The sequence below is a fragment of the Sphingoaurantiacus capsulatus genome (genome assembly GCF_042648405.1).
Taxonomy (GTDB): domain Bacteria; phylum Pseudomonadota; class Alphaproteobacteria; order Sphingomonadales; family Sphingomonadaceae; genus Sphingoaurantiacus; species Sphingoaurantiacus capsulatus.
Genome location: NZ_JBHRXV010000001.1, coordinates 267443 through 322943, shown reverse-complemented (window position 1 = coordinate 322943; position 55501 = coordinate 267443). Strand labels below are relative to the sequence as shown.

Below are 55501 nucleotides of genomic sequence, written 5' to 3'. Positions count from 1 at the left end.
CGTTAGAGGAAGTTCCAGGACCTGGCCCTAAGCCACGGCCCGCCATCGTTCGCCAGAGTTTTGTGGATGACGATGGTTTGCCTTGGGTGTCAGTGGTTTATGGCACTACGAAACTTCGTCGAGAAGAGCGGCTTGGTGATTTCGTAGTAGCGAATCTTGCCGAACTTGATGCTGCAGGTCTCTATCGCGCCACGCGCTTCGATCTGAACAAATGCGCAACGCTGCCATGGGCGACGAACTTCTTTCAGACTCGACCTGGTTATCAATCGCCCGTGATAGGGCGGCTTAGCGAATATGGCATCTATATGCTTCAGGTGACGATCAGCGTTCGACAGGCCCGCCAGCAGCGCGAAGTGGAGCGGCAGGCCAAAATTGCGGCGGAGCAATATCAGGCAGGTGAGCCGCCTTCCGATAGTTTATCGGACTAATCGCTTCTCAAACCTACCGCCCCATCCGCCCCGCCCCTAAGCTCCACCTGGTACCCCGTCGCGAGACGGTGGGTCCCTTGGATGGAGCAGATCACATGGCGCTTCCGGCGATCGTCAAAGGCACTTACGTCGACATTCTGATCAACACCACCGGCGACACGTTCGTGCCGGTGTGCGGGCTGACGACGCGGAGCTTTACGCATCAGGTCAACACCAGCGACCAGTTCGTGCGCGACTGCGCCGACCCCGAGGACGTGCCGCACCGGCGGCTGAACGTCACCGGCGAGCAGTGGGATCTGTCGGGCGAGGGGCTCTATAACCGCGCGCAGGCGGCGACGATCCGGGCGGCCGTCGGTGTCACGCGTACCTATCGTTTCGTGGTGAGCGAACCGGCCGGTGATACCGTCGAGGACGGCTTCTATGAGGGGCCGGCGATGCTGACCAATTTGCAGCTTGGCGGTACCGACGGCGAGTTCGGGTCGGTGTCGCTGCAGATCGCCAGCGACGGCGGCTGGGCCTGGGAGGCGGCGGACTAGGCGCGGGCGGGAGGGGAGGGCGGCCATGGCGCAGACCTTCATCGACCTGCCGTTTGCCGACGGCACCTATTCGTTCAGGCTGGGCCTCGCGCAGATCAACGAGCTGCAGGTGAAGTGCGGCGTCGGGATCGGCGGGCTGTACGCGCGGCTGCTGCGCGGGCGCTATGTCGTCGACACGCTCTCGCTGGGGCTGACCACCGAGGCCGAGTTCCACCTTGCCGACGTCATCGAGCCGATCCGCCAGGGGCTGATCGGCGGGCGGCGCGGCGAGGTGGACGGGGCGGCGGTCGAGGTGAGCTCGATCGTCGCGGGGCGGCTCGTTGAGAATTATGTATGCGGCCGGGACGGCGAGCTGCGGGTGCCACTGCGCGAGGCGTGGAATCTCGCGGTCGCCATCCTCGGGTCGCTGATCGAGGGCTATACGCCAAAAAAAGCCGAGCCGGCTCCCGCGCCGGCGAGCGAAGCGGGGACGGAAACCAGCGCGCCGGCGAGCGAAGCGGGGCCGACGAGCGCGGCGACGGATGGCTCGACTATGCCGGAGCGCTTGCCGACTGCGTGACGATGGGCATCGGCCCGGGCGATGCGCGCGCCTTGAGCTATTGGGAATATTCGGCGCTGCTGCGCACCTGGAACGCGCGGCATGACCCGGACGGCGAGGCCGAGCCGGTGGCACCGCCGAGCGAGCGGTTTGTGCGCGAACGGCAGGCGCGGCTGATGAAAGGCCGGCCGATCCGATCCTGAGCAAATGCCAGCGCGGGCCGGCTTTCCTTCGTGGATGTTCTTGCTATGATCCCCGTGATGGGGGCGAGTCGGTGATGATTGCGATGGTGGCGGCGATGCTGATGACAGCGCTCATGCCGGTCGGTGCCGCGCACGACGACCCGTCGCTGGCGGCGCATCTGGCGAAGATGGCGTTGCTCGACGGCTATGAATATGTCCCGAGCTCGATCAGGATGCGTAACGTCACCGCCAATCCGGGAGACGGCAGCGCCTGGTTCTGCGGTGAGTTTGCCGGGACGCTGACCGAGGGTGAGCAGATCGAGTTTCGCGGTTTCATCGTGAGCGCGCGGGGCGAGGGGGCGATCTTCCATCCGATAGCGATCCTGCGCGGCCTGCCCCATTATGAGTCCGATATCGCCGAATATGACGAGGCGGTGGCGGAGCGGTGCTGAGGGGAGAGCATATGCGGCGGTTGGACAGGCGGCGTCGGAAAGTACGCGGCTCGTGAGCACCTATCTTGCCGCGGCGGCGGCCGCGTTGCTGACACTGACCAGCACCGTTCCCACCAAGAACCAGATCATCGCCATGATAAATGCCGGCCTGTCCGGACAGGGCGAGGAATATGACATCCTGTCGATCAGGGTCAGGAGCGCCAACCCGAGTGCGAAGGGCGACGACGGCTGGATCTGCGGTTCGTTCACCGGCAATTTGGCCGATGGCACGCCGGTCGAGGCGCGCTCCTATATCGCCAATCATGCGGAGATGCGGATCGTCTTCTTGCCGGCGAAATCGTTCGAGGGCAGCGATACCTATGTGGAAGAGCAGGACGAGTTTTTCGCCGCCTATGAGCAATTGTGCTGAGCCCCGGGGCGTTGCGGGCGGCGAGTGGGGCGGCGCTGCTGCTGGCGCTCGGCGGTTGCGGCGACACCGAGCGCGGCAAGGAGATGGTGGCGCGTGACTTCCGCGACCCGGCGTCGCTGCAATGGCGCGACGTCCGCATGGTGGAGCATGGCGGGTCCGACTATCTGTGCGGCGAGGTGAACGGCAAGAACGGCTTTGGCGCCTATGCCGGCTTCCGCCCGTTCGTCGTGGATATCGGCTGGGGCAAGGCGGCTTTGGAGCCGCGGCCGCAGCCAGGCGACGATGCGGCAATGACCGAGGCAGAGGCAGGCTTCTACCGCCTGCTGTCGAGCCCCTGCCGCCAAGAGGAAGAATAGCGCCCCGGCTGAACCTACCGGCGGCAGCGGGCGCCGGTTAGCGTCTGGCGGCTGCCCGGCACCGGGGCCGGCGGCACGCGCAGGAGCGCCCGCCGGCATGAGCGAAACCGCCGATACCGTTGCCGTCAAGATCGTCGCCGATGCGACCACCGCCGAGCGCAACATCCTGGCCTATGGCAGCAGCGTGCACCGCACGATGACCAGCGTCGAGGTGTCGGTGACGCAGGGTGCGGAGACCGCCGAGGCGGCGGCGAAGCGCCAGCAGGCGGCCTATCGCGACATCGGAACCTCGATCGTGAAGATCGCCGCCGACGCGCGCGACGGCAAGAACGCGTTCCAGATTTTCGGCGAACAGGGGACGACGCTGGCCGCGTCGCTGGTCGGGGTGGGCGGTACCGTCGGTCGGGTCGCCGGCTACCTGACCGGGCCGTGGGGGGTGGCGCTGACCACCGCCGCCTCGCTGATCGGGATGTTCGTCACCGAGAGCGACAAGGCGACCGATGCCTCGCGCCGTCAGGGCGATGCGGCACGCAATCTGCGCGATGCGATGGACGATCTGGCATCGGTGACGGGCGAGGCCAATCGCACGCAGGGCGAGATCACGCGGACGGCGGAGGGCACGACCCGCGAGCTGCTGAGCCAGGAGATCAAGAAGCGCGACGAGGTGATCAAGAAGCTGGCGAACGCCGAGAAGCAGCTGGAGGCGGCCTTGTCGGCAGCCTCGGCCTTCTCGCCCGATGGCGGCGCGGGTGCCGTCACCGTCGCCACGCGCCGGGTGAAGGCGCTCAAGGAACAGCAGCTGGCGCTCAACAAAACGGTGGCCGACGCCTCCCGCCAGGTGCGGGCGACCGAGGGCGGGCGCATCCGTCGCAAGGTGGCGGGCGATCGCGACCCGGTGGTCGCCGCCAACAACAGTTTCGAAGACGATCATGATGCGCTGAAGGCCCGGCATCTGCGCAGGGAGATTGACGGCGACGCCTATGAAACGGGCCTGAAGCGGCTGGAAACGACCCGCGATACGGCGATCAAGGCGGCCGCGCGCGGCGGCGCGAAGCCGACCGCGGCGCCCGTCGTGGTGACGGCCGCCCCGAGCTTCGAGGAATATAGACCCGAAGCGGGGGTGGTGACGCCGGCGGCGAAAGCGGCCGTCGAAGGGCCCAAGGATGAACCGGCCGCCATCGAGGTGCCGGTACGGATCGCCACCACCAAGGGGGAGGTCGACGCCGAGCTGGCGAAGCTTGTCGCCGGGCTGCCGAAGCTCGAGCTGGTCGATGCCAAGCAGCTCGAGAAGATCGGCAAGATCGCCGCGACCTTGCAGGAGGATCTGGTGCAGGGGCTGACCGATGCGATCGTGTCGGGCAAGTCGCTCGGCGACGTGCTGGTCGACTCCTTCGCGCGCGCCGGCGTCGCGCTGCTGAAGTCGCAGATCATGAAGATGTTCGACCCGACCGGCGACGGCAAGACGGGGTTTGCCGCGGAGGTGACCGGCCTCCTCGGCGGTCTGTTCGCGAAGCCGCCGGGCCGGGCGTCGGGCGGGCATGTGTCGGCGGGTCAGCTCTACCGCGTCAACGAAGGCGGCGTCGAAGGCTTCCGGCCGGCGGGATCGGGGACGATCGTGCCGCTGGGGCGGATGGCCGCCGCGCGGAGCGGCGGCGGGGTGACGGTGGTGCAGCCATTGAACGTCAGCTTCGCCGGGGCGATCACCACGCCCGAGCTGATGGCGCAGTTCAAAGCCTATGCCGACGGGGTCGGCCAGGCGGCGGTACTGGGCGGCGCGGCGATGGCGCAGGCGCGGATGAACCGGCGCGCGGCGCGGTCGCTGGCGCGCTGACCGGCTATTTATCGCAGGTGGTGGTCGACTCGCTGTAGGTCCGGCCATAGGGCCGGGGCTCCGTCCGCGTCACGGTGGTGCAGGTCGGCCGGCGCGCCTGCTCGCGGGCGTGCTCGCGCGCCCGGGCGTATGCGGCGGCGAGCCGGCCGTCGGCCGCCGCCCGCCTTGCCTCCCGCCACACGAAGTAATCGTCGGCAACCGCGCGCCAATCGGCGGTGGGGTGCGTGGCGGCGGCGCGTATGCGGGCGTCCATCTCGCCCCGCTCGACGACGGACGTGGCGCTGGACACCCAGGCATCGCGAAGTCGCACCAGATCCCGGTTGCCCTGCGGCTCGAGCGGGAAAGGCAATCCTGCGCCGATCACGGCCAGCACCAACAGCGTGAGCATCCTATGCCTCCGGACGGGCGAGTCGTTGTTCCCACTATGTTCCGACAACCTTACCGGCGTCAATCTGCACCGCCGATGAACCTACCCGCGGCCCGCGCCACGCCTTAGGTTCACCCCTGCCGCGTCGCGACGACGCTGCTTTCCCGAGGATGGACACGCGAATGGCGATCCTGCTTCCTGCCGAGCCTGTGCCCCAGAGCTGGACGCCGCGCGCGATGGACTGGGGCGGCGAGCTGGTGCCGGTGCTGGGCGGCGAGACGCAGCGCTTAAACCGGCTGGGTGATCGCTTCGCGGTCGAGGTGGTGCTGACGCCGACGCAGGATGCGGCGCAGGCGCTGGCCTATATCTCCCGCCTGCGGCGCGGGCGTCGCGAAGGCGCGCGGATGCCGTTCCCGCAGCTCAATCTGCCGATCGGCAATCCCGGCGAGCTGCGCGTGCACGGCAGCGGGCAGGCGGGGAGCAGCCTGACGGTGCGCGGCGCGACCACCGGCTATGGCTTTCGCGAAGGGCAGTTCTTCAGCCTCGTCCACGATGGCCGGCGCTATCTTCATTCGGTGGCGACGGCGGCGACCGCGCCGGTCGGCGGGGTGCTGACCTTGGCCATCGAGCCGATGCTGCGCGTGTCGCCGGGCGACGGCGACCTGATCGAGATGGCGGCGCCGATGATCGAAGGCTTCGTCGGCGGCAACGAGCAGGGCTGGACGGTCGATATCGCCGGTACCATCGGCCTGTCCTTCATCCTGACCGAGCGCGGCTGATGAGCCTGTCGCCGCAACTGGAGGCCGCGCTGAGCGGCCCGTCGCCGACCTGGTTCGGCGCGCTGAAGATCGAGCTGCCGGGGCACATACTGCGGCTGCTCGACGGCGCGGGGTTCGTGGACTTCGACGGCGGGACGTTCGTGGGGCGGGACCCGGTGTACGGCGTGCTCGCCGCGATCGAGGAGATCGGCGACGGGGTTGGTGACGAGGCACCGGCGATCGGCATCACCTTGCATCCAGCGAGCGATGCGTCGGCGGCGGCGCTGGCGGCGCCGGGGATGCAGGGGTCGCGCGTGTCGCTGTTCGTCGGCGCGGTCGACCGGGCGACGGGGCTGGTGGTGCCTGACCCCGAGCTGGTGTTCGTCGGCGAGCTGGACGTGCCGACGCTGCGATCCACGCGCAACGGCCGCAGCCTCGATTTCGACGTCGTTTCCACCTTCGAGCGCTTCTTCGACGACGACGAGGGGGCGCGGCTTTCGGACGGCTTCCACCAGTCGGTGTGGCCGGGCGAGCTCGGCCTCGCGCACGTCACCGGGGTCGAGAAGACCGTCTACTGGGGCATGGACGCGCCGCCCGACGCCAAGGCGAAGGCGAGTGCGGCGGGTATCCCGGCGTGGCGGCAGACGGCGGGGATGAGGTTCTGATGAAGCGGGCCGTGAAACCCGAGATGATGACGCGCGTGGCGGCGACGCAGGCGACGGTCGACCGCTTCAAGGCGCGGCCGTTCCGCTATGGCAGCAACGACTGCGCGCGGATGGTGGCGTTCCACCTGAAGCGGCTGGGGCTGAAGGTCAGCCTCGCCAAGGCGGGCAGCTACCGATCGGCGCTGGGGGCGACGCGGGCGCTGCGGCGGCTGGGGCATGACAGCCTCGCGGACGCGCTCGATACGCTCGGCCTGACACGTATTCCACCGGCGGCGGCGATGGTCGGCGATATCGTCGAGCTGCCGGGCGAGGCGCCGTTCGGGGCGCTGACGGTGGCGGTGGGGAACGGGCGGGTTCTGGGATTTCATCAGGATCTGGCTGGCGCCGATATCTTGCAGCCACGCGAGTATCTCGCGGCGTGGCGGGTGATCTAGATGTCGAAGACGCTTCGAACCGCCGCGGTGGTCGTGGGCGCGGTGGCGTTGGCATCGACGGGTGTCGGCGCTGCCATCAGCGCAGGCTTGATCGCCGAAAGTGCAGCATTTGCGGTAGCCGCTGGCACCTTTGCTGGCGCCGCCGGGACGTTGACGACCATCGCCGCCGGCATGTCGCTCGCGGCCACAGTCGCAGCAAAAAAGCCCAACGCCTCGATCGGAGGCAGCCAGACCAAGTTCAAGGCCGACCCGCTGGCGGGCATTCCGTACGCGATCGGTCGCACCTATGTGGCTGGCAACATCGTCTACAACGAGGCGCACGGGAAAGATAATGAGTACAACAGCTTCGCTGTCGTGCTGAGCGGGGCGGGGCCGGTCGACGGCATCGAGCAGTTCCTCGTCGAGAAGGCACCGGTGAGCTTCAGCGGCGCGGCGGCGGTCGGGTACTACGGCGGCTGGATGTGGCAAACGCAGCAGCTCGGCGGGCCGCCGGGATCGGGGTGGATTTCGCCCGGCATGGGGTCGCCCCCGGGGTGGACGGGCGACCATGAGCTGTCGGGCTTTGCGGCGGCGATGTGGACCTTGCGCTTCGACAAGAAGGGCAAGGTGTTCGCCGCAGGCACGCCGCAGCCGGGCTGGGTCGGGCGCTGGGTCAAGGTCTATGACCCGCGGCTCGACGGCAGCTATCCGGGTGGCGAAGGCGACTGCCGGCCGCTCGAGGAGGCGAGCTATGTCTGGTCGCAGAACCCCTATCTTCACGCGCTGACCTGGCTTCTGGGCCGCTGGCAGAATGGCAAGCGGGTGCTCGGCGTCGGCGCACCGGTCGAGATGATCGACGTGCCGGCCTTCGTCGAGGGCGCCAATGTCGCCGAGGCCAACAGCTGGCATATCGGCGGTGTCGTCTCCTCGGTCGATGCCAAGTGGAACGTGCTGAAGATGATGCTGCAGGCCGGCGGCGGCGAGCCGCTGCGGCTGGGGGCCAAGATCAGCTGTCTGATCAACACGCCGCGCGTGGCGCTGGCGACGATCCGCGAGGGCGATATCATCGGCGATGCGTCGGTGGCGGCGACCAAGCCGCGGCGCGAGCGGTTCAACGCGGTGGTGCCGCTGTATCGGTCGCCCGACCATGACTGGGAGATGGTGTCGGCGGCACCGACGAAGATCGATGCCTATGTGACGGAGGATGGCGAACTGCGCACGCGCGAGATCGGCTATCCGCTGGTGCAGCATGTGAACCAGGCGGCGCAGCTCGCGCTCTACGACATCGTCAACGCGCGCGAGTTCGGACCCGTCGAGCTGCCGCTGAAGCCGCGCTGGCTCGGCTACAAGCCGGGCGATTGCCTACGGGTCGAGGTCGAGGAGCTGGGGCTCGTGGCGCAGGACGTGCTGGTCCTGATCCGCACGCTCGATCCGGGCGGGACGGTGACCCTGACCGCGCGGTCGGAGACGGCGGGCAAGCATGACTTCGCGCTGGGCAAGACCGGCACGCCGCCGCCGCTGCCCGGGGTGAGCGGCGATCCGCTGAACGACGTGCCGGCGCCGGGGGTCTCGGCGTGGGCAGCAGTCGGTGGCGTGATGGAGTCGGGCGACGTGGCGGTGCCGGTGATCGTCATCGACGGCGCCACCGACAATGTGAACGCCGACGCGGTGATCTTCGAATATCGGGTGGACGGGGCGTCCGACTGGATCATGGCGGGTACCGAAGCGGCGACCACCACGCGCAAGATGATCAACGCGGTGACGGCGGGCGAGAGCTATGTCGTGGCGGTGAGCTACCGCGCGCGTGGCATCGTCGGCGCGCGGCGGATCGAGGGGCCGGTGGTGACCGGCGAATATGCCGGGGTCGAGGGGCCGGCGGGCGCGGACGGCGTGACGACCTATAGCTGGTTCGCCTGGGCGAACAGCGCGGATGGTGGCACCGACTTCACCACCGAGGCGCCGGGCGCGCGCAAATACATGGGTGTCGCGTATAACAAGACGACCCCGGTCGAGAGCCTTAACCCGGCGCATTATTTCTGGGCGAAGATCGAGGGACCGGCGGGCGCCGAGGGCACGGCCGGCGTGGCGGGGCCGCCGGGGCCGAACGGCGAACCGACCTATATCTGGATCGCCTATGCCAACAGCGCCAACGGGGTGACCGACTTCACCACCGGCTCGCCGGGCAGCCGCAGCTATATCGGTGTCGCCCCGAACAAGAGTACGCCGACCGAGGGCAGCAGCCCGGCGGACTATAGCTGGTCGCGGGTCGAGGGGCCGCAGGGGCCGATCGGCGTGACGGGCGCCACCGGATCGACCGGCGCCACCGGCCCCACTGGCACGGCGGGCGCGACCGGATCGACCGGCGCTACGGGGCCGATGGGTGCCACGGGACCGCAGGGGCCGACAGGAGCCACGGGGGCGACCGGCGCGACGGGACCGGCGGGAGCCGCCGGGCCGGCTGCGGCTTCGCAGGTCGTGCGGGTGACCGGCGCGAACACCTATGTGCTGAACCTCCGCCTGGCTCCCTACGCATCGGTTTATGCGCAGGGCGTCTACTATGGCTCGGCGTACGGCTCTGTCTCGCTGCACCTCGAATATAATGTCGGCGGGGGAGGCTGGAGCACGATCCAGTATCAGGCGTCGACCGAGGATGGTGCCACGGGCTTCGACTTCGGGGCGACCATTTCGAACCCGTACAATGCCTACCTGCTTGCCGAGGTCCGCTTCACCCTTACGGGCGCGCTCTCGAGCTGGGATGGCCAGAGCTTCCTCAGCGCATAGGAGATCGACATGCAGGTAACCTTCAAATTCGGCATCGGCGACCGCGTCGAGATCGCCAGCCTGGGCGGCGCACGCGGGCGGGTGAAGGGGCTGTTCGTCGGCGAGGATAAGCGCCGGCAGGTCAGCGTCGCCTATGTCGATGGCGACGGCGATCCGGCGGGGCCGGGCTGGTTCGGCGAGGAGGATCTGGTGGCGGCCGCCGCCTGAAATCGACGATCCTGAAAAAGAGATCGGCCCGTGTCCTCGGGGGGGTGGGACACGGGCCGGATTCTTTTTTGCCCGACGCGAGCGGGGGGCTTGAGAGCGTCGAACATGAGGGAAAACCAGCGGTGACGCCGCTTGTTCCAACGAACCTGAAAATAATTCTCAGACGGGCTTAGCGTCGGTCTGGCCACGCCGTGAGGCGTCGCAAATCAGCGCCGTGAGGCGCCGCGATTGCAACGTCGAGATGACGTCGCGCAGCAGGTGTTCGGGCATGTGTTCCTCCCCCTTTGACCCGGCCGCCGGGCGGCACGTCCTTCACCGGACGTGCCGCCTTGGCCACTGAGCCCGCGCTGTGGCGGCGATCGCAGCGGAGGCGGGCATGAGCCTCGATAACGGCGACATGGCCGGCATTGTGGGTGGCAGCATCACCTTGCTGGGCGCGATCGGCGGCGGGGTGCGCTGGCTGCTCACTTCACGGTCGAAGCGCGAGCAATGGATCGAGGCGCGGATCCAGCAGCATGTCGCGAAGATCGAAGCGCGGTTGGGCGTCGCCGAGCGACGTGCCGATCATCTGGGGTTCGCTTTCCAGCTGGTCGCCGCCGAGCTGGCGCGGCTCGACCCCAATTCGGACATCTTGCGTCGCGCGCAGCTGATCATCGAGGGCGTGCAGGGGCTGTTCACCCCGCGCGAGCTGCCGCCAGAGCACGCCGACGCGCTCGACGAACTTTATGAGAGGACAAAGTGATGGATGAGCCCCGCTGGCTGGCGCGGGCGCGCCGCAACCTTGGCGTCAAGGAAACGCCGGGCCGGGCGTCGACGCCGTCAATCCTGAAGTATCGCGTGATGGCGCGCGTGTTGCTGGAGGGCGACGACGGCGCGGTGCCGTGGTGCGCGATCTTCGTCAACGCGATGCTGGAGGCGGTGGGAGTCCGGGGCAGCCGGTCAGGCATGGCGCGGAGCTTTTCGCGCTGGGGGAAGGCGCTGCCGAAGGACCGCATCCCGGCAGGCGCCGTTGTGGTGTTGTCGTCGGATCGCGGGCCGGCCTCAGGGCATGTCGGGTTCGCGTGCGGCGTCAGCGCGACGCATGTCTGGCTGCTCGGCGGCAATCAGGGTGATGCGGTGTCGGTGGCACCGTTCCGGCGGGAGCGGATCGTCGCGGTGGTGTGGCCGGGCGTGGAGCCGGTGGGGCCGGCGATGGCGCTGAAGGTGGCGGCGGCGGGCGCTGAGGTGTCGGACGCATGAAGGCGCCGGGGCTTCGTGCGGTCATCGGCTTCACCGCGCTGGTCGGCGGCATCGGCGGGGTGGCGCTGATCATCGCCGGCGGGGTCGACCGCAACGATCTCGCGGCGGTGGCGGGGTTGGTCACCCTGCTGCTCAACCAGTCGGCACAGGTGGTGCGGCACCTGTTCCCCGAGAAGCGGCCGGAAGATTTACCGCAGTAGTCATCAAACCATCACGCGGCGGGAACATTCCGCAGGTAGAATGGTAAACGAAATGATGGGTCCGCGCCTCAAAGCCGCCAACGACAACCAGCCCCGCCGGGATCGGCGCAAGGGCCGTGCGGTGTCGCTGGAGGAACGGCTGCTCGCCGAGCTGATGTACGCGGGCTGATTTCGCCCCACGATTCCCGATAGTGCGACCGCCAATCCTGCCGTAGAACCGGCGGCATGGCCGCTGACACTCCTGCCGCGCAGACGCCGCGGCCTTTCTGGAAAACCCTCTATTTTCAGGTGCTCGTCGGCATCGCGCTCGGCGTGTTCGTCGGCTGGCTGTGGCCGGCGTTCGGCTCCTCGCTGAAACCGCTCGGCGACGGCTTCATCAAGCTGGTGAAGATGATCATCACGCCGGTGATCTTCCTCACCGTCGTCACCGGCATCGCCGGCATGGCCGATTTGAAGGCGTTCGGCCGGGTCGGCGCCAAGGCGATGGCCTATTTCCTGACCTTCTCGACCTTGGCGCTTCTGGTCGGGCTGTTCGTCGGCAACGTCGCGCGGCCGGGCGACGGGCTCAACGTCGACGTGGCGACGCTCGATACCGGGGCGGTGGCGAATTACGTCAGCGCCGCGAAGGAGCGGACGGTCACCGAGTTCGTCCTGCACATCATCCCCGACACGGCGATCAGCGCCTTCACCTCGGGCGAAATCTTGCAGGTGCTGTTCATCGCCATCCTGTTCGGCGTGTCGCTGGCGCTGCTCGGGTCGAAGGGCGAGAAATTGCTCGGCACCTTGCGGACGTTGACCGCGATCGTGTTTCGCATGGTGCATATCCTGATGTACGCCGCCCCGATCGGCGCGTTCGGCGCGATGGCGTTCACCATCGGCGAGTACGGCATCGGCACGCTCGCGAACCTCGCGCAGCTGATCGCCACCTTCTACATCACGGCGCTGCTGTTTGTGGTGGTGATCCTCGGGCTGGTGGCGCGCGCTGCGGGCTTCTCGCTGTTCGGGCTCATCCGCTACATCAAGGACGAGCTGCTGCTGGTGCTCGGCACCTCGTCGTCGGAAAGCGCGATGCCGCTCCTCATGGAAAAGCTCGAGCGCGCCGGCTGCCCGAAGCCGATCGTCGGCCTCGTCGTGCCGACCGGCTATTCGTTCAACCTCGACGGCACCAACATCTATATGGCGCTCGCCGCGCTGTTCATCGCGCAGGCGACCAACACCGACCTGTCGGCGGCCGACCAGGCGCTGCTGATGGCCGTCGCCATCCTCAGCTCGAAGGGCGCGGCAGGGGTGACCGGATCGGGCTTCATCGTGCTCGCCGCCACGCTGTCGGTGGTGCCGGCGATCCCGGTCGCGGGCATGGCGCTGATCCTCGGCGTCGACCGCTTCATGAGCGAGTGCCGCGCGCTGACCAACTTCATCGGCAATGCGGTCGCCACCATCGTCGTCGCCCGCTGGGAAAAGGCGGTCGACCTCGACCAGCTGAACGCGGCGTTCGCGGGCAAGGGCGGGCGGCTGACCGAGACGGAGAGCGACCGGCTGCAGATCGAGGGCGTCAGCGACGTGCCGCCGGCGGGCAAGGAATAGCCGGCCGTGCCGTGGAAGCCGACGCCCCTGCCTTTCGTACATGAACGACTGCCGGCCGTGACCCGCCTCTTTCACGCGCGCGAGCGCCTTGCCCGGAAAGCCGCATGACCTTCTCCCAGCTTGTCGACGTCATCATTCTCGGCATCATCGAGGGGCTGACCGAGTTCCTGCCGGTGTCGTCGACCGGCCACCTGATCCTGGCGGGCGAGCTTCTAGGCTTCACCGGCGAAGGCTCGATCGCCTTCAAGATCGCGATCCAGCTCGGCGCGATCCTCGCGGTGCTGGTCGCCTATTGGCGGCGTTTCTGGAACGTCGGGCTCGGCGTGCTGGCGGGCGATGCGCCGTCGATCCGCTTCCTGCGCAACATCATCATCGGCTTCTTCCCCGCGATGCTGATCGGCGCCGTCGCCTATGATGCCATCCGCCAGCTGCTGCTGTCGCCGACCACGGTGGCGGTCGCGCTGATCGTCGGCGGGATCGCCATCCTCGTCATCGAGCGGCTGGTGAAGGACGTGAAGGTCGAAAGCGTCGAGGCGATGCCGCTCGGCACCGCGATCACCATCGGCCTCGTCCAGTGCATCGCGATGATCCCGGGGGTCAGCCGGTCGGGCGCGACGATCATGGGCGCGCTGCTGATGGGCGTGGAGCGCAAGACCGCGGCCGAATTCAGCTTCTTCCTCGCGGTGCCGACGATGCTCGGTGCCACCGTCTATTCGCTGTACAGCGAGCGCGAACTGCTCAACATCGACGACCTCAACGCCATCCTGATCGGCCTCGGCGTCGCCTTCCTCGTCGCGCTGGGGGTGGTGAAGGCCTTCGTCGCCATCGTCGGCCGCTTCGGCTTCGCGCCGTTCGCCTGGTACCGGATAGTGCTGGGGGCGGCGGCGCTGGTGTGGCTGAACGCCTGACGCTGGCGCGCACGGGCTTGCCTCACCTGCCGTTTCCGCGCATTTCCGCGAACGTGGCTCCGTAGCTCAGCCGGATAGAGCAGCGGTTTCCTAAACCGAAGGTCGGGCGTTCGAGTCGCCCCGGGGCCACCAATTATTCCAGATGTTTAAATGAAATCTTGCGCCTGGTGGCGTGTCTCGATCGGCGACAGATAAGCACGGGATAAGCGTCCCCGCGCACGGCTTATCGCGCCAACGCCGCAACTTCGCGATGGCCGCCGCAACCACGGGACGGCGGGGTTGGGGGCGATAACCTACGCCAGCAGAGCGACGGTCGCCATCAAGGGTAGCCGCGCGGTCTGGAGGCTGTGTGCGAAGCTGCACCCTTTTGCTCGGCTGTGTACTGGCGATGGGAGACTACGCCGTGGCAGCGCCATTACGCGCGCAGCCCGACGCCGCCGTTCAGCCGGGCGCGCTTGCTTCGGAGCCCACCTCGTCGCTCGAGGTCGGTGGATGGGTACAGGTCAGCCTGCTCCTCCTCCCGGATGCGCGTGTCGGTGAGCCGGTCGATGTGCTGACGCCGCGCGGCTTTATCATGGACGATGGCAGCGGCGGAGAGAGCCGATTGCGTGCGAGCGGACGCGACACGCGGCTCAACATGCGCGGCACGCACCACGCTGATGCCGGGCGCCTGTCGGCGTTCGTCGAGTTCGATCTGTTCGCGATGTCGGGAGAGGCTTATCGGCCACGGTTGAGGCACGCAGTAGTTGGCTGGGCTTCGATCGATGATCGCGTGACGGTGCGCTTCGGTCAGGACTGGTCCGCCTTCGCCGATCCGGGCGCCTACGCGCGCATCTACAATCCCCTTCCGCTTGGTGCTGTCTTTGTTCGTCAGCCACAGTTTCGCGTCGAATATCGGCCGCAACCCGGTCTGATCGTCACCGGATCGATTGAAAGCGCAGCCGGCGATGTGACGGTGCCCACCCGCATGAGACCGGGAAGGGCCGATGCACTGCCGCACCTTGCGCTCGCCGGACGGCTAGAGCGCGGCTGGGGGAGCCTGCAGATCGGCACGATCGTCGGGAAGCGCTCAAGCGATGACGTCGGTATCTGGGGCCTCAGCGCCAGTGGCCGAGTGGACCTTTCCGCGGCTGGTCGCCGGCATCTCCGTTTCCAGACCGTGCTGGGCCGCGGCGTCGCCCGCTATGTAGGCGAACTGGGAACGGGCTACGAACATCTGCTCCGCGCTAGCCCACGCGCTGGCGATGACACTACGGCCGCTGAGCGCGTCGTCGCCGCGAACCTGAGCTACGAGCACCATTTCAGCTCGCGCGTCTCAGCGTCGGCACAGGCGAGCTATGTGAAGGGCCGCGCGGCGATCCCGGATCGCGCGGGTCGTACTGAGAGCGCAGCCTTCGTCGGCAACCTTGTGGTGCGACCGGCAAGAAAGATTGAGCTGGCCGCCGAGCATATGATCGTGCGCCGTATTGATGGCGGCGGCGTATCGGCCAGTCGTCGCATCGTCAGGCTAGCATCGCGCTTCCACTTCTGATCGCCGCTGCTACCGGTGCTGATCGTCAAACTGTCGGCGCTGCGCGTCGATCAGCGGCTGGTTCGCCCTCACCCACGCACCGAGCTGCATGCCCTGCTCCGCGAGAGATCGCCCGAGATCGGTCAGCGCATATTCGACCTGTGGCGGCACGCTCGGATGGACGGTGCGGGTGAGCATGCCGTCGCGCTCCAGCGCACGCAGGGTGCGCGTCAGCATCTGCTGCGAAATACCCGCGACCGCACGGCGAAGTTGGTTGAAGCGCAGCGGGCCGGCATCAAGGGTGACGATAACGGGGAGCGTCCAGCGACCGCCGATCCAGCCTAAATGGCGCGCGATGTCGGCGCAGCCGCCTGTTTCGTCGTGAGGGGTGGTCACCTGCATATGACTAGGTCTCCGAAATATGCGTTCTTGGCGCGAGATGCTCGCGTCCATAGCTAGCCGGGGAACCCAACAAGTCTGGACCGTTCCCATGAAGCTCCTTCATCTCGATTCCTCGATCCAGGGCGATGCCTCGGCCAGCCGCCGCCTCTCCGCGGCGATTGTCGAGCAACTCCGGGGATCCGATGCGTCGCTTGAGGTCCGCTATCGCGACCTCGCCGCAGCGCCGCTTCCGCATATCACTCTCCCGGGACTGGCGCGCGAGGCCGCCGTGTCGGTGCTCGACGAGTTTCTCGCTGCCGACATCATCGTGATCGGCGCGCCGATGTATAATTTCGGCCTTCCGACGCAGCTCAAGGCGTGGTTCGACCACATCCTCATTGCCGGCAAGACGTTCCGCTATGGCGAGCAGGGTGTCGAGGGGCTGGCCGGGGGGAAGCGGGTGGTCGTCGCGCTCTCGCGGGGTGGCATCTACGCGGCGAGCAGCCCGATGGCCGCAAACGAGCATGCGGAAGCGCACGTCCGCGCCATGCTCGGCTTCATTGGCATCACCGATCTGACGTTCATCGTTGCCGAAGGTGTTGCCTTCGGTGAGGAGGTCCGTGCAGCGGCGATGGAAGGCGCACTGGCCGAGGTGAAAGCCATCGGCGTTCACGCCCAGGCTGCCTAAACGATGGATCGGCGCCCGACGGAGGTCGGGCGCCGATCCTGTCGGTTGAGGCAGCACAAGCATCACGGCCGGGTCGCGGGCGTCACGCGTTTCCAGAAGTCGTCAAACGCGATCGCATCGAAGAACGCATGCGCTTCCACGATTTGGCCGCCCTGCAGGCGCAGGATCCACGCGTAGCTGTTCGCATAGGCCTTGCCGTCGAGCGCCACACCCTTGGCGTCGAAGTGCGCGACAACCGTGTCGCCATCAGCATAGAGGCGATGGACCGTAGGGATCAGCCGATCGCGCATGCGGGCGTTGAACGGGCGGATCACCTCGGCGAGGAAGGCTTCCTTGCTGGGGTAGGTCTTCCCGGCCAGCGAGTTGCCCGCGATCGTCCAGCGCGCATCCGGTGCCAGCAGATCATAGGGGCTGCCGGTGCCGTCGGCCCAGGCCTGGAGACCTTGTGCGACGAGCGCACGATTGCGGGCCTCTTCGGTTTCGGCGGCGTGGGCCGTCTGCGAGCCGAACAGCGTGCCGGCGACGAGCGACGCGACGATCCCGCGGCGCAGGAGGGTGGCGAACGGGGTCATCGGGCGCCTCCCGTCTGGGCTTCAACTGCCGCGACGGCAGCCTGTGCCACTTCGAAGTCCTGAGCGACGGCGCCGCCCGAGATGCCGATGGCGCCGATCACGCGCCCGTCAGGGCCATGAACCGGAATGCCGCCGGCGAAGACGACGAGTCCGCCGTTGGTGTTCTCAAGGCCGGGCGAGGTGCCGCCGGGCTTGCAGAACTCGCCGATCACCTCGGTGTTGAAGCCGAAGAGGGCGGCAGTCTTGGCCTTGCCGAGCGCGATGTCGGCCGAGCCGAGCAACGCGCCGTCCATGCGGGCGAAGGCCTTGAGGTTCGCACCGTCATCGAGGACGGCGATGTTCATGGGAACGCCGATGGCGTCGGCGGCGCGGCGGGCGGCGGCGATCGCAAGATCGGCCTGCGGCTGGGTGATGCTCATGTCGGGATCCTTTCGGAAAGGAAGGGGCCGGCCGCGGCAGGGGAGGGGGGAGGTGCCGCGGCCGGCGGGGCGGGAGGCCGGATCAGATCCGGTTCTCCCAAGCCTTCAGCTGATGGTCCTTCAGCATGTCCTCGATGACCTGCGGGACGACGTTGCGGAACTTGCCCTCGTCGGCCGGCACGATCTCGATCATGCGATCGATCATCTCGGTCGGGTCCATCTTGCCTTCGGGCGTCGCGAAGAAGTCGTCGAAGCCCTTGCGGAGGTCGGCGCGCTTCGTGAAGTTCACCGAGTCATCGAGCCAGCGGAAAGGGTTGTCCGCCATCGTCTCGTTGTAGCCGGTGTAGTAGGCGCCGGGGTTGATCGTCTGGACCTTGACGCCATAGGAGGCGAGTTCCTGCTGCATCGCCTCGGCGAAGGCCTCCAGCGCATGCTTGGTCGACACATAGGTGCCCCAGTTCGCCGGGGTGAACAGGCCGCCCATCGACGAGGTGAAGACCACCTTCTTGCCCTGGCTCTTGCCTTCGCGGACCCAGCGCTGGACGATGCCCTGCGTGAGGGTCAGCGGCAGGAACACGTTCACCTCATAGTTCTTGCGAACGAGGTCGACGGGGATCTCCCAGACCGGGCCGGCTTCGCCCATACCCGCGTTGTTCCAGAGGACGTCGATGTCCCAGCTCTGGGCCTGGCGGATGTCGTAAGGGTCGGTGAGGTCGAGGCGCTCGACGCGCAGGTTGGTGAGGCCCAGCGCCGCGGCTTCCTCACGCAGCGGCGTGACCTGCGACGAAACCTGGGTGGTCGCGATGATGTTGTGGCCGTTCTTGGCCATGCCGATCGCGGCGGCCTTGCCGAAGCCCGAACCGGCGCCGGTGATGAGGATGGTCTTGCTGGTCGTCATGTTCTGTCTCCCTGTTTGTCGGCGCTTGGTTGCGTCCGATGACAGAGAGGTACTCAAGCGTCGGCGGAGCCGCCGTCGCTGGCTTGCGGCAACTATCGCTGGATTGCGGCGCCGCGCGCCACCGTGGTTCTAGATCCGCTGACGAAAGCCGCTTGGCGTGACGCCGACCAGCTTGCGAAAGCTCGCCGCGAACGACGACGGCGTCTCATAGCCGACGGCCAGCGCGACCTCCGTAATTGGCAGCTCCCGATCGGCCAGCAGACGTCGCGCCTGCTCGATGCGCAGCCCGACCAGCCAGTTGTGCGGCGTGCTGCCCGTCGCCTGGCGAAAGGCAGTGCAGAAATGAAATCGGCTGAGGCCGATCAGATCGGCCAGCGCATCAAGGCCAATCGGTTCGTCGAGATGGTCGCGCATGTAGGCCGTCACCTTGCGAACCTGCCAATCGGCAAGCCCGCGCCGCGCTTGCTGCTGTAACGCGGCGAACGACGAGTGGCCGCGGATCAGTTGGGTCACGAGCAAGTCGGTGGCCTGCTCAACGAACAGCCGCGCGGAGATGTCAGCGACCGCGGCGTCGCGGCCGAGCAATTCCATGATGCGGGCCGCCGCCGGATCTTCGAAGCCAACCCGCGAAAGCAACTCGACCGGGCGACCGCCGGCCAACTGATCAGCGCAATCGCGCAGCCGCTCGCGGGACAGGAAGACATGGCTGACGCCGATCGGACCGGCGATGTCCCAGCGCCCTTCATGGCCCTCGGGGATGATGGTGATCGTGCCGCTGCGCGTGGCACCCGCCAGTCGCTCGGCGCCCCGGCGCCAGACGATGTCCTGCGGCTCGCCATAATAGGTGATGATCACATGGCCTTCCATCGCGGGAAGGTGATCGTGAAGCGCGCCGTGACCCCAGGGGCCTGTCAGCCGGGTCTGTCCGCGCAGCGCATCCTCGACGACCGGCGGCGCCTGGTCGAGGATGCGAGCCAGCGCGTCCGGCGCGCTGCCCAATATGCCCGTTTCCGCCCCCATCGTGCGTTCCCGGCGTGGCTGTGTTGGCGCCAGCCTAACGCGAAATCGCCGCTGGAAACAGAGCGCCCCGATCGCTTGGAGGAAAAGCGACCGGGGCGAGTTTGGGGGGGAAGGGGATCAGGCGGCGGCGAAGTCGGTCGACACCGAAACGCGGCGCCAGTCGGCGAGGATGGCAGCATCCGATGCGTGCTTCGCCTCGATCGCGGCGACAGTGTCGCTGCCAAGCGGCAGGCGCACCGGCGGGTTAGCCGCAGCTGCGAAATCGACGATGACGCGCGCCAGCTTGTCGGGGTCGCCGGGCTGGCCGTGGTTCAGGTTGACGGCGTGACCGCGGACCGCGCCGGCCGTCGCGTTGTAATCCTCGATGCGTTCGCTGCTTACCGACAGCGAGCTGGCGTCGAGGAAGTCGGTGCGGAAATAGCCGGGCTCGATAACCGTCACATGGATGCCGAGCGGGGCGAGCTCGGCATGCAGCGCCTCCGACAGCCCTTCCACCGCAAACTTGGTGGAGGAATAGACGCCGAAGCCCGCCGCACCGCGATAGCCGCCGATCGACGAGATGTTGAGGATGCGGCCCGAACGCCGCGCGCGCATGTAGGGCAGCACTGCGCGGGTCACGTCGAGAAGCCCGAACACGTTGGTGCGGTATAGGCGTTCGACATCGGCGCCGCTCGCCTCTTCGACCGCGCCAAGCAGGCCGAAACCGGCGTTATTGAGCAGCACGTCGATCGCGCCGAAACGCTCCACAGCAGCGGAAGCGGCGGCGCGGGCCTGCGCCTCGTCGGTCACGTCGAGCGCGACCGCCAGCAGATTGGGATGCTCGCCGAGGGCTTCGACGATGGCGTCGGCGCGGCGGGCGGTGGCGACGACATTGTCGCCCTGCGCAAGCGCGAGGCGGGCGATGCGCAGGCCGAAACCGCGCGAGGCACCGGTGATGAGCCAGGTATTCATGTGATCAATCCTTTCCTTCCAATGTGGACAGGCAAAGGAATAGGCGGCGTATCTGGGGGCTGCCGTTCGCGGATTTCGGCGACTATCGCGATCTTGCGATGCCGCGCGGCCGATCAGATCGAAATGATGCCGCGCCGGTTCGCGACGGTGACGGCATGCGCGCGATCATCGACGCCGAGCTTGGCATAGATGCTCTTCAGATGTGACTTCACCGTGTCCTCGGTGATCGACAGCGCCCGCGCGATTTCCTTGTTTGCGCGCCCGTTGGCGACCTCGATGAGGACCGCTACCTCGCGGTCGCTTAGCGGCTCCTCGGCGGCGTGAAGCGCGATTTCCTGCGCGACCGCGGGCGCGACGGCCCGGCAGCCGCTGTGGACGGCGCGGATCGCGTCGATCAGCTCGCGCCGCAAACCGCTCTTGAGCAGATAGCCGGCCGCGCCGGCGCGGAGCGCGCGCAGCGCCTGCGTGTCGCCGGCAAAAGTGGTCAGCACCAGGAAACGCGCGTTTGGCGCTTCGGCACGGAGCCGCTCGATCGCCTCTACGCCGTCCATCCCGGGCATCTGGAGGTCCATCAATGTGACGTCGGGTCCGAGCTGCCTGAACAGCTCGATACCTTCGAGCCCGCTTGAGGCCTCGCCCACCACGTGCATGTCGGGCTCCGAGCTCACGATCGCAACGACACCTTCGCGAAGCATCGGATGATCGTCGACCACCAGTATTCTAATCTTGTCTGCCATTGTTGCGGCTAGCCACCTGTTGCGAACCCGGTCATGTCGCTTACCGGCAAGAGTTGCTCAATCTCGCTAGGGTGGTCGTGGAGTCACCCAGACGGGTGATTGGTTCTCTATGGAGCTAGAGCCAACGCGGCTCCCTGCCTCTGTTGCCAATACTGACCGTAGTATGTGGCGCTTCACGAGGCGCGACGAGGCAGTCAGTATTTCCTTCCTTCGCGGTGGTGCGAAATGGGTGATGTCAGCCGCGGCCGCTGGAAACAACGCGAGGGCGGCACAGGGCGATCGGCCGGATATAGTATTGGGGGAGGGCAGGGAATGAAGGTTGGAACATCCCTTCTTATAGTCTTTGTTATGCTTCTGAGCGCGTGTTCGCACCGAACTGTGGAGCTATCGCGGCAGATATTACCCGCTACTGGCCAGCCGGCCCCCGGCGATCCGGCAGTTGGTCTGATCGCAGACTCTCAGCTCCAGTCGCTGCCTGCTTGGTCCGTTACCAATCTCTACCGGCAGCAGCTGGCCGATAAGATCATCAAGGTGACCATACGGCCGCCAGCGCTCGATTGGACGTCGCGCTATCTACTTTTGGCACATCTCGAAGCCCAACGGTTATCGGGAGCTCGAGCGATCTTTTATCTTGGAGATGGAGCAAACCACGGTTGCACCGATGAATTTACAGCCGGCCTGTCAGCAACGATGGAGGTGCGCAAGCAGCTTCCGCTTCACAGCCAGGGCGTTCTAGCAATTCTCGATACCTTTCGGCGCGAGGCGGGAGTTCCGGTCTTCTTCGTGCTTGGGAACCACGATTTCCTCGGAGCAGGCAACACGTCGAGCACCACACATCGACAAAGCCTTTGCGCACACAGCGCTTCGCAGCCGAACCCACCGCTTGCCAAGTTTGACGTTATCGAGGCGGTGGACCGTTTCAATCGGGGTAACACTGAGATTGCCGGCGATTGGGTCTACCAATCTAGCTTCACGGACCCGTCCGCGACGCGGGCTCACTGTGAGGCAGGCGAAAATCAACAAAGGCAGTGGGGGTGCTATCTTGCGGCGGTGGTCGACCATCGAGCCAGCGGCAGGAATATCCAATATCTGCTCCTTGATACCAACGACTATCTGGGTGTGAGCAGTTCAAGCGCACTAGGGCATGAGTTCGAGGGCCTGCGAGGCGCTATGTCTTTCGGAGCGCCCCGTAATGGCATCATCTCACAGACGGGCTGGTTTGAAGGTCACGTGGCTCGGCGGGTCGATATGCGGATCGCCTTGATGCACTACGATGTAGAAGCGCTGCGCAAGAAGCTCCCGGGAGTCGGTGCGATTTCCAAGAAATCGCAGCAGTTCATGAATCTCTTTACGCGCGACGACGCTACGCCGCTGCAAGCCGATGCTTATGCTGTTTCAGCGCATACGCACGCTCAAGGCCTTGGCGTTTTTCGGACGCCGTTTAGCTTGCAGTGCGGCACTATCTTCTGTCGGCCTGGAGATCGGCCGGCAATTAAAGAGTTGAACGTAGGGTCAACGACCGACCATCCTAGCCTGTCGGCCGTGCTCAGGTGGAATGTCGCGTCAGAGACAGATGGTGGACTTCGATATGAGGTTATCAGGCCAGCTACAACTTCCTGCCGAGCGATCGAAGCCGATCTGTTAGCCTATCATTTTCCGCGGCCTGTCGGCGCGGATTCTGCTCAGACCGGTTGGGCTGCGTTGGGCATCAAGCGAGCTGTCCCCAATAGCTACCACGGCTTCAAAGATGCGGACCTCAAATCGATCTGGGAAAACCTCTCTGCCTTCGTCAAAGGCGAGACCAAACGTGGCGTATGCGTGGGGCTTGAGGCGGCGGCGGTCGAAGCGCGGCAGCCCAAACCCTATTGATCCCGAGGCGCGGCGGCACCGTCCTCCACAATGACGCTCAGGATAGCCTCAAGAAGGACAGTTCGCGGAAACGAATTGCGATCAACGACAAGCCGCCCAGCTGGAATGCCTTTGTCCATGGGTAAGGTGACGGCCCAATGGTCGGCATGAGCGTAACCCAGCAAGCTCCCGCCGGGAAATATACCGTCATGGAACACCACTTGCCCGTCGTTTCGCTCATCAATCGAAGAAAGCTGCTTGTGAAAGGGCTTGAGGATCCGCGAGATCGAGCGGCGCTCAGCGAAGGCCGGCAACGAATAGTACCGATAGCGTTGCGGCAATTTATTCGCCGCCAACCACCTCAGTCGTTCGCGCCGGGTCAGGCTTGAAACTCCTTCTCCGTCACCCGGCTTGCATGTTGGAAACGGCAGCCAGCTGACAGCTTGATAGCGAGCCTCCCAGTTGTCGGCGAGCGGTGTGCCCGCGATCACTCCGGCGACGCTGACGATGCGGGTGCCGTCCGGCAACGTGTCCGGGTATTGTCCGATCAACTCGAGAATATCACTAACGCCCTTTGAGTATCCCACCAGGACCAGTTGCTGGTGAGCGGGCGTCGGATTTGAGGCAAGCCAGTTGCGAATGATCTCGGCGTTCCGGCGACTGCTGGAGCGGCCGTCAACCGGAACCCATTCTATCCGACCCAGTTCGTGCGCTTCGCTAAGGTGTGCGCCGGCATCCTGAAAAGGAAGGACACGGGATGCGACGCACTCGCCGAATATTCCAGGGATGACGACAATTCGCAGGTTCGCGAGAGACGGTGTCTTCCATCCCGACGATGGTTCCGCCCGCACCTCGCCATCTAACTTCACTAACGCATCGTCACACGGCCGATCGAACGGCAGCTCGCGCCCATGGTCCTCACGAATTGCGCAGAAGATTTGGCGAAAGCGGCCCCGTTCATCGGTGACGCCGGCAGCGGCAGTGGGCGCCAGTATGAGCGGGGGCGCATCCGTCGAGTAGGCGATACCAGCGCCAGATGCGCAACTTCCTAGAAAGGCTAAGGCTATGAAGCAGCTTGCAGATCTGCGCCAGATCGGATCATGGCGAGCGTTCATCCCTCGCATCCCGCAGTTCTCCTTACTCTTCGGGGGCAATCACCCCTGCCTCAATCTTTCCTATCTTCATCCACGTCCAAGTATCGAATATCGATCCGAATTGGCGGGTGGGCACCCTGCGTTCGCGGAAGCGAGCCGCCGCCTATGCGCGGTCAAGACAACGAGCGTTGCCAGTAACCCGCAAATATACCGCCCACCCGTGGGTACGCAGAGACTGCAGGGAGCGATACCGCCAAACAGGTTCCGATTGGTTGCCGCGCACGCACGGCCAATCTGCCCTTAAGCTGTTCGGCACGTTCGCGCATACCCACAAGGCCGAAATGACCTGGGCGGCGGCCCGCGGCAAGCACGTCGGATGGGATACCGACGCCGTCGTCCTCGAAGGTAACGTCGAGCTGTCGGCGGCCGAAAGTAATCGTCACGATCATCGTTTGCGCCCCACCGTGGCGGGTTGCATTGCTGAGCGCTTCGACAGCGATGGCGGCGAGCTCTGCCGCCGCGCCGCCAGCGACGAGGCGGGGTCGCCCCGCACGCACCATGCGCACATCGACAGGGCGATGGAGCCCCGGTCTGGCCAGTGCGAGCGCCAGCACCTCCTCAAGGTCGCGCGGCTCGTCGGCGGCGCGCAGGTTCTGCACCCGGTCGCGGCCTTCGACGACGAGGTCCTCGGCCCGATCGAGCGCAGTCTCCATTTCGCCGCGTAGATGGTGCTCGCGCGGCAGCCGCGCGGCCAGTCCCTGGAATTTGAGCAGGAGCCCGCTCACCCCCTGCAGCAATGTATCGTGCAGCTCGCGCGCGATACGCTCCCGCTCATCAAGCCGCTCCTGCAGTCGCTCGCTGAAGCGCTGGGCAAGGAAACGCAGCCGCAGCCGGTAAAGCAGTGTGGCAGCGACGAGTGCGGCGACGAGTGCCGCCACAAGGAAGGCCCGCGTCTGCACGAAGCTTGGGGTAATCGCGATGTCGATTGCTGCGCCGTTGGCGCTCGCCGCGCCGGCACTGGTGACCGCCGCAACATGGAAGCGGTAATCGCCCGGCGACAGGTTGGTATAAAAGGCCTGGCGTCGCGTGCCGGCTTCGATCCAGTCCGTATCGACGCCCTCGAGTCGATAGCGGAAGCTGGTGCCCTTGGGGTCGCTCAGCGCTGTCGCCGTATAGGCTACCTCGAAGCTGCGGCTGCCGACCGGCAGGATGACAGCCTCGTCGACATCATAGGCCCTGCCATCGGCCATCAACCCCTTGATCGCGACCTTCGGCGACGGTGGCGCATCGTCGAGGGCAGTGCGATCGAGTGACACCAGACCCTTGCTGGTCACGAACCACAGGCGGCCGAAGCGGTCGGCCACAGCATTGCGCGGGTGCATCATCATCGTTTCGCCGCGCAGTCCCTCCTCAGCACCGAACGGCTGGAAGCGAAGGGGCCGGCCGGGCGCGTCGAATGCCGCCCTCAGATCGGCCGTGCGGACCCGCATGATGCCAGAGAGCGCGTTGAGCCAGGTCCAGCCGTCGGCCAGCTCGACGATGCCGCTGACGTTGGTGAGCTGGGGATAGGCTTCTGCGCTGAGAATCTTCATCTCGCGGGCGACGAGGCAGCCCAGCCCGTTCTGCCCGCCGAGCAAGGTGCAGTGGCGTCCCTTGGCTGCCGTTTTGATGAAGCCGATAGACTGCTCGCCGCTTTTCCAGAGGGTCTCGCGCGCACCGTCCGCGACGCGCATGATGCGGTCGCGCGGGTAGATGAGCAGCGTTCCGCCGGTTGGCGCGGCGAGCATGCCGTAAGGCGCCTTCCGGCGCGGTCTCGACCATCGGCGCGATGGCGCGCCAGCGGCGTTCTTCGAGCCGGTAGAGCGGGCTGTGCGAGGCCGAGAGCAACAACCGTCCTTCAACATCGAAGGTACAGGCAAAGATGCGCCCGGTGCGGTCGCCGCCCAGCGCTGGCAGCGCCATCTTCCGCAACGTGCCGCCGGCAAAGCGAAAGAGTTCGTTGGGCGTCGCCACCACCAGCCCGTCCCGGTCCCCGCAGATCGTCTCGGCCGAGCGAATGCCGACCAGCCGCTCCGGGCCGCCACTGCCGATGCGGAACAGGCTTTCGTTCGAGATGAGATAGACCTCGCCGCCCGTGCCCGAGAACATGTCGTAGGAATAGGAGAGCGGCAGACCGGCAGCCCGTAGCGCCCGGCGTGGGCTGAAGCGATCGATGCCGAGGATCGTCCCGACCCAGATATTGCGCTCGCTGTCCTGGACCATCGACAGCGAAACGTCGGACGAGAGCCCATCCTCATTGTCGAACAGGCTTCCGTCCACTCGGAAGCGGTTGCCGCCCGGTTCGGGTATCAGCCGGCGCACGCCGTCCTCGGCGCCGGACAGCCACGCAGCGCCGTAGCGATCGAAGAGGAGCCTGCGGTAGAGGTCGCTGTGGGGTAGTCGCGTGACCGGTCCGACCTCACCCTTGCCATGCTCGACGCGGATCAGCTTGTCGGCATCGGCGATCCATATCCGGCCTTGCGGGTCCTCCGCTATCGTTGGCCCGAAGCCGATGTCCACCGGCTGGAAGTCGAAGCGCCGGGTGCCGGGGCGCAGCCGCCGAACGCCGTCGGGATTGACGAGATGGAGGCTGCCATCTCGCGCGACCAGCATGGCGATAGTGTTGGTGCCGAGCGGTAGGTTCCAGCTCTCGTCGATGTCGGTCCAACGGCCTGCCTTGAAGCGGATCAGGCGATTGCCCTTGCCGCCCGGTGCGCGCGCCCAGAGAGCACCGTCGCGCGTGACGGTAAGATAGACGGAGGTCTTCGATGGCGTCCCCGGGTTGGCCGGGCGGAGGTGACCGTCGCGATAGACCGCCATTCCGCCCCAGTCATAGCCGATCCAGACGTCGCCATTCGGCGCCGCCGCGACCGAGGCGACCTGCAGCGACTGGCCGCTGTCGCCGCCTTCGAGCGGGATGCGGTCGAAGCTGATGCCGTCGAAGCGGTAGAGGCCGGTCGCCGTTGCGAGCCACAGGAAGCCGTCGGGTGACTGCGCGACCCCCTGTACATTGGCTGGCGCGCCATCGGATTGCCAACTGAAATGCCTGATCTGTTCGAAGGCGTTGCCCGCCGCGCGCGCCGGAATCGATGACGCCACCGCGAGAAGAAGAAGCACGCCGGCCAGTGCGCGCGCGGATCGCGAGAAGGTTCGGAGCATCATCGCCGCCTCCCCATCGCCTGCCTCACCTCAGAGCGAGATGATGCCCCGCCGCAGCGCCACGGTGACGGCCTGTGTGCGGTCGTTGACGTCGAGTTTGGCGTAGATACTCCGAAGATGCGATTTGACCGTATCCTCCGACAGTGAAAGCTCCCACGCGATGAGCTTGTTGGCCTTGCCGGCCGCGACCATGTCGAGGATCGCAATCTCGCGCGCGGTCAGCGGATCTTCCGCCGCATGCAGCGCGATCTCCTGCGCGATCTGCGGGAGCACGAAGCGTTTGCCGGCATGGACGGTGCGAATTGTGTCGAGCAATTCCCTGCGCAGCGAGCTTTTGAGCAGATAGCCGGCGGCTCCGGCCTTCAGCGCGCGCATCGCCTGCATGTCGCCTTCAAGCGTCGTCAGCACAATCACACGCGCGGTGGGCGCCGCTGCGCGAATTTCGGTGATGGCGTCGACGCCCGACATCTCTGGCATCTGAAGGTCCATCAGCGTGACGTCCGGCCGCAGCTTGCGAAACGCCTCCACCGCTTCCGCCCCGTTCGAGGCCTCTCCGATGATGGTCATGTCGGCTTCCGGCGCGATGATGGCCGTAATGCCTTCCCGGAACATCGCGTGATCATCGACGATGAGCAGGCGGATCGGTGCACCGCCCGTCATCGCGGCGAGACCCGGCCGGTCGCTTCGACCCAAGAGTTGTCAGCGATCATCCCCAATACCTCTGTAAGCGCGGTTGCGCCCATCTCCCCTCCAGACGGCCTCCCGCGAATTATATTCATTCCGGACATCATTGCACGTCCGCAACGGAATCAACCGATCGGGGGATCGGCAAACCCACCGAAAGTGTGATCGGCCGGCCCCCCGCCCGGCATCGTTCGTTTTCGCGGCGGTCGGCACTCTCAACCTGCAATCGAGCAGAGGGATTGGGAGCCATGACGAACGCCAGCATCGCCTTCGCGGCACAGGATGTCGGAACCGCTTTTCCGGGCTGGATGGCTTTCATGCCGGCTCGTCCGCAGGCGCCGCGCGTGCCGGAATGGTCCGGGCGTGGGCTGGCGCCGTGGCAGCTGCGGCGGGTCGCCGATTATGTCCGCGCCAATCTTGACCAGCCGATCTCGCTGGCGGCTCTCGCCGAACTCGCACGGCTGAGCCGCTTCCACTTCTGCACCGCCTTCCGCCATGCCACCGGCCAGACGCCGGGCGACTGGGTTACCGACGAGCGCATCCGCCGCGCGGCGGAACTGCTCGACCAGCATGAGCTGAGCATCACCGAGATCGCGCTGGAAGTCGGCTACGAAACGCCGTCGTCGTTCACCGCGCGCTTCCGCCAGCGCATGGGCGTCACGCCCTCGGAATATCGGCGCACCCTCTGATCGCGCCCAGCCATCCACGCCAACACCGGGAGATAGCCATGTCGCGCCTCATCATCGAAGACACCGCTCGCGACAAGTCGGTCGCACTGCTGGCCGTGACGCTTGTCGACCTCATCGATCTAGAGCGGCGGCTGAAGTCTGCGCACTGGAACGTCCGGGGACCCCGCTTCATCGCCTTGCACGAGCTTTTCGATCGCGTGGCCGGTGAAGTCCGCGACGCTGGGGATGATGTCGCCGAACGGATCGTGATCCTCGGCGGCTTCGCCGACGGCTCGGTTCGGACGGCGGCAAGCCTGTCGATGCTGTCACGTGTCGACGACAGCCCGGGTTGGGACGAGGCCGAATGGGTCTCGCATGTCGCTGAAGTCATCGCCGAAGCGGGTGGGCGTGCGCGCCGGGCTATCGAGGAAGCTGCAGCCGCCGGCGATGCCGACACCGCGGATCTGCTGACCGGCCTTTTGCGCGATCTCGACAAGCAGCTTTGGCTGATCGAAGCTAACCTCGGTTAGTCGAGTCCGCCGTCGCGGCGACCGCAGGGTGCGCCGCCAGAGGTGAGGGGCACCGCTATGGCCACCGAAGAACATGCAATCGACCTGCTGCCCGTCGTGGCGTTGTTAGGGGCCGCGACCATCGCCGCGCCACTTTTCCAGCGGCTCAAGCTTGGCTCGGTGCTCGGCTACCTCGCGGCAGGCGTGCTGATCGGGCCGTTTGGCGTTGGCCTGCTGAACGAACCGGCGCAGTTGTTGCGGATCGCCGAGCTCGGCGTGGTGATGTTCCTGTTCCTCATCGGACTTGAGATGCGGCCGTCGCGGCTGTGGGGGCTTCGTCGCGCCATCTTCGGCCTCGGTCTCACCCAGGCGCTGCTGTGCGCCGCCGCGCTCACGCTGGTCGGCGTGGCCACAGGGTTCCCGCTGGCGCCGTCCTTTGTCGCAGGCGCAGGCTTCGTCCTCACCTCGACCGCAATCGTCATGCGGCTGCTTGAGGATCGACAGGAGATGGTGACGCCCGCCGGCGAGCGCATTGTCTCGATCCTGTTGCTCGAAGATCTGGCGATCGTGCCGCTGCTCGCACTCGTGGCCTTTCTGGCACCGATCGCGCCCGGCAATGCCGGTGACGAAGGCATCAACCTGACCGCGATCGGGATCGGCACCTTGTCGATCGCGGGGCTGGTTCTGGCCGGACGCTATCTGCTCAACCCGATGTTCCGTCTTCTCACCAACGTCCAGGGGCGCGAGGTGATGACCGCAGCGGCTCTGCTCGTCGTGCTCGGCGCCGCCTACGCCATGCAGTTGGGCGGCCTATCGATGGCGATGGGTGCCTTTCTCGCCGGCGTCCTTCTGTCGGAATCGACCTTCCGTCATCAGCTTGAGGCGGACATCGAGCCGTTTCGCGGCATCCTGCTTGGGCTTTTCTTCCTCGCGGTCGGCATGTCGCTCGACCTCGGCGTCGTTGTCGCCAACTGGTCGACCGTTCTCTTCTACGTGTTCGCCTACATGGCGGCGAAGGGCGTACTGATCTATGCCGTCGCGCGCCTGTTCCGGTCGTCGCATCGCGAGGCCCTGACGCGCGCGGTGATCATGGCGCAGGGCGGGGAGTTCGCCTTTGTCCTCTATTCGGCGGCGCTGGCCACGGGCATCATCACCGGCGAACAGAATGCGATCCTCACGGCCATTGTCATCATCTCGATGGTACTAACGCCGATCGCGACGGCGGTACTGGGGCGGTTCATCCGCGAAGCGCCGAGCGGTGCTACGGGTGAGGGCCCGCCCGAAGGATTGCGCGCCAGTGCCCTCGTGATCGGTTTTGGCCGCGTTGGGCAGATCGCCAGTCAGTTCCTTCTCGCCCGCGGCCATGCGGTATCGATCATCGATACCGACATAGAGATGATCGACGCCGCCCGGCGCTTCGACTTCAGGGTCTATTACGGCGACGGGACGCGCCTCGACATCCTGCGCGCGGCCGGTGTCGAGCATGCTGCGCTCGTTCTGGTCTGCGTCGACCGTGCAGAGGCGGCGACCCGTATCGTGCAGATTCTGAAAGCCGAGTTTCCACGCCTTCGCGTGCTGGCCCGCTCCAGCGATCGCGTTCACGCCCGCGAGCTACTGGCCGCCAAGGCCGACTTCCAGGTCCGCGAGACCTTCGAATCCGCCCTCCGCCTCGGGCAGAAATCGATTGAGATGATGGGCGCCACTCCGGACGAGATCGCCGAGTTCACCACGCGGATTCGGCAGCGGGACCGCCAACGCCACGAGGTTGAGCTGGAGACCGGCGACACGTTTGCGGGGCGTTCGGTGTTCAGCGGCAAGGCCGACGAGGCGGTGATCGATCTTCGCAGACCTAGTAAGTAGACTATGGCGACGTTGGCAGCCGGTGATCCCTGAACTGCTCGCGCAGCGCCGTCTTCTGGATCTTGCCGGTGGCGGTGTGCGGGATGGCGTCGACGAACACGACGTCGTCTGGCATCCACCATTTGGCGATGCGGTCGCGCAGATGGGCGAGGATGTCGGCGCCGCCTACCGTGGCGCCGTCTTTCCGCACCACGATCAGCAACGGCCGCTCGTCCCACTTCGGGTGCGGCAGGCCGATCACCGCCGCCTCGGCGACGCCGGGGCAGCCGACGGCGGCATTTTCCAGCTCGATCGAACTGATCCACTCGCCGCCTGACTTGATGACGTCCTTCGAGCGGTCGGTGATCTGCATATAGCCGCGCGGGTCGATGGTCGCGACGTCGCCGGTGTCGAACCAGCCGTCTTCATCGAGCACCTTGCCGCCGTCGCCCTTGAAATAGGTGTCGACGGTCCACGGCCCGCGCACCATCAAATTGCCGAACGAGACGCCGTCGCGCGGTACGTCTTTGCCGTCCGCGTCGCGCAATGTCATCTCGACGCCGAACAATGCGCGGCCCTGCTTGCTCTTGAGGTCGATCTGCCGCTCGCGGCTCTCCGCCATGCCACCGGCGCACAGCATGCCGACCGAACCCACCGGCGACATCTCGGTCATCCCCCAGGCGTGGATGACGGTGGCGCCATAGGTATCTTCCAGCGTCTCGATCATCGACCGCGGTGCGGCCGATCCGCCGATGATCACCCGCTCGACCCGACCGAGATCGGCGCCGGTCGCCTCGAGGTGCTGCAGCATCCCCAGCCACACCGTCGGTACGGCGGCGGTGACCGTCACGCCCTCGTCGATGATGAGACGGTGAAGCGTCTCCGGGTCATTGTTCGGTCCACCCATCACGAACTTCGCGCCGGCCGCCGCCGCCGCATAGGGCAGGCCCCAGGCGTTGGCGTGGAACATCGGCACGACGGGCAGGATGACAGTGCGCGATGAGATGCCGAACGCATCGATCTGGCACGCCCCCAGCGTATGCAGCACGTTCGACCGATGCGTGTAGAGCACGCCCTTCGGATTGCCGGTGGTGCCCGAGGTATAGCAGAGGCCCGCCGGCGTGTTCTCGTCGAGCTCTGGCCAGTCGTAGGCGCCGTCCTCGGCGGTAACGAGATCCTCGTAGCAGAGCAGGTCGAGCGATGAGTTCGCCGGCATATGCGCGCGGTCGGTCATCAGTACGAAATGCTTGATCGTCTCGAAGCGCGGCGCCAGCTCCTCGACCAGCTTGAGGAAGGTCAGGTCGAAGAACAGGACCTGATCCTCGGCGTGGTTGGCGATATAGGCGATCTGGTCCTAGAACAGCCGTGGGTTGATGGTGTGGGCGACCGCCCCCATCCCGGAGATGCCGTACCAGCATTCGATATGACGCCAGGTGTTCCAGGCGAGCGTCGCGACGCGGTCGCCCTGCTTGATGCCGAGGCGGGTCAGCGCCTGCGCGATCTTCTTCGACCGCCCGTGCAGCTCCAGCCAGTTGGTGCGGTGCAGCGGCCCTTCGACCGACTGCGTCACGATCTCTACTGTCGGGTAGGCGCGCGCCGCATGGTCGATCAGCTTCGACACCAGCAACGGCCAATTCTGCATCGACCCCAGCATTGAAAACCTCCCCACCCATCATGTCGTTCGGGGGCGGGTTATAGGGGGCAGGGTCGGCGCCCGGCACCGGCGGCGGCGCCTGCCGTGCATTTCTACATGTGCGTAAACGCGGGCGGCTGCGCGCTCTTGTCACTTCAGCGCGCTTTGACCGGGCTCGCCGGCGCGCACTATCCTCGTCGTTGCTGTCGCCGTCTACCGGCAGCGAAGTCATGGCAGGTGTCTTATGGTCGGAGTGGTCAAGTCGGCGGCGCGCGCCTTCGATGTGCTCGAATATTTCGAAGCGGTCTGCGAGCCGCTGTCGCTGAAGCAGGTTGCCGATCATTTCGCCTGGCCGGTATCGAGCGCGGCGGCGCTGCTGAAGTCGATGGTGGTGAAAGGCTACCTCGACTACGACCGCTTCACGCGCACCTATATGCCGACGATGCGGCTGGCGACGCTCGGCCACTGGGTGTCGGACAAGCTGTTCGAGGGCGACGAAGTTCTCGCAGTCATGCGCGAGCTTCAGGACTTGACCGGCGAGACGATCAGCCTTGGTGCGCAGAGCGATCTGCAGGCGCAGCATATCCATGTGCTGCCGTCGCGGTCGGCGCTCACTGTCCAGCTTCGCCCCGGCACCTGCCGGCCGCTGCTGCGCTCGGGCCTCGGCACTCTTCTGCTGTCCGCGCGCACTGACGAGATCATCGACCGGCTGGTGCGGCGGGTGAACATCGAGCAGCCCGACCCGTCGAAGCGCGAGCGGTTCGACGAGGTCATCGCGCGAGTGAACGAGGTTCGCGAGCTGGGCCATGTCTACGCGCGGCACACCTATGTCCAGGGCGCGGCGATTATCGGCATGCTACTGCCGCGGCCACGGCTCGGCCGTGTCATGGCGATTAACGTCATCGGGCCGGATGACCGGCTGGCAGCGCTGCATGGCGACATCGTCGCCACGCTGCATGAACGGCTGTCGCGAATGACGCCGCGCGACGACGCCGACACTTACACATCCGAAGAAATGCATCTCGACGCGCTCGCCCCCTAGAGCCCAACCCCGTTCGGGGTCTACGTATCGCTCCGCGCAGAGACGGGCTTCATGTCCGTCGCCAAGCAAGAAGGCCACCGAGGCCGCATTGCGCAGGGAGGATGTGTTCGCGATGAGTATCGCAAAGTCGGCGCGCGCGCCGCTGCCCCTCGTTGACGAGGACCGGAGCGCGGGGCGCTTCCGCGTCAATCGCGACGCGTTTCTCAGCGAGGAGGTGCTCGCGCTCGAGCAGGAGCGCATCTTCGATCGCTGCTGGCTTTATCTCGCGCATGAATCCGAGGTGGCGGCCGCCCGCAGCTTCCTGACGCGCGACGTCGCCGGCAAGCCCATCCTGCTGACCCGGGACAAGGACGGCGAGCTTCGCGCATTCCATAACGTCTGCACGCATCGCGGCGCGCTGGTGTGCCGCGAGCGGTCAGGGACGGCGCCGGCGTTCACCTGCCCCTATCACGCCTGGACGTTCAGCCTGTCGGGCAAGCTCAACGGCATGCCCGGCCGCGAAGGGCTGGCGGCGGACGCCAACGACGACGGCTCGCTCAACCTGCGTCCCGTCGCCCGGCTCGAGGTATTCCGCGGCTTCATCTTCATCTGCTTCGATACCGAGGTGGAGCCGCTGCTCGACTATCTGAAAGAGTCGGCGGACTATCTCGCCTATGTCGCCGATCAGGGCCCGAACGGCATGGAGATCGTCGCGGGCGCCCAGGAATATGCCATCAACGCCAACTGGAAGCTGCTGCTGGAAAACAGCATCGACGGCTACCACGGCATGCCGACGCATTCGACCTACTTCGAATATCTGCGCAGCCGCGATGGCGCGCCGGCCAAGCAGGTCAAGGTCGGCAACGTCGGCTGGGTGAAGAACCTCGGTAACGGCCACGCGGTGGGCGAGTCGATCGGTGAGGTGCCGTGGGGCCGGCCCTATGCGCGCTGGGTGCCGGGCTTCGGCGAGGCCTCGCGCGGCGAGATCGATACGTTGCAGGCGGAGATCATGGAGCGGCTGGGGCCGGAGCGCGGCGCCGTCGTCGCGACCGGCGACCGCAACCTGGCGGTGTTCCCAAACCTCGTCGTCAACGACATCATGGCGATCACTGTGCGCACCTTCTATCCGGCCGGGCCGGACCGGATGGTGGTGACGAGCTGGGCGCTGGCGCCGATCGGCGAGAGCGAGGAATCGCGCGCCCGTCGCCTGCGCAACTATGTCGAGTTCCTCGGCCCGGCCGGCTTTGCGACGCCCGACGACATCGAGATGCTGGAGGCCGCCCAGAAGGGCTATGTCTCCGGCGGCTGGAACGACGTGTCGCGCGGGATGCTGCTCGAGAAACAGTCGAAGACCGAGGAGCTCGCGCTCCGCACTTTCTGGCGGCGCTGGAACCAGCTGGTGACCGATGGTTCGGAAGAGGAGCTCGTCGGCCCATGACCGTTCTTCCCACCCGTGCCGAGGTCGAGGACTTCCTGTTTCGCGAGGCCCGGCTGCTCGACGAATGGCGGCTGACCGAATGGTCGGCGCTGTTCACTGAAGACGGTGAATATCATGTGCCGTCGACCGACCTGCCCGACGGCGACGCCAACTCGTCGCTGTTCCTGATCAACGACGATCACCACCGGCTGGTCGAGCGGGCGATCCGCCTGCTCAAACGGGCGGCGCATGCCGAGTTTCCGCGTTCCAAGACCCGGCACATGATCGCCAACGTCGAGGTCGAGGCAGGCGAAGACGGGCTGATCCGCGTGCGCTGCAACTTCGTCGTGCATCGCAGCCGCGGCGACCGGCTCGACGTCTTCCCCGGCCATGCGATCTACGACCTGCGGCCGGTGGACGGCGGCGGCTTCGCGATCCGCCGCAAGCGCGCCGTGCTCGATTGCGACACGCTGCGCCTGCAGGGCCGCATCTCGATCATCCTCTAGTCGCGCCGCGGCGCATCATGGAAGGCGGAGCCGTGCAGCTCAGCGCAGAGTCGACCAGCCGCTTCGTTCAGGCCGGCGACGTTCGGATCCACTATCACGAGGCCGGCGAGGGGCCTGTGCTGCTCGCCATCCACGGTGGCGCGCCCGGTGCCTACGGCTGGGGCAATTTCGGGCAGAACCTCGCGGCGCTGTCGCAGCATTTCCGCGTGGTGATCGTCGACCTTCCCGGCTACGGCAAGTCCGACAAGCCCGCCATCGCCACCGGCCGCTACGGCTTCTATGCCGACGTGTTCGAGAACATGCTCACCGCGCTCGGCATCGACCGCTGCCACATTGTCGGCCTGGCGACCGGCGGCGCGGCGGGCTTGATGATGGCGCTGCGCCGCCCCGAACTGATCGAGCGGCTCATCGTCGTCGCGCCGCCGGTCGGGCCGTCGCTGTTCGCGGCTGCGCCGACCGAGGGCGCCAAGCACATTATGGGCTACTACGGCGGCACCGGCCCGAGCCGCGAGAAGATGCAGCGCTATCTCGAGACGATCATCTTTGACAAGTCGCGGATCACCGATGAGCTGATCGACGACCGCCACCGGGTAAGCATCGATCCCGACTTCATGGCGACGGCGCACGAAGGCCACGCCCGCTCGACGCCCGTCGAGCCGATCTGGCAACGGCTGAGTGAGGTCGAGACCGAGACGCTCATCATCTGGGGGCGCGAAAACCGCGTGATCGGCTTCGATGTCGGGCTGTTCATGCTCGCGCAGATGAAGCGCGCGCAGCTCAACGTGTACGGCCGCACCGGGCTGTGGGCGCCATGGGAACAGACCGCGCGGTTCAACCGCGACGTGATCGGCTTTCTGTCTGCCGACATCTAATCAACGGCGAGCAGCCGAAGGGGAAGCGATATGACGAGTGTGGTTTCATCTTCGCCGACCCCGATTCCGCAAAGCGGCGGCTTCAGCGCGGCGCGAGCCTGGTATGTGGTCGCAATCCTCGCCGCGCTCTACGGCATCTCCTTCATCGATCGCTACATGCTCGCGCTTGTTGTCGATCCGGTGTCGAAGGAACTCGGCATCGGCGATACGCAGATGGGCGTCCTGCTCGGCGCCGGCTTTGCGATGGTCTATGCGCTGGCGGGGCTGCCGCTCGCCCAGATGATCGATCAGTTCCAGCGGCGGCTCATCGTCGTCGCCGGCGTTCTTCTCTGGAGCGGGACGACGATGGCCTCGGCGTTCGCGCACGACTTCATGACGCTGGCGTTGTGCCGGGCCGGGATCGCAATCGGCGAGGCGGTGCTGACGCCGGCGGCGATCTCGCTCATCGCGGATATGTTTCCCCAGCATAAGCGGGCGCTACCGGTTTCGGTCTACGGCGTCGTCGCCACCGTGATGGGCACGGGCGCGTTCGTCGTCGGCGGCGCCGCGCTCGATGTCGCACAGCATATCAGCTTCGGCGGTCTCAGCGACTGGCGTATCGCCTTCATCCTCGTCGGCTCGCCGGGCATCTTTCTGGCCCTGCTGATGCTGTGGACGGTGGACGAGCCGGCGCGCGAGATCACGTCGGACGTCCGGGCACAGGACGACAACGGCGGCGTCGCCTCTTTCTTCGCCTTCCTGAAGCGCGAGTGGCGGCTGTTTCTCCCCTACTTCGTCGGTACCGGCGCCTGGTCGCTGTGCAGCGCCAGCATCCTGGCATGGGCGCCGACCTTCCTTGTGAGGGCCTATGGTCTGGAGGCAGCAGAAGCCGGCTATTTGTTCGGCACCGTCGGCGTTCCCGTCGCGATCGTCGGATCGTTCCTGTGGCCGTTGGCGGCGACGAAGCTGGAGCAGCGCGGGCGCCGCGACGGCATTATCCTGATTTATCTTCTCGCCTGCCTGATCGGTGCGCCGATGTTCGCCCTCATGGCGCTCGCGCCGACACTCACCGTCACCATGGTCGCGATCGGCTTTCTTATGCTCGCGATGAGCTCGAACGCGGTCCTCGCCGCGCTCGCGATGCAGACCTATGGACCGAGCCGCATGCGCGGGCGGCTGATGGCGTTGAACCTCATGTTCAAGAGCATCATCGGCCTGTCGGGCGGGCCGGTTCTGGTCGCGCTATTCGCGAGCAACTGGGAGGGCGATCCGCGCGCGCTCGGCTACGGCATGATGGTCGTGGGGCTGGTCGGCGGCGCACTTTCGGTGATCTTTCTGGCGCTTGCGCTGCCTGGCGCCCGGCGTCGAGCCTAAGCTTCGGCACGCGTTCGGATTCTACATATATATAGTTGCATTTCAGGGCGGCTTTTCAATTTACACACGCCTTCGACGGGCTATCCAAGAAGCGTGGCGCCGGGACGGGGTCACAGGAAAAAGGCGGCAACGCCATAATAAGTCAGGCGAGTGGTTTCCACCGCCGGAGCGGATGACGTCCGCGCCGGCGCAGGCGACCGGCTGCGCCTGCGGGGAGGACGAGATGTCGCGACTGATGATGCGGGCGAGCCCGTTTGTGCTGGCGGTGGCAGGCTGCGGAATGTGGATGTCCGCCGCCCAGGCGCAGACCGCCGAGGCGGAAGCTCCGGCGGAGGCCGCAGCGCCCGCCGTTGCCGATGACGAACCCTCGGCTGACGAGATCATCGTCCTGGCCCGCCGCCGCAGCGAACAGCTGATCGACGTGCCAGCGGTTGTAACCGCTTTTACCGGCGAGCAGCTCGACCGCGCCGGCGTGCTCAGCGTGACCGACGTGGCGCGGCTGACCCCGCAGCTCGTCGTCGAGCAGAATGTCTCCGCCTATGGCGGCCTCATCACGCTCCGCGGCGTGGCCAGCCCGACCAGCAACACCGGCGCCGAACCGGCGGTCACGATCAACGTCGACGGTGTGCCGATCTCCTATGGCCATGTTGTCCGCCTGGGTCAGATGGATCTCGGCCAGGTCGAGGTGCTCAAGGGCCCGCAGGCTTTGTTCTATGGCAAGAACGCCTCGGGCGGTATCATCTCGCTGCGCTCGGCCGATCCGAAGGACGAGACCGAGGTGATGGTCCGTGGCGGCTATGAGTTCAAGGCCGACGAATATCTGCTCGAAGGCCTGCTGTCGGGCCGGCTGACCGAGGGCGTTCGCGCCCGCGTCGCGGTGCGCCGCGGCGACCAGAAGGGCTATGTCTACAATGACTTCCCGGGCGTGCGGCATCCGCGCGGGCCGGGGACGGAATCGACCACTGTTCGCGGCACCTTGCTGCTCGATCCGGCCGACGGGCTGACCGTTCGCCTGAAGGGCACGTTCGATGACGTCAGCGACTTCGGTAATCTGTTCCTCGCGCAGCGCGTCTATTGCCCGACGGGGGTGCCGGGCGGCAGCGCCGCGGTGCCGGGGCTTACCGACTGCCGCGCCGACAACCATACGACGCGCCAGGACCTGCCGGCCGATCTCGCCACCCGCTCGGGCAACCCGCGCTATCGCGATGGCGTGCCCTATACCGAGATCGAGCAATATGTTGTCTCGGCGGACATCAACTATGCGCTGACCGACGGCGTCATGTTCAACGCCATTTCGGGTTGGTACGGCATCGACCAGTCGTCGATGGATCAGATCAACCGCGGCTTCGCGCAGACCTTCACCGCGCTCGGCGGTAAGAAAAAGGCCTTCTCGCAGGAAGTGCGTCTGTTCTCCGACAACGCCGACGGCGCCTTCAACTGGATGATCGGCGCCTTCTACCAGAACGACACCTACGACGATTACGAGCAGGTCTCGCTGCTCAACCGCACCACCAACGTGCTGACCAACAATCGCGCGGCGGAGTTCAGCATCGATACCGAGGTCTATTCGGCCTTCGCGCAGGCGTCGGTCCAGCTAACCGACAGTGTCGAGCTGTCGGGCGGCGCCCGCTACACCGACGAGACCAAGAAGCAGAGCGTCAACCTCAGCAACAAGTTCATTCCGCAGGTAAAGTTCGACAATCTGTCGCCCGAGGTGACGCTGTCCTACAAGCCCGACCCGGACATCAACCTGTTCGCGTCGTACAAGGAAGGCTTCAAGTCGGGATCGTTCCAGATCACCTCGCTGACCTTCGCCTCGCTCATCAACAACCCGGCGGTCACCTCGATCGACAATTCGTATAGCGACGAGGTCGGCAAGGGCTTCGAGATCGGCGCCAAGGCGCTGCTGCTTGATCGCCGGCTTCGCCTGAACGCGGCTGCCTACACCTACAATTACGATGACTTGCAGGTCAGCGCCTTCGATCCGAGCACGGTGACGACGCGCATCAGCAACGCCGCCAGTTCGCGGGTGCGCGGCGTCGAGGTCGACTTCAACTATTCGATGCGAGACCAGGTCGACGGGCTCAGCCTCAGCGGCGGCCTCGCCTTCAACCGGGCGCGTTACCGTGAGTTCTTCGGTACCTGCTGGGTCGGCCAGACGATTGCAGAGGGCTGCACCATCGACAGCCCCGACGCCGGTACCGTTCCCGATCTCCAGGACCTGAGCGGCCAGGTGCTGCCGCGCGCGCCAAAATGGTCGGGCACGATTGGCTTCGACTATGAGGGCGGGGTGGGCAGCGGGCTCGAGCTGAAGCTCAACGGCCGCACCAACTATCAGTCCTTCTCCTACCTCGCGCAGGAATCCGCGCCGTGGATGACGCGCGGTTCGCAGTTCCTGTTCGACGCCGGCCTTGCGGTTGGCGCCGAGGAAGGCAGCTGGGAGCTGGCGCTGATCGGCAAGAACCTGACCAACAAATACTACGGCACGAGCGGCGCCCAGATTTCGGGGACCGGCGTCGCGGGCACCACCGGTACTGCCGGTCCGGGCCAGCGCGCCGACTTCTCCGCCGTGGTCAGCCGCGGGCGCGAGGTCTGGCTGCGCCTGACGCTGCGTCCGAACTTCCTCAACTAGCGCGGCGTCGATCGACCCAGCGCAGATGCCGGCCCCGCGAACGAAGCCATCAACTCGCGGGGCCGGACATCCCGCTGCCGGCGCGTAACAGAAAGTAGCTATGGGCGACGTTCTTCTTCTCGGATGCAGCCACTACCCGCCGCTCGCGCGGCCGGATGAGAAAATGGCCGGCATCCTCAAGGCGATGCTGCGTAACCCGCATCTCCCGCCCGAGCTCGGGCAGCCGGGCGGATGGCCGGCGGCGATGCAAGCCGAATGGAGCGACGACGAAGGCACGAAGGCGGCGGCCGAGCATCGCGACTTGCTGGTCGCCGAGTTCCGCAAGATCCGCGCCGCGCTCGATGATTTCAAGCCCGACCTCGTTCTGATCTGGGGCGACGACCAGTACGAGAATTTCCGCGAGGACGTGATCCCGCCCTATTGCATCTGCGCCTATGATTCATTCGAGTTCGGGATGCCGAGCGGCAACCTGTGGGGCGATACCGAAACGCGGATCAAGCTGCCCGGCCATCGGCAGGCGGGCAAGAAGCTGGCCGACTATCTCATCCGCAACGGCTTCGACACCGCCTATTCCTACAAGCCGCTGCACGACCCGCTCGGCCATGCCTTCACCAACGGCATCATCTATCTCGACTACGACCGGCAAGGCTTCGACTATCCGGTGCTGCCGTTCGCCATCAATTGCTACGGCCGCCGGGTCATCGTGCAGAAGGGCGGGCGCCCCGATTTCGAACGCAGCCTGACCGACGACGAGCTTGATCCCTCCGCGCCGACGCCGGCGCGGCTGTTCGACCTCGGCGCCGCCACCGCGCGCTTCTTCCAAGAGTCGCCCTGGCGCGTGGCCATCCTTTCGTCGTCGAGCTGGTCGCACGCGTTCCTGACGCCGAAGACCCATTATCTCTATCCCGACACCGACGCCGACCTGGTTCTTTACGAGGCGCTGCGCACCGGCGACTATGGCGTATGGCGTGACTATTCACCGGAGGCAGTCGAGGAGAGTGGCCAGCAGGAGGTGCTGAACTGGATGTGCCTTGCCGGCGCACTCAGCGAGCTCGGCCGCGTGCCAGCGCACACCAGCTTCGTCGAGACATGGATCTTCAATTCGTCCAAATGCTTCCTGATCTCGCCGCCGGCGTGAGCGAGCGGAGACGCGCATGAGATTGCAGGGCAAAGTTGCGCTGGTCACGGGCACCAGCGCCAACATCGGTGGCGGCATCGCCGAGGTACTCGCCGAACATGGCGCGTCGCTGGTCTGCGTCGACGCGATGGAGCGCAATGCAAAGGCCTGCGCCGCCGCGATCGTCGCCACCGGCGGCCGGGCGGTGGCGGTGACCTGCGATGTCACCGACGAGGATCAGGTGAAGGCGGCGGTGAGCGCGGCGACCGAAGCGTTTGGCGGCCTCGACATTCTCGTCAACAACGCCGCGATCTTTAACAAGAAGGGCGTGATCGACATGCCGGTCGCCGAATGGCGGCGGCAGGTCGACATCATTCTGACCGGCGCGTTCCTGTTCACCAAGTTCGGCGCCGCGGCGATGATCGAGGGCGCGCGGCGCGGCGCGATCATCAACATTGTGTCGACCGCCGGCCATCAGGGCGAACCCGGCAATGTGGCCTACAGCACCGCCAAGGGCGGACTGCTCAACTTCACCCGCTCGACGGCAATGGAGCTGGTCGGGCGCGGTATCCGCGTCAACAGCGTCACCCCGACCGCGACCGATCCGCTCGAGGCGATCGCGCGCGCCGAACGCTGGGGCAGCGAGATGAGCCTGCCGGCGGGGTGGGAAGGGCGCATCGAGAATTACCGGCGCGGCATTCCCATGCAGAAGCTGCCGACCCCGCGCGACTATGGCCAGGCGGTCGCCTTCCTTGCCTCGGATGATGCGGCGATGATCACCGGCGAGGATCTGCGCGTCGATGCCGGCGCGGTCGCCCGCTACTGGGCCTGGAACCCTGAGAAGCGCTAGCGCTTCGCCAGCGCCGACAGCACCGCGTCGGTGTCTTCGCCGACCGACGGAATATGTCGCCGCACCTGGCAGTCGGCGTCGCCGATCCGGAAGGGCGCGCCCAGCACCTCGAAGCTGCCGGCAGCGTCCTCGACCTCGCCGAACGCGCCGCGATCGCGGCATTGCGGGTCGCTCCAGATGTCCTCCGGCGCACGGTAGATGGCGCAGGGGACGCCGGCCGCCGTCATCACCCGCTCGCATTCGGCGGAGCTACGTGCCGCGACCCACTCGCGCAGTAGCGGCATGAACTCGTCGCGACGCGCCTGTACCGCGCCGCCTGCCACCACCTCGGCCACCCAGTCCTCGCGGCCGAGCAGCTTGAACACCGACAGCACGGTGCGCGGCGAGATCAGCGGGATGTTCACATGCCCGTCGGCGCTCTTCAGCGGCGGATAATTGGACTGCGCCGGCAATGTGCCGACCCGCGCCTGCTGATAGTGGAGGCCGACGAGCTGCATCATCGATTCAAGCAGGCTGACATCGACATGGCTGCCGACGCCGTTGCGCTCGCGATGGACGAGCGCGGTCTGGATGGCGGCGAAGGCGTTCGCGCCGGCGATCAGGTCGGCGATCATCACCGAATGGGTGAGCGGCGCGTCGTCGCTGCGGTCGAGCCGCGCCATCGCCATGTCGAAGCCGCTGTGCGCATGGATGACCGGCGCATAGGTCGGCCGCCGCGCCATCGGTCCCTCCTGCCCGAAACCCGACAGCGAGCAATAGACCAGCGTCGGCTTAACCCCCGCGAGCGTCGCATAGTCGAGGCCGAGGCGGGCCATCACGCCCGGCTGGAAATTCTCGACGACGACATCGGCGCCCGCCGCCAGATCGATCGCCGCCTGCCGTCCTTCCGGTGACTTCAGGTCGAGCACCACGCTCTTCTTGCCGGCGTTGTACTGGCCGAAAATCCGCCGCCAGCCGTCGTCGGCCGCCGTCTGCGACCGCATGATGTCGCCTTCGGGCGCCTCGATCTTGATGACCTCGGCGCCATAGTCGGCGAGGTAGCGCGTCGCCAGCGGGCCGGCGATCATGGTGGTGAAGTCGATCACCCGGATTCCGCTCAGCGGCGACATCATCTCAACCTCCCGTGACCTGTCTTCGGCATGACCGAAAGTTCAGGGCCGCGGCAAGCCCAGGCCGCGCTGCGCGATGATATTGCGCTGGATCTCGTTGGTGCCCATCGAGATGACGTACATCAGCGAGTTGCGCAGCTTCTGCTCGAGCTTGCCGTGGAGAAGCGCCCCTTCGGCGCCGCGCGACAGCGACGCCTCCATGCCGAACACCTCCTGAAGCCCCTCGCTCATCCGCTCGGTGAGCTCGCTCGAGAATACTTTCGTGGCCGCCGCGAGCTGCAGTGGGGTCTCGCCGGTGCCCGCCACCTCGAAGCAGTAAAGGCCGAGCTGACGGCCGACGGCCAGCTCCGCCGCCAGCCAGCCGATCGTGTCGCGAACCGTCGCGTCCTGACGAAGCGCAGGGTCGGCACGGATTGCGGCGCAGGCGTGCTCGAACAGGTTGGCGGCTTCCATGACGATCGTGGCGCCGGCGATGCCGCGCTCGGTGCCGAGGGCCCCCATCAACACTCGCCAGCCCTTATTTTCCTCGCCGACGACGCATTCGGCGGGGACGCGCATGTCGTCGAAGAAGGTCTGCGCGAACTCGCCGTCGTACATGTTGTCCATGCGGCTGATCGTGTAGCCCGGCGTACTTGTGGGCACGCAGAACATGGTGATGCCGGCGGGGTCGGGGCGCGCGGTCGGATCGGTTCGCGCCGCGAGCCACATGTAGTCGCCGTAGAAAGACGTGGTCCAGATCTTCTGGCCGTTGATCACATAGTGATCGCCGTCGCGCACCGCGCGCGTCTGCAGCGAAGCGAGGTCAGAACCGGAGCCCGGCTCGCTGTACCACATGCCGTAGAAGGCCTCGCCGCGGGCGAGCGCCGGCAGATATTCGGCCTGTTGCTCGGGCCGGCCGTACAGCATCCAGCCCACCGCCTGGATCTGCGAGCCGACGCGCGGCGCCTCGGCGCGCACCAGCTCCTGGTGCAGCGCCAGCAGCTCCATCGGCGTGCCGTCCATCCCGCCGAACTTCCTCGGCCAGTTGAGCGCCAGCCAGCCGGTCGTGCCGAACTCGCGGTTGAAATCGCGATCGTGATGGTGCGGGCGGTTGCGCGCTTCCCACTCGTCGCGGCGGCTCGCGGGCCAATGCTCGGCCAGCCAGGCGCGAACCTCGCCGCGGAAGGCGTTGGCCTCGGCGCCGAGGTTGAAATCGGGGAAGCCGCGCCCCTCGTCGAGGAAGCGTGCCGCCAGCTCGGCACGCGCGCGGCCGACGCCGCCCATGCGCAGCACGTCCTGATGCACGCGCTTGAAGTGACGCGGCGCCTCATGCTCCTCGGCATAGCCGATCGCGCCGAACGCGTGGTGGGTCTCGAGCGCCACCTGCCGCAGTGAACTGCTCGCGAAGGCGATGGCTGCCGTCGCGAGCACATGCCATTCCGGGTCGCCGGCGTCATGCTGCGCGCCCGCGCCGTCGATCGCCTGCTTGACGCCTTCGAGCGCGATGTAGCTGTTGGCGAACTTGTGCTGGATCGCCTGGAAGCCGCCGATCGGCCGGCCGAACTGCTTCCGCTCCTTCGAATAGTCGACGACCATTTCGAACGCGCGCTGCGCTGCACCGTAAGCGCGCGCCGCCAGTGCCAGCCGCGCGACCAGGGCCACCGTCGCAAGCCGCCCGGCGGGGAGGTCGATGAAGCTCGCCGCGGCGTTCGTCAGGCGAAGCGTGGCGAGGCCGGCGGCGCCGACCGAACGAGTCGGGATGAGCTCGGCGCCGTCGCCCAGCCGGACGATGGCAAACCGCGTCGGCGAGACCGCGGCGACGAGGGTGGTGATGCCGGCAGCGGCATCAAGGTAGCGAAGCTCGCCGCTGACCGTATCGCCGTTCTCGACCAGCGTGCCCGCGGTACGGTCGCCATCCTCGGGGCCGAACGACAGCGCCGGAAACTCCGTACCGGCGGCGATGCTGTCGAGTAGCGCATCGGCTCGGCCGGCGAGCAGCAGGTTGATCATCGACGTCGCGAAGAACGGGGCGGGGCAGGCCGCGCGGCCCAGCTCTTCGTGGACGAGCAGGATTTCCTGGACGCCACCCATCGATCGGTCGGCGCCGAGCGCGGACAGGCCCATGCCGGCAAGCTCGGCACCGATGCGGCGAACGGCGCCTTCATCGCTGCCGAGTTCGACCGCCTTTAACGCCGGCCACTTGTCCTCGAGGAACGAGCGGACGGCATCGAGAAGCATGCGGCGCTCGTCGCTGCCGGGGGTCTGTGGCGTCGCGACGTCTGTGTCATGCCGTGCCAGTTGATTCATCGCGAAAGGCCCTCCCCGATAAGCCGCCGCGTTCGACATCCAGTGGAGCGGTGCGGCGTTATTGAACGATTGCCCTGTTGAGATGGCGCGAGACGTCGCACGACATCCGAAATGCCATCGCGGGCTTGCCGCATCATTAGCGCAAGGCCGGCAATACAGAACGCGTATTTGGCCGAAGCGGGCAATTACATGAATGTATAATTCCCTGCGGCGGTTGACCTCGGCTGGTGGCGGATCGAGAAGTTGCGGCGCTGAACCGGCGGATGGCCGGCGGCAGGGGGAGGTCGATCGTGGATCTGGGCATTCGGGGCCGCAAGGCCATCGTCGCCGGCGGCAGCGCCGGCCTCGGCGCGGCAAGCGCACAGGCATTGGCGGCAGAAGGCGTCGAGCTGTTCATCTCCGCGCGCGGCCGGGAGCGGCTGGAAGACTTCGCCGCGCAGGTCGCGCAGGAGACGGGCGCTAAGGTCACGGCGGTCGTCGCCGATCATGGGACCGAGGCCGGCCGGGCCACGCTGCTCGCCGCCTGTCCGGAGCCGGACATCCTCGTCATCACCTGCAGCCCACCCGCGATGACCGAGGACTATCTCGAGATCACGCCGCAGGATTACCGGGACTCGGTCGAAACCACGCTGATCGGCCCGATCGAGCTGATGCGCGCGACGCTCGAGGGCATGGCGGAGCGCGGGTTCGGCCGCGTCGTCAACATCGCGACGATCGGCGCCAAGGCGCCGTGGCAGGCGCGGCTGCTGTCCGGCCCGACGCGGTCGGCGCTGCTGAACTTCGTTCATGCCGTGAGCAAGCGCTACATCGCGCGCAACGTCACGATGAACAACCTCCTCCCCGGCATGTTTCACACCGCCACCTCGCTGGAGCGCTTCACGCAGATGGCGGCCGAGAAGGGCACGACCTACGAGCAGGAGGAGTTCGCCTTCGCCAAGAAGCGGCTGCGCATTCCCGCCGGCCGCTTCGGGCAGCCCGAAGAGCTGGCGCCTTTTTGCGCAATGCTGTGCGGCGCGCAGGCCTCGTTCATCACCGGCCAGAGCCTCGTGATCGACGGTGGCGGCATCACCTCGCTGCTCTGATCTTTCACGCTTTCGGGGATACCGCATGACCGCCATCACCGCCGAGAACAGCAGCCGCTTCGCCGACACCGCACGCGGCCGCATTCACTACAACGAGGCCGGCGAAGGGCCGGTCGTCATCATGCTCCACGGCTCCGGCCCCGGCGCGACCGGCTGGAGCAACTTCAGCCCCAACATCGGCCCGCTCGCCGAACGCTATCGGATCATCCTCATGGACTTCCCCGGCTGGGGCCAGTCGGACGCGCTCGACTCCAGCGGCGAGCATCTGCTGGTCGCGTTGGCCGACGCGGTGAAGGCGTTGATGGACACGCTCGGCATCGATCGCGCGGCGCTTGTCGGCAATTCGCTTGGCGGCATGGCGGCGCAACTGTTCGCCAGCCTGCATGCCGATCGCATCACCCACTTGATCACGATGGGCGCACCCGCGCCTGCCGGACCCCCGCAGTTCTTTTCGCCGGGCGGCATCAGCGAGGGGCTGCGCACGCTGTTCGAGGCCTATCACGCGCCGACGCTTGAGAATTTCCGGCGGCTGGTCGGCATCATGGTGTTCGACCCCGCTTTCATCACCGACAGGCTGGTCGCCCAGCGGCGCGAAGGCGCGGTCGCCAACCCGCAGCACCTCCAGAACTTCCCGCGCAATGCCGGCGCGATGCCCAGCCTGAACGCGCCCGAAATCGCCCGGCTCGGCGACGCGCTGGCGATGATCGCGACGCCGGCGTTGATCATCCACGGCCGCGACGACCGGGTTATCAACGTCGAGAACAGCCTGCGCGTCGCGGCGATCATCCCCAACTCGACGCTGCTGGTGTTCAATCGCTGCGGCCACTGGGCACAGCTCGAGCACGCCGCCGCGTTCAACCGGCAGGTCGACGCCTTTATCGCGGCGCACGGCTGATGCCCGCGCCGGGCGTCATCGACATGCACACGCATGTCTGCCCGGCGACCTTTCCCGATTGCCCCGACGCCACGGTGCGGCGGTGGCCGTGCATGGTCTGCGAGGCGAATGGTAGGCGAACGCTGACCATTGACGGCAAGCCGTTCCGACAGCTCGATGATCGCTCATGGAGTGCGGCGCGCCGCCTTGCCGACATGGATCGCGACGGCATCGCCGTGCAGCTCCTCTCGCCGATGCCCGAGCTGCTGTCCTATTGGCTGCCCGCGGATGCGGCAGAGGCGATGTGCGATCACGTCAACGCCACGCTCGCCGCGCTGGCCGCCGAGGCGCCGACGCGATTTCGGGGGATCGGCATGGTGCCGCTGCAGGATCCCGACCGCGCCGTCCGCTATCTGCCGCGGCTGGGGGAGGTGTTCGGGATGGAAGGAGTGGAGATCGGCAGCAATATCGATGGCCGCCTGCTCGGCGATACCGCCCTCGATCCCTTCTATGCCGCCGCCGAACAGCAAGGTGCTGCGATCTTCGTCCACGCGCTTCACCCCTTGGCGCCGCCGACGGGTGCCGACGCTGCACTGGTCAACGGTGCGGGCTTTCCGCTCGACGTGGGGCTCGCGGCCGCTTCGCTGATCAGTGCGGGCGTCATGGCGCGCTATCCGAAGCTGCGGCTCGGCTTCAGCCACGGCGGCGGTGCGCTGCCGTCACTGCTCGGTCGGCTCGACAAGGTGTGGGCGCTGTCGGGCGAGGGAGGTGAGCGCCCTTCGGTTACGGCGGAGCGCTTCTTCTACGACAGCAATGTCTACAGCCCCGACCTGCTGCGCGATCTCGCAACGCGCGTCGCGCCGGGACAGGTCTTCGCGGGCAGCGACTATCCCTATCGCATCGAGCAGACCGGGCTGGCGGCCTACCTCGACGCCGCAGGCCTCGCCGCCGACGCGCGTGAGGCACTCCGTACCGGCGCGGCGCGCCGCTTTCTCGGGATCGACAGCTGATGTCGGCGTCGGTTGCCGTCGCGTCGGTTGACGACATCGCGCGCGCGGCGCGCGCCTTTCACGCCGAGGTCCGGCGCCGCGGCAGCTATCGCATTGTGCTGACCAACAACATCGCGTCGAAGCGCTCGATGAGCGATGCGGCCGGCAACAGCCTGTCGCAGTCGGTGTTCCGCCCGACCCCCGACGAGGGGTATCGCCGACGTCCCGCGCGCTTCGGGGCGATCCTGCCGCTGGCGCAGGCGGCCCGCTACGAGAGCGTGCCCTTCTGGGTGAACGCGGCCGGCATTCACAGCGTCCACCCCAATCCGCAACTGTCGCAGATCGACCTCGCCGCCTTCGCCGGCGGCGCCTTTGCCCGATCGGCGATCGTTGTCCCGGTGCATCTGCCCTTCGGCCAGATCGGGATCGGCGTCTTTGCGCCGATGGATCGACGTTGCGCCGACATGTCCGAGGCCTTCGCGCGGGATGCCGATGCGCTGACCATCCTGACGCGCCGCTTCATCGCCACCTACACGCTCGTCACCCGGCGGCGGCACTGGCTTCCCGGCGACTGCGATCTCACAGCGCGCGAGATCGCCTGCCTGCGCGGTGCGGCGACCGGCAAGACCGATCGCGAAATCGCCGACCGCATCGGCCGCAGCCACGCGACCGTCAGGTTCCATATGCACAACGCCTGGGCAAAGCTCGATGCCGTCACCCGCACGCAAGCGGCGTTCAAGGCGGGGCAGCTCGGGTTCATCGGGGAAGTCGGCTGATGGCCGACTGCATCAGGATCGAGGTTGCCGACGGCATTGCAGATGTTCGGCTTAATCGTCCCGCCAAGCGGAACGCGCTCAACCTCGACATATTCGAGGGGCTCGCGGTGGCTATCGCTCGGTTGGCGCAACGCCAGGACATCCGCGCCGTCGTGCTCTCCGGCGAGGGCGACGCCTTCTGCGCCGGGATCGACATGGAGCTTCTGTCGAACCCGGCGCCGCTTGCGGACCTGGCGGCCCGAACACACGGTGCGGCGAACCTCTTTCAGTACGCCGCATGGGGCTGGCGGATGCTGCCGATGCCCGTCATCGCTGCCGTTCACGGGGTGGCTTTCGGCGGTGGGTTGCAGGTCGCGCTTGGCGCCGACCTGCGCGTCGCCAGACCGGATGCGCGGTTGTCCTTCATGGAAGGAAAATGGGGTCTCGTCCCCGACATGGCCGGCACGCTCCTGCTCCGCGATCTGGTGCGCGATGATGTTGCGCGGGATCTGCTGTTCACGGCGCGCCAGCTGACCGGGGAGCAGGGCGCCGCGCTGGGTCTGGTCAATGCCCTTCACGCTGAGCCTCGCGAAGAAGCCTTGGCTATCGCGCGATCGATCGCCGTCATGAACCCCGAGGCCGTCCGGGCTGCCAAGCGGCTTCTCAATCGCAAGCTGGCGATCGAGGCGGAGGGGCAGCTTGTGGCTGAAGCGCGGGAGCAGCAGGCGCTTCTCGCAGGCGGTGCGGTTCAAGCGGCCGTCGCGAAAGCGCTCGCCCGCTAGCCTGCCTATGCCACAGTGGAGGATCGATGGATTGCTTTGACGTTGTCATCGTCGGCGGCGGGCAGGCCGGCGCACAGGCGGCGGTGAGCCTGCGCCAGCTCGGGTTCGCCGGCACCGTCGCTATCATCGGCGAGGAGCCGGTACCCCCCTATGAGCGGCCGCCGCTATCGAAAGAGTATCTCGGCGGAGAGAAGTCGTTCGGTCGGCTGCTGCTTCGTCCGGATGCTTTCTGGCGCGATCGCGACATCACGCTGCGGCTTGGTCGCCGGGTTGAGGCGGTCGACCCGGCAGCTCATCACGTCTGGACCGATGATGGCACGACTATCGGCTATGGTCAGCTCGTCTGGGCCGCTGGCGGCTATCCGCGCCCGCTGCCGATCATCGGCGCCGAGCTGCCCGGCGTACACATGATCCGCACCGCCGCGCAGGTCGATCCCCTGCGCGCCGAGGTCGCGGCGGCAGCGTCGGTCGTGGTCATCGGCGGCGGCTATATCGGCCTCGAAAGCGCCGCGGTGTTGGCGAAGCAGGGAAAGCGGGTCACCGTCATCGAGGCGCAGGAGCGCGTGCTTGCCCGCGTCGCCGGCGGGCCGATCTCGCGCTTCTTCGAGGCCGAGCATCGCGCGCGCGGCGTCGATGTTCGCACCGGCACAGGCGTTACCTATCTCAGGGAAGCCGCCGGCCGCGTCAGCCATGCCGTGCTCGGCAGCGGCGAGGAGATCGCCGCTGACGTCGTGATCGCCGGCATCGGCCTGATCCCCGCGCAAGCCGTGCTCGCCGAAGCGGGGGCCGACTGCGCGAACGGTGTCGTCGTCGACGCGCTCTGCCGCACCACGCTTTCCGACATTTTCGCAATCGGCGACTGCGCGCTCCACCCCAACGTCTATGCCGGCGGCGAACGCGTCCGGATTGAAAGCGTCCAGAACGCCATCGACCAGGCCAAGACGGTCGCCGGCGTTATCGTCGGCCAGCCCGGACCCTACCGCGCCTTCCCCTGGTTCTGGAGCCATCAATACGACCTGAAGCTCCAGACCGCCGGGCTCAACCACCGCTATGACGCGACCGTGCTGCGCGGAGATCCGGCCAGCCGCAGCTTCAGCCTGATCTATTTGCGTGCTGGCCGGGTCGTGGCGGTCGACGCAGTAAACAGCATCAAGGATTTCACGGGCGGCAAGGCGCTCGTCGAGGCAATGGCGGTGGCAAATGCTGGGCGGCTGCGCGATGTCAGTGTGCCGCTGAAGGAGATGGGGTAGCGCACAGGCCGAAGCTAGGCTGTCGACCGAGCCTCGTATCTTCAAACCGAAGGTCTAGGCAAAAAATCAATAATTAACATGCGTTTATCGATGGATTGCGCAAAGGAGGCTTTAGGATAAGCCCCAGATAAGCCCAGTTCGGTACCTATTTACTGACTCCCTCCGTGTTGCACGCAAGCGTACGGCCGCGATGGCAGACAAGCTACACGCCAAAACGGACTATTCCCGCTCGGTGCGCGGCGCAATCGACTTGCTGAAGATGAGCAACTCGTTAGAAAATCTCTTCGGGGGGACGCGCACACGATGACGCTTGAACATGAGGCTATGCCGGGCCGATGAATTTACTCGGCCTGCGCTTAATAGCGCAAATTATGGACTGGACCGACGACGGAGTGGCGACGGCCGAGTACAGTTGGCTGCGGCTTATGGCTGCCACCAAATATGACGGCTACAGCGATTTTCGTGCCGGATCGCGCTTCATCGAAAACTTGGCGATCTGGCTCAAGCAGTTCGACGCGGAGGACCGTCAGGCAGCCTATAATTTTATCAAGCACCGGCTGGTTTATATTTCCAACGCCGAGCTTTACCGCGCTATCGAGGCCTTTTACCCGGAAACGGTGACCCCGCACTTGCGAAGGCTCGCCGCTCAGCAGGCTGGCATTCAACCGCACGAGGTATGGGGTAGTAGCGAAGGGGTGGCTGCGTTTCGGCGGATCAAGCGACGGTCGCTCTTCATAGGCATGAGCGATGGTAGCCGCATCGACATCATGCGACGCGCCAACAGTGGTCGCATTACCCAGGAGCAGGTTGTACCAATGATGAATATTGGTACTGAAAAGTGGCTCGATCTCGCGAAGAAAATCAAAGAAGCCGACGCTGGCGACGAGCGGTTCGAGCATGTCTACTTAATTGATGATTTCACGGCTTCTGGGACAACCTTTATTCGATTCAAAGGTGGCGAGTGGAAAGGCAAGCTCCAGAAGTTCAACGATATGCTGATCGGCGCGCGCAAGGCGGTTGAGGACCAGGGTAAAATCTTTCCGATTGTTGAGAACTATGCGCTGCACATCCACCATTATATCTCGACGGCTCAGGCGCACGAGGCACTGCGGCAACGTACCGAACGCGCAAATAGCGAATGGGCGGACCGCACCTTTGGTTCGATAGACGTAACCCAAGGCACTTTGCTGCCCGAGTCACTTAAGCTCAGCGCCGGCCGTGACGACGCTACAATCGCGCTATGCGAAAAATACTATAACCACGACCTATACCTGCGTTTGATGGAGCATGCCGGCGAGGCGGAGCAGTCCGATCTTAAAATGGGTTATGCCGACTGTGCGCTGCCGCTCATTCTTGAGCATAATACGCCAAACAACAGCATTCCGCTGCTCTGGGCGGAAACGTCCGACGAAAACGGCCATGCGATGCAGCCCTTGTTTCGTCGACGTGATAGGCACGGCTGACTATGGCAAATCCGTTTCTCCGTCGCGCAACTGAATACATTCGTGACGACACCACCTTCCTTGAAATCGTAAGCCCGGCGCCGCTCACGGCCTTTTTAGCGGAACACCCGCGCAAGGCTGCTATTTTCGACTTGCCTATCCGTATTGTGGGAGCGCCTGGAAGCGGGAAAACTATGCTGGCCATGCTGGCCGAGTTTCGCCTCGTCGAAACAGTCCTACGCGACCCTCTCAATGAAACCTACAAGCAGCTTAGCGTTGCGCTCGCCGGGGCAGGATTTCTAGAAGATGGGAGGCCAAGCGTCGCCGCAGTGCGCATTCCCATGGAATCAGAATATCGAGACTTTTGGGAGCTGCCCTACGAAGATAGCGTCAAGACCAAGCTCGCTTTGTGGCTTGTGCAGGCTCGCACCATGCTTGCTCTGCTTCGCGGCCTCACAAATGGTGATCATCGCCGCCTAGACGATATTCGCTTCATCGCGAGGGACGCCTCAGAAGCTCAGCTTGAGCAGATTGGGGGGCTGAGCGCGGCTGGCATTCGCGACCGAGCGCTGGAAGTGCAGCGTGCGATCTATTCAATAGGCGCAAGCCTTCTGCCACCTGACATCGACAAATTGCCGAAAGCGGCAACTGATCCCTATCAGCCTTTCGAGTGTATCCAGGAGATCGAGATCCCCTGGCTAGGGGAGCGACTAACAGTCAAACCGCTCGCTATCCTCGATGACGTTCACGCACTTCATCCCGATCAGTTCGAGCAGATGTTCACGGCGCTTGCGCGGCGGGAAATCAAGTTTGGACGCTGGCTAATGATGCGCCTTGATGCGCTCAGCCCGGGTGCTGTTTTCCGCTCGGCGCGCAGCGTCGCCACGCACAATCTCAAGCCCGACCGCGACTACGTCGACATATTCATGCAAGGCGGCGAAGGCCGCGACAAGGAGCGGCGGCGCTTCCGGGAAATGGCGGCGGATATGGCAGACCGCTATCTCCCGCGGGTCACCGCCTTCCGTAATCGCAGCCTTCCGCCATTTCGCCGCCTCGTCCCCGATGAGCCGCCGCGCCTCTCAGAAGCGAAGCTACGTGAACTGGCGGCCACTGTTGAGCGCGACCAGCGCCGCTTCGACGTGACGCCGATCCGACGTGCGGCAATAGAGGAGCTCGTCGCCAGCTATTTTGCGGGAACTCAGTCGGGCGATCGAGAGCCGGAAGTCGGCTTGGCCATGGTCCGTGTCCTGATGGCGCGTTACGCAAACCGAGTGTCGGATCAGCAGGTTTCTCTATTCGAGGACTTCGATCCCGAGCCGCGGATCCCGCTCAAGGCAAATGCGCCTGTCGCGGAGGCCGCAAGGCTACATCTCCATGCACTGAGCGGGCGTGCATTCCATTACGGCTTCGACACGCTGTGCGACGCTAGCAACGAGAATGCCGAATTGTTCCTACAGTTAGCTGGCGCACTGGTCGCGCGTATGGAGACTCAGGCGATCCGAGGACGGGCGTTGACCCTTCCAGCGAACGCGCAACAAGAGGTTATGCGAGCCAAAGCCGTGGAGATCATGAACGGCTGGGCTTTTCCATTTGCACGCCATGTGCGCGCAATGGTCGATGGCATCGCAGAGGCGTGTCTCGAAGTTTCGCTTCTCCCGCATGGACGTCTCGGCGCCGGAGCAAATGCGATCGGTGTTCCGGAGGAGGAGATGGGCAAACTCCTCACCTCAAACGATGAGCTTGCGCTCATCCTCAAATATGCTGTCGCTCATGGCGCAATAGAAGTCACTCGCGATTATGGCCAAGGTGGCAAAAGCTGGTGCCTCATAGAGCTCAGCGGTGTCGTCGTCCTATCTCATGGCCTTACCTTGCGCCGAGGTGGCTTTCTCGAACGCAATATAGCCTATTTGCGCGAGCTGGGGGGCTAGCATGGCGCACGACCATTGGGAAAACTGCGTCGCCCATTTCGATACGCAGGTAGATCTTTTCGCCGAGGAGTATTTCGGCCGAACAGACGTTCATTGCTTGCTTGTTGCCGCGGCGGGGTTTGACCCTCGCTCTCTTGGCATAGCCACGCTGCTTGCCGGGCACCTTGGTGACCGCCTTTCAGGCCTTTTTATCCGCGAGGAGCGAGGAACTCCGGACGCAAGGCTTGTTGAGGCGGCCGACCGGAACGCGGCGCAGCTAAGAGAGTTGGTGCCTGGTTGCGAAATCGCTAGGGTCGACATCTTCGGGGATGACAACGCGCCGATCGCCGGCTTGCGTGTTGCCTCTGTCCTGCGAAGCTACAACGCGGCGGCCCAAACAACCGACGTGGTGCTCGACATGACGGCGCTGTCAATCGGCGTCGCCTTTCCTGCCGCCCGTATCCTGCTCGAATATTGTGAAGCGCGCGGCATCGCGTTCCACATCATGATAGCTTCTAACCCGGAGTTGGACGACGCCATCGCCAGCGAACCCGGTGATCGTCCTATGGCTGTCCGTGGCTTTGCAGGTATTGACCAAAGCAGTGCCGAGCTGGACGTAGCGAAGATCTGGGTGCCGCAGCTCGCCAAAGGACGCTCGTCCGCGCTTACCGAGATCGCCAGGTCGATCCGGGGGACCTACAAGATCTGTCCGGTAGTCCCATTTCCTGCACGCGATCCGCGCCGCGCGGACGCG

At 66.0% G+C, this 55501-nt stretch carries 55 protein-coding genes, 1 tRNA gene and 1 pseudogene (1 of these 57 only partly in view); 42 read left to right on the top strand and 15 right to left on the bottom strand.

The window, feature by feature from the left end:
• Positions 1–62 precede the first annotated feature (62 nt).
• The 8 genes from ACFOMD_RS01715 (at position 63) to ACFOMD_RS01680 (ending at position 4732) form a co-directional block, all read left to right on the top strand.
• Entirely contained in the window at positions 63–428 is a 366-nt protein-coding gene (locus ACFOMD_RS01715) for a hypothetical protein (protein WP_380855847.1), read from the top strand.
• A gap of 95 nt (positions 429–523) precedes the next feature.
• Entirely contained in the window at positions 524–964 is a 441-nt protein-coding gene (locus tag ACFOMD_RS01710; RefSeq protein ID WP_380855844.1) for a phage tail tube protein, read from the top strand.
• A gap of 25 nt (positions 965–989) precedes the next feature.
• Positions 990–1523, top strand: coding sequence for a gene transfer agent family protein (locus tag ACFOMD_RS01705; RefSeq protein ID WP_380855841.1), 534 nt, complete (start codon positions 990–992; stop codon positions 1521–1523).
• Positions 1520–1705 carry a hypothetical protein gene (locus ACFOMD_RS01700; protein ID WP_380855838.1) on the top strand — a complete coding sequence of 62 codons (186 nt, stop codon included), beginning with the start codon at positions 1520–1522 and terminating at the stop codon, positions 1703–1705. The genes ACFOMD_RS01705 and ACFOMD_RS01700 overlap by 4 nt, the downstream gene beginning before the upstream one ends.
• Positions 1706–1776: 71 nt before the next feature.
• Entirely contained in the window at positions 1777–2136 is a 360-nt protein-coding gene (locus ACFOMD_RS01695; protein ID WP_380855835.1) for a hypothetical protein, read from the top strand.
• A gap of 52 nt (positions 2137–2188) precedes the next feature.
• Positions 2189–2545, top strand: coding sequence for a hypothetical protein (locus ACFOMD_RS01690; protein ID WP_380855832.1), 357 nt, complete (start codon positions 2189–2191; stop codon positions 2543–2545).
• Positions 2539–2901 carry a hypothetical protein gene (locus tag ACFOMD_RS01685; protein ID WP_380855829.1) on the top strand — a complete coding sequence of 121 codons (363 nt, stop codon included), beginning with the start codon at positions 2539–2541 and terminating at the stop codon, positions 2899–2901. Before ACFOMD_RS01690 ends, ACFOMD_RS01685 begins: the two co-directional genes overlap by 7 nt.
• Before the next feature lie 97 nt (positions 2902–2998).
• On the top strand, positions 2999–4732 hold the full coding sequence (locus ACFOMD_RS01680; RefSeq protein ID WP_380855826.1) for a hypothetical protein: 1734 nt from the start codon (positions 2999–3001) through the stop codon (positions 4730–4732).
• 4 nt (positions 4733–4736) lie between these two features.
• Here ACFOMD_RS01680 and ACFOMD_RS01675 read toward each other — a convergent pair whose 3' ends face one another.
• The gene (locus ACFOMD_RS01675) at positions 4737–5120 is read right to left on the bottom strand and encodes a hypothetical protein (RefSeq protein WP_380855823.1); all 384 of its coding nucleotides are present in this window, start codon (positions 5118–5120) and stop codon (positions 4737–4739) included.
• A gap of 161 nt (positions 5121–5281) precedes the next feature.
• Here ACFOMD_RS01675 and ACFOMD_RS01670 point away from each other — a divergent pair, with 161 nt between their 5' ends.
• The 12 genes from ACFOMD_RS01670 (at position 5282) to ACFOMD_RS01615 (ending at position 15385) form a co-directional block, all read left to right on the top strand.
• The gene (locus tag ACFOMD_RS01670; protein WP_380855820.1) at positions 5282–5878 is read left to right on the top strand and encodes a hypothetical protein; all 597 of its coding nucleotides are present in this window, start codon (positions 5282–5284) and stop codon (positions 5876–5878) included.
• Positions 5878–6522: a hypothetical protein gene (locus ACFOMD_RS01665; protein WP_380855817.1), complete on the top strand. Its 645-nt coding sequence runs from the start codon at positions 5878–5880 to the stop codon at positions 6520–6522. The genes ACFOMD_RS01670 and ACFOMD_RS01665 overlap by 1 nt, the downstream gene beginning before the upstream one ends.
• The gene (locus ACFOMD_RS01660) at positions 6522–6956 is read left to right on the top strand and encodes a DUF6950 family protein (RefSeq protein ID WP_380855814.1); all 435 of its coding nucleotides are present in this window, start codon (positions 6522–6524) and stop codon (positions 6954–6956) included. The genes ACFOMD_RS01665 and ACFOMD_RS01660 overlap by 1 nt, the downstream gene beginning before the upstream one ends.
• Positions 6957–9716 (top strand): hypothetical protein, encoded by a 2760-nt coding sequence (locus ACFOMD_RS01655; RefSeq protein ID WP_380855811.1) that lies wholly within the window; start codon positions 6957–6959, stop codon positions 9714–9716.
• 9 nt (positions 9717–9725) lie between these two features.
• Positions 9726–9923: a hypothetical protein gene (locus ACFOMD_RS01650; RefSeq protein WP_380855808.1), complete on the top strand. Its 198-nt coding sequence runs from the start codon at positions 9726–9728 to the stop codon at positions 9921–9923.
• A 376-nt stretch (positions 9924–10299) separates the two neighbouring features.
• On the top strand, positions 10300–10665 hold the full coding sequence (locus ACFOMD_RS01645) for a hypothetical protein (protein WP_380855805.1): 366 nt from the start codon (positions 10300–10302) through the stop codon (positions 10663–10665).
• Positions 10665–11162, top strand: coding sequence for a TIGR02594 family protein (locus ACFOMD_RS01640; protein WP_380855803.1), 498 nt, complete (start codon positions 10665–10667; stop codon positions 11160–11162). Before ACFOMD_RS01645 ends, ACFOMD_RS01640 begins: the two co-directional genes overlap by 1 nt.
• Positions 11159–11362 carry a hypothetical protein gene (locus ACFOMD_RS01635; RefSeq protein ID WP_380855800.1) on the top strand — a complete coding sequence of 68 codons (204 nt, stop codon included), beginning with the start codon at positions 11159–11161 and terminating at the stop codon, positions 11360–11362. Before ACFOMD_RS01640 ends, ACFOMD_RS01635 begins: the two co-directional genes overlap by 4 nt.
• Positions 11363–11587: 225 nt before the next feature.
• Positions 11588–12946, top strand: a complete 1359-nt coding sequence (locus ACFOMD_RS01630) for a dicarboxylate/amino acid:cation symporter (RefSeq protein ID WP_380855797.1) — start codon at positions 11588–11590, stop codon at positions 12944–12946.
• A 104-nt stretch (positions 12947–13050) separates the two neighbouring features.
• A complete protein-coding gene (locus ACFOMD_RS01625; protein ID WP_380855794.1) occupies positions 13051–13854 on the top strand; it encodes an undecaprenyl-diphosphate phosphatase in 804 nt (267 codons plus the stop codon).
• A 55-nt stretch (positions 13855–13909) separates the two neighbouring features.
• Positions 13910–13986 (top strand) — tRNA-Arg (locus ACFOMD_RS01620).
• A 256-nt stretch (positions 13987–14242) separates the two neighbouring features.
• Entirely contained in the window at positions 14243–15385 is a 1143-nt protein-coding gene (locus ACFOMD_RS01615; protein ID WP_380855791.1) for a hypothetical protein, read from the top strand.
• A gap of 9 nt (positions 15386–15394) precedes the next feature.
• Here ACFOMD_RS01615 and ACFOMD_RS01610 read toward each other — a convergent pair whose 3' ends face one another.
• On the bottom strand, positions 15395–15766 hold the full coding sequence (locus ACFOMD_RS01610) for a winged helix-turn-helix transcriptional regulator (protein WP_380855788.1): 372 nt from the start codon (positions 15764–15766) through the stop codon (positions 15395–15397).
• Between the two features lie 37 nt (positions 15767–15803).
• Between ACFOMD_RS01610 and ACFOMD_RS01605 the strand changes: the two genes are divergently transcribed.
• Positions 15804–16433 (top strand): FMN-dependent NADH-azoreductase, encoded by a 630-nt coding sequence (locus ACFOMD_RS01605; RefSeq protein WP_380855785.1) that lies wholly within the window; start codon positions 15804–15806, stop codon positions 16431–16433.
• Positions 16434–16495: 62 nt separating this feature from the next.
• Here ACFOMD_RS01605 and ACFOMD_RS01600 read toward each other — a convergent pair whose 3' ends face one another.
• The 6 genes from ACFOMD_RS01600 to ACFOMD_RS01575 all read right to left on the bottom strand — a co-directional run bounded on the left by ACFOMD_RS01600 (position 16496) and on the right by ACFOMD_RS01575 (position 21030).
• Positions 16496–17005, bottom strand: a complete 510-nt coding sequence (locus ACFOMD_RS01600; RefSeq protein ID WP_380855782.1) for a nuclear transport factor 2 family protein — start codon at positions 17003–17005, stop codon at positions 16496–16498.
• Positions 17002–17424 (bottom strand): GlcG/HbpS family heme-binding protein, encoded by a 423-nt coding sequence (locus ACFOMD_RS01595; protein WP_380855779.1) that lies wholly within the window; start codon positions 17422–17424, stop codon positions 17002–17004. The genes ACFOMD_RS01600 and ACFOMD_RS01595 overlap by 4 nt, the downstream gene beginning before the upstream one ends.
• 82 nt (positions 17425–17506) lie before the next feature.
• A complete protein-coding gene (locus ACFOMD_RS01590) occupies positions 17507–18322 on the bottom strand; it encodes an SDR family oxidoreductase (protein ID WP_380855776.1) in 816 nt (271 codons plus the stop codon).
• Positions 18323–18451: 129 nt separating this feature from the next.
• Positions 18452–19342: a helix-turn-helix domain-containing protein gene (locus ACFOMD_RS01585; protein ID WP_380855773.1), complete on the bottom strand. Its 891-nt coding sequence runs from the start codon at positions 19340–19342 to the stop codon at positions 18452–18454.
• Between the two features lie 117 nt (positions 19343–19459).
• Positions 19460–20293 (bottom strand): oxidoreductase, encoded by an 834-nt coding sequence (locus tag ACFOMD_RS01580; protein WP_380855770.1) that lies wholly within the window; start codon positions 20291–20293, stop codon positions 19460–19462.
• A 113-nt stretch (positions 20294–20406) separates the two neighbouring features.
• Positions 20407–21030 carry a response regulator gene (locus ACFOMD_RS01575; RefSeq protein WP_380855767.1) on the bottom strand — a complete coding sequence of 208 codons (624 nt, stop codon included), beginning with the start codon at positions 21028–21030 and terminating at the stop codon, positions 20407–20409.
• Positions 21031–21342: 312 nt separating this feature from the next.
• Here ACFOMD_RS01575 and ACFOMD_RS01570 point away from each other — a divergent pair, with 312 nt between their 5' ends.
• On the top strand, positions 21343–22899 hold the full coding sequence (locus ACFOMD_RS01570) for a hypothetical protein (protein WP_380855764.1): 1557 nt from the start codon (positions 21343–21345) through the stop codon (positions 22897–22899).
• Here the strand turns inward: ACFOMD_RS01570 and ACFOMD_RS01565 are convergent.
• The 4 genes from ACFOMD_RS01565 to ACFOMD_RS01550 form a co-directional block, all read right to left on the bottom strand.
• Complete coding sequence (locus ACFOMD_RS01565; RefSeq protein WP_380855761.1) at positions 22893–23993, bottom strand: hypothetical protein; 1101 nt, start codon at positions 23991–23993, stop codon at positions 22893–22895. The genes ACFOMD_RS01570 and ACFOMD_RS01565 overlap by 7 nt on opposite strands.
• A 152-nt stretch (positions 23994–24145) precedes the next feature.
• Positions 24146–25222 (bottom strand): ATP-binding protein, encoded by a 1077-nt coding sequence (locus tag ACFOMD_RS01560; protein WP_380856696.1) that lies wholly within the window; start codon positions 25220–25222, stop codon positions 24146–24148.
• A 160-nt stretch (positions 25223–25382) separates the two neighbouring features.
• Positions 25383–27173, bottom strand: a complete 1791-nt coding sequence (locus ACFOMD_RS01555; RefSeq protein ID WP_380855758.1) for a ligand-binding sensor domain-containing protein — start codon at positions 27171–27173, stop codon at positions 25383–25385.
• Positions 27174–27200: 27 nt separating this feature from the next.
• The gene (locus ACFOMD_RS01550) at positions 27201–27830 is read right to left on the bottom strand and encodes a response regulator (protein ID WP_380855755.1); all 630 of its coding nucleotides are present in this window, start codon (positions 27828–27830) and stop codon (positions 27201–27203) included.
• Between the two features lie 272 nt (positions 27831–28102).
• Here ACFOMD_RS01550 and ACFOMD_RS01545 point away from each other — a divergent pair, with 272 nt between their 5' ends.
• Genes ACFOMD_RS01545 through ACFOMD_RS01535 form a run of 3 tightly spaced genes read left to right on the top strand, consistent with a single transcriptional unit; the run spans position 28103 to position 30891 of the window.
• Positions 28103–28543: a helix-turn-helix transcriptional regulator gene (locus tag ACFOMD_RS01545; RefSeq protein ID WP_380855753.1), complete on the top strand. Its 441-nt coding sequence runs from the start codon at positions 28103–28105 to the stop codon at positions 28541–28543.
• A complete protein-coding gene (gene dps / locus ACFOMD_RS01540; protein ID WP_380856693.1) occupies positions 28525–29052 on the top strand; it encodes a DNA starvation/stationary phase protection protein Dps in 528 nt (175 codons plus the stop codon). The genes ACFOMD_RS01545 and dps overlap by 19 nt, the downstream gene beginning before the upstream one ends.
• A 57-nt stretch (positions 29053–29109) precedes the next feature.
• Entirely contained in the window at positions 29110–30891 is a 1782-nt protein-coding gene (locus tag ACFOMD_RS01535) for a monovalent cation:proton antiporter-2 (CPA2) family protein (RefSeq protein WP_380855750.1), read from the top strand.
• A 1-nt stretch (position 30892) separates the two neighbouring features.
• On the opposite strand, the pseudogene ACFOMD_RS01530 reads toward ACFOMD_RS01535, so the two are convergent.
• Positions 30893–32524: pseudogene (locus ACFOMD_RS01530) on the bottom strand (3-(methylthio)propionyl-CoA ligase).
• Between the two features lie 223 nt (positions 32525–32747).
• Here ACFOMD_RS01530 and ACFOMD_RS01525 point away from each other — a divergent pair.
• From ACFOMD_RS01525 to ACFOMD_RS01490, 8 genes are all read left to right on the top strand, one after another.
• Complete coding sequence (locus ACFOMD_RS01525; RefSeq protein ID WP_380855747.1) at positions 32748–33545, top strand: IclR family transcriptional regulator; 798 nt, start codon at positions 32748–32750, stop codon at positions 33543–33545.
• 112 nt (positions 33546–33657) lie between these two features.
• The gene (locus ACFOMD_RS01520) at positions 33658–34962 is read left to right on the top strand and encodes an aromatic ring-hydroxylating oxygenase subunit alpha (protein ID WP_380855744.1); all 1305 of its coding nucleotides are present in this window, start codon (positions 33658–33660) and stop codon (positions 34960–34962) included.
• The gene (locus ACFOMD_RS01515) at positions 34959–35447 is read left to right on the top strand and encodes an aromatic-ring-hydroxylating dioxygenase subunit beta (RefSeq protein ID WP_380855741.1); all 489 of its coding nucleotides are present in this window, start codon (positions 34959–34961) and stop codon (positions 35445–35447) included. The genes ACFOMD_RS01520 and ACFOMD_RS01515 overlap by 4 nt, the downstream gene beginning before the upstream one ends.
• Before the next feature lie 32 nt (positions 35448–35479).
• On the top strand, positions 35480–36319 hold the full coding sequence (locus ACFOMD_RS01510) for an alpha/beta fold hydrolase (RefSeq protein WP_380855739.1): 840 nt from the start codon (positions 35480–35482) through the stop codon (positions 36317–36319).
• 30 nt (positions 36320–36349) lie between these two features.
• A complete protein-coding gene (locus ACFOMD_RS01505; protein WP_380855736.1) occupies positions 36350–37672 on the top strand; it encodes an MFS transporter in 1323 nt (440 codons plus the stop codon).
• A 223-nt stretch (positions 37673–37895) separates the two neighbouring features.
• Complete coding sequence (locus tag ACFOMD_RS01500) at positions 37896–40304, top strand: TonB-dependent receptor (protein ID WP_380855733.1); 2409 nt, start codon at positions 37896–37898, stop codon at positions 40302–40304.
• Positions 40305–40467: 163 nt separating this feature from the next.
• Positions 40468–41442 (top strand): DODA-type extradiol aromatic ring-opening family dioxygenase, encoded by a 975-nt coding sequence (locus tag ACFOMD_RS01495; RefSeq protein WP_380855730.1) that lies wholly within the window; start codon positions 40468–40470, stop codon positions 41440–41442.
• A 16-nt stretch (positions 41443–41458) separates the two neighbouring features.
• Positions 41459–42271: an SDR family NAD(P)-dependent oxidoreductase gene (locus ACFOMD_RS01490; RefSeq protein ID WP_380855727.1), complete on the top strand. Its 813-nt coding sequence runs from the start codon at positions 41459–41461 to the stop codon at positions 42269–42271.
• On the opposite strand, the gene ACFOMD_RS01485 is transcribed toward ACFOMD_RS01490, so the two are convergent.
• On the bottom strand, positions 42268–43383 hold the full coding sequence (locus tag ACFOMD_RS01485) for a CaiB/BaiF CoA transferase family protein (protein ID WP_380855724.1): 1116 nt from the start codon (positions 43381–43383) through the stop codon (positions 42268–42270). The genes ACFOMD_RS01490 and ACFOMD_RS01485 overlap by 4 nt on opposite strands.
• 39 nt (positions 43384–43422) lie before the next feature.
• Complete coding sequence (locus tag ACFOMD_RS01480) at positions 43423–45666, bottom strand: acyl-CoA dehydrogenase family protein (RefSeq protein WP_380855721.1); 2244 nt, start codon at positions 45664–45666, stop codon at positions 43423–43425.
• A gap of 290 nt (positions 45667–45956) precedes the next feature.
• Between ACFOMD_RS01480 and ACFOMD_RS01475 the strand changes: the two genes are divergently transcribed.
• The 9 genes from ACFOMD_RS01475 to ACFOMD_RS01435 form a co-directional block, all read left to right on the top strand.
• A complete protein-coding gene (locus tag ACFOMD_RS01475; RefSeq protein ID WP_380855718.1) occupies positions 45957–46748 on the top strand; it encodes an SDR family oxidoreductase in 792 nt (263 codons plus the stop codon).
• A gap of 25 nt (positions 46749–46773) precedes the next feature.
• Complete coding sequence (locus ACFOMD_RS01470) at positions 46774–47643, top strand: alpha/beta fold hydrolase (protein WP_380855715.1); 870 nt, start codon at positions 46774–46776, stop codon at positions 47641–47643.
• Entirely contained in the window at positions 47643–48632 is a 990-nt protein-coding gene (locus ACFOMD_RS01465; protein WP_380855712.1) for an amidohydrolase family protein, read from the top strand. The genes ACFOMD_RS01470 and ACFOMD_RS01465 overlap by 1 nt, the downstream gene beginning before the upstream one ends.
• Entirely contained in the window at positions 48632–49387 is a 756-nt protein-coding gene (locus tag ACFOMD_RS01460; RefSeq protein ID WP_380855709.1) for a helix-turn-helix transcriptional regulator, read from the top strand. The genes ACFOMD_RS01465 and ACFOMD_RS01460 overlap by 1 nt, the downstream gene beginning before the upstream one ends.
• On the top strand, positions 49387–50148 hold the full coding sequence (locus ACFOMD_RS01455; RefSeq protein ID WP_380855706.1) for a crotonase/enoyl-CoA hydratase family protein: 762 nt from the start codon (positions 49387–49389) through the stop codon (positions 50146–50148). The genes ACFOMD_RS01460 and ACFOMD_RS01455 overlap by 1 nt, the downstream gene beginning before the upstream one ends.
• 26 nt (positions 50149–50174) lie before the next feature.
• Positions 50175–51398: an NAD(P)/FAD-dependent oxidoreductase gene (locus tag ACFOMD_RS01450; protein WP_380855703.1), complete on the top strand. Its 1224-nt coding sequence runs from the start codon at positions 50175–50177 to the stop codon at positions 51396–51398.
• Positions 51399–51733: 335 nt separating this feature from the next.
• Entirely contained in the window at positions 51734–52861 is a 1128-nt protein-coding gene (locus ACFOMD_RS01445) for a phosphoribosyltransferase-like protein (RefSeq protein ID WP_380855700.1), read from the top strand.
• Between the two features lie 2 nt (positions 52862–52863).
• The gene (locus tag ACFOMD_RS01440; RefSeq protein WP_380855697.1) at positions 52864–54768 is read left to right on the top strand and encodes a hypothetical protein; all 1905 of its coding nucleotides are present in this window, start codon (positions 52864–52866) and stop codon (positions 54766–54768) included.
• 1 nt (position 54769) lies between these two features.
• On the top strand, positions 54770–55501 hold the 5' portion of the coding sequence (locus ACFOMD_RS01435) for a hypothetical protein (RefSeq protein ID WP_380855695.1). The gene runs 417 nt beyond the window's last position; the window shows 732 of its 1149 coding nt (coding positions 1–732); the start codon lies at positions 54770–54772; its stop codon lies beyond the right edge, outside the window.

Coding starts and splice junctions, on each gene's coding strand:
- ACFOMD_RS01460 (WP_380855709.1), top strand. CDS start 48,632: ATGTCGGCGTCGGTTGCCGTCGCGTCGGTTGACGACATCGCGCGCGCG.
- ACFOMD_RS01570 (WP_380855764.1), top strand. CDS start 21,343: ATGAAGGTTGGAACATCCCTTCTTATAGTCTTTGTTATGCTTCTGAGC.
- ACFOMD_RS01560 (WP_380856696.1), bottom strand. CDS start 25,222: ATGGCCGATGGCAGGGCCTATGATGTCGACGAGGCTGTCATCCTGCCG.
- ACFOMD_RS01470 (WP_380855715.1), top strand. CDS start 46,774: ATGACCGCCATCACCGCCGAGAACAGCAGCCGCTTCGCCGACACCGCA.
- ACFOMD_RS01635 (WP_380855800.1), top strand. CDS start 11,159: ATGAAGGCGCCGGGGCTTCGTGCGGTCATCGGCTTCACCGCGCTGGTC.
- ACFOMD_RS01550 (WP_380855755.1), bottom strand. CDS start 27,830: ATGACGGGCGGTGCACCGATCCGCCTGCTCATCGTCGATGATCACGCG.
- ACFOMD_RS01500 (WP_380855733.1), top strand. CDS start 37,896: ATGTCGCGACTGATGATGCGGGCGAGCCCGTTTGTGCTGGCGGTGGCA.
- ACFOMD_RS01485 (WP_380855724.1), bottom strand. CDS start 43,383: ATGATGTCGCCGCTGAGCGGAATCCGGGTGATCGACTTCACCACCATG.
- ACFOMD_RS01625 (WP_380855794.1), top strand. CDS start 13,051: ATGACCTTCTCCCAGCTTGTCGACGTCATCATTCTCGGCATCATCGAG.
- ACFOMD_RS01615 (WP_380855791.1), top strand. CDS start 14,243: ATGGGAGACTACGCCGTGGCAGCGCCATTACGCGCGCAGCCCGACGCC.
- ACFOMD_RS01580 (WP_380855770.1), bottom strand. CDS start 20,293: ATGAATACCTGGCTCATCACCGGTGCCTCGCGCGGTTTCGGCCTGCGC.
- ACFOMD_RS01585 (WP_380855773.1), bottom strand. CDS start 19,342: ATGGGGGCGGAAACGGGCATATTGGGCAGCGCGCCGGACGCGCTGGCT.
- ACFOMD_RS01480 (WP_380855721.1), bottom strand. CDS start 45,666: ATGAATCAACTGGCACGGCATGACACAGACGTCGCGACGCCACAGACC.
- ACFOMD_RS01535 (WP_380855750.1), top strand. CDS start 29,110: ATGGCCACCGAAGAACATGCAATCGACCTGCTGCCCGTCGTGGCGTTG.
- ACFOMD_RS01590 (WP_380855776.1), bottom strand. CDS start 18,322: ATGACGACCAGCAAGACCATCCTCATCACCGGCGCCGGTTCGGGCTTC.
- ACFOMD_RS01660 (WP_380855814.1), top strand. CDS start 6,522: ATGAAGCGGGCCGTGAAACCCGAGATGATGACGCGCGTGGCGGCGACG.
- ACFOMD_RS01705 (WP_380855841.1), top strand. CDS start 990: ATGGCGCAGACCTTCATCGACCTGCCGTTTGCCGACGGCACCTATTCG.
- ACFOMD_RS01650 (WP_380855808.1), top strand. CDS start 9,726: ATGCAGGTAACCTTCAAATTCGGCATCGGCGACCGCGTCGAGATCGCC.
- ACFOMD_RS01515 (WP_380855741.1), top strand. CDS start 34,959: ATGACCGTTCTTCCCACCCGTGCCGAGGTCGAGGACTTCCTGTTTCGC.
- ACFOMD_RS01505 (WP_380855736.1), top strand. CDS start 36,350: ATGACGAGTGTGGTTTCATCTTCGCCGACCCCGATTCCGCAAAGCGGC.
- ACFOMD_RS01680 (WP_380855826.1), top strand. CDS start 2,999: ATGAGCGAAACCGCCGATACCGTTGCCGTCAAGATCGTCGCCGATGCG.
- ACFOMD_RS01445 (WP_380855700.1), top strand. CDS start 51,734: ATGAATTTACTCGGCCTGCGCTTAATAGCGCAAATTATGGACTGGACC.
- ACFOMD_RS01565 (WP_380855761.1), bottom strand. CDS start 23,993: ATGAACGCTCGCCATGATCCGATCTGGCGCAGATCTGCAAGCTGCTTC.
- ACFOMD_RS01670 (WP_380855820.1), top strand. CDS start 5,282: ATGGCGATCCTGCTTCCTGCCGAGCCTGTGCCCCAGAGCTGGACGCCG.
- ACFOMD_RS01520 (WP_380855744.1), top strand. CDS start 33,658: ATGAGTATCGCAAAGTCGGCGCGCGCGCCGCTGCCCCTCGTTGACGAG.
- ACFOMD_RS01555 (WP_380855758.1), bottom strand. CDS start 27,173: ATGATGCTCCGAACCTTCTCGCGATCCGCGCGCGCACTGGCCGGCGTG.
- ACFOMD_RS01610 (WP_380855788.1), bottom strand. CDS start 15,766: ATGCAGGTGACCACCCCTCACGACGAAACAGGCGGCTGCGCCGACATC.
- ACFOMD_RS01495 (WP_380855730.1), top strand. CDS start 40,468: ATGGCCGGCATCCTCAAGGCGATGCTGCGTAACCCGCATCTCCCGCCC.
- ACFOMD_RS01605 (WP_380855785.1), top strand. CDS start 15,804: ATGCTCGCGTCCATAGCTAGCCGGGGAACCCAACAAGTCTGGACCGTT.
- ACFOMD_RS01455 (WP_380855706.1), top strand. CDS start 49,387: ATGGCCGACTGCATCAGGATCGAGGTTGCCGACGGCATTGCAGATGTT.
- ACFOMD_RS01440 (WP_380855697.1), top strand. CDS start 52,864: ATGGCAAATCCGTTTCTCCGTCGCGCAACTGAATACATTCGTGACGAC.
- ACFOMD_RS01525 (WP_380855747.1), top strand. CDS start 32,748: ATGGTCGGAGTGGTCAAGTCGGCGGCGCGCGCCTTCGATGTGCTCGAA.
- ACFOMD_RS01490 (WP_380855727.1), top strand. CDS start 41,459: ATGAGATTGCAGGGCAAAGTTGCGCTGGTCACGGGCACCAGCGCCAAC.
- ACFOMD_RS01645 (WP_380855805.1), top strand. CDS start 10,300: ATGAGCCTCGATAACGGCGACATGGCCGGCATTGTGGGTGGCAGCATC.
- ACFOMD_RS01675 (WP_380855823.1), bottom strand. CDS start 5,120: ATGCTCACGCTGTTGGTGCTGGCCGTGATCGGCGCAGGATTGCCTTTC.
- ACFOMD_RS01710 (WP_380855844.1), top strand. CDS start 524: ATGGCGCTTCCGGCGATCGTCAAAGGCACTTACGTCGACATTCTGATC.
- ACFOMD_RS01450 (WP_380855703.1), top strand. CDS start 50,175: ATGGATTGCTTTGACGTTGTCATCGTCGGCGGCGGGCAGGCCGGCGCA.
- ACFOMD_RS01630 (WP_380855797.1), top strand. CDS start 11,588: ATGGCCGCTGACACTCCTGCCGCGCAGACGCCGCGGCCTTTCTGGAAA.
- ACFOMD_RS01465 (WP_380855712.1), top strand. CDS start 47,643: ATGCCCGCGCCGGGCGTCATCGACATGCACACGCATGTCTGCCCGGCG.
- ACFOMD_RS01545 (WP_380855753.1), top strand. CDS start 28,103: ATGACGAACGCCAGCATCGCCTTCGCGGCACAGGATGTCGGAACCGCT.
- ACFOMD_RS01595 (WP_380855779.1), bottom strand. CDS start 17,424: ATGAGCATCACCCAGCCGCAGGCCGATCTTGCGATCGCCGCCGCCCGC.
- ACFOMD_RS01600 (WP_380855782.1), bottom strand. CDS start 17,005: ATGACCCCGTTCGCCACCCTCCTGCGCCGCGGGATCGTCGCGTCGCTC.
- ACFOMD_RS01575 (WP_380855767.1), bottom strand. CDS start 21,030: ATGGCAGACAAGATTAGAATACTGGTGGTCGACGATCATCCGATGCTT.
- ACFOMD_RS01655 (WP_380855811.1), top strand. CDS start 6,957: ATGTCGAAGACGCTTCGAACCGCCGCGGTGGTCGTGGGCGCGGTGGCG.
- ACFOMD_RS01640 (WP_380855803.1), top strand. CDS start 10,665: ATGGATGAGCCCCGCTGGCTGGCGCGGGCGCGCCGCAACCTTGGCGTC.
- ACFOMD_RS01665 (WP_380855817.1), top strand. CDS start 5,878: ATGAGCCTGTCGCCGCAACTGGAGGCCGCGCTGAGCGGCCCGTCGCCG.